The organism is Aminobacter sp. MET-1, assembly GCF_026521175.1.
Lineage (GTDB): Bacteria > Pseudomonadota > Alphaproteobacteria > Rhizobiales > Rhizobiaceae > Aminobacter.
The window spans coordinates 277,588-333,761 of record NZ_JAMSHL010000005.1; the positions used below are offsets into that span (position 1 = coordinate 277,588).

Sequence of the window (56,174 nt, forward strand, 5' to 3'; positions counted from 1 at the left end):
CGATGAAGCGCAGCCGGGCGAGGGCGGGCTCGACGCCATTCTCGGCAAAACCCTGCCAGTCCGCCTTCGAGGTCGAGAACGAACCGCGACGACCGATCAGCAGGCCTGCCTCCTCATAGGTCTCGCGAATCGCCGACAGCGCGATGGCTCGTGCCCGCGCGGCGCTGACGCGACCGATGCCGGCCCGGAGCTTGGCCGCCTCGTCGGGATGCAGTTCGTCGGCGACCCTGATGCGGCTGTCGGCGGGGTCGGTGCGTCCGCCGGGGAAGACAAATTTGCCGGGCATGAAGGCATGCTTCATGTGGCGCCTGCCCATGAGCACCAGCACATCGTTGCCACTGCGGTCGAGCAGGATCAGGGTTGCGGCGTCGCGCGGCCGCAATGGGGTCGCGCTGCGCGCCAATTCGCGCGCTTCGAGCTTGTCGAGTTCTGCTTTGCTTATGCCATCCATCGCGGCTGTCCTAACGGAATGTCGGCGTGGAAGGAAGCGCTTGCCTGGGGTGTCGTGTTGCGCCAGCGCCTGATCAGGCCTCGGGATGGGCGTCGATGACGTCCTCTTCGCCGCCGAAGCCGTGCATGTAGAGCGCCCATTGCATGCCAACCACGGCGCCCTTGATCGGACGCAGCAGGGCGAGCGCCGAGATGATCGTCAGCGGCACCCAGATGGCGAGATGCTGCCACATCGACAGCGTGCTGCTAGCCTCGACCGCCATGAAGGCGCCGACGACGATGTGGCCGACGATGACCACGACCAGATAGGCGGGCAGGTCATCGGCACGGTGGTGAAAGATTTCCTCGTGGCAAACCTCGCAGCGGTCCGCCGTCTTGACGAAGGAAGCAAACAGCCGGCCTTCGCCGCAATGCGGGCACTTGCCCATCAGGCCGCGCTTGATCGCCGGCCAAAGCGGACGGGCCTGCCGGGCAGCCTGATTGCGGCCGCCGCCGAAAACCTGTTCTTCCATCGTCATCTCCTGCCGTGCGGTCCACGTCTCGGCTGGGAGGCGCGGGCACGCGAGCGTTGCCCCTTCGCCTTGTGGAACGACCGCTTCGAGCCGGGCAGTGGCTTCGGTTCGGTCAGCATCTCGAAGCGCATGGCGCCGGCAAGCGGGGCGATCTCGACCAGCCTGACCTGAACGCGGTCGGCCAGCTGGTAGCCCTTGCCGGTACGCTCCCCGAACAGCGAACGGGCAGCTTCGTCGAAGTGGTAATAATCGTCACCCAAGGATGACACGGGGATGAAACCATCGGCGCCATATTGCGGCAATTGGACAAATAGTCCCGCCTTGACCACGCCGGAGATGCGGGCGTCGAAGGTCTCGTCGACGCGCTCGGCCAGGAAGCCGGCGATCAGCCGGTCGACGGTGTCGCGCTCGGCCGCCATGGCGCGGCGTTCGGTCTGCGAGATCAGCCCGGCGATCTCTTCCAGCCGTGCTTCCTCCGCCGGCGTCAGTCCGCCCGCTCCCAGGCCCAGCGAGCCGATCAGGGCGCGGTGGACGATCAGGTCGGCATAACGACGGATCGGCGAGGTGAAGTGGGCATAGCGGCGCAGATTAAGGCCGAAATGGCCAATGTTGTCGGGGTTGTACTCGGCCTGGCTCTGCGAGCGCAGCACCACCTCGTTGACCAACTGTTCGTTGTCTTCGCCGCGAACGCGCTCGAGGATGCCGTTGAACTGGCTGGGCCGCATCTGGGCGCCACGCGCCAGTGACAGGCCGATCGTCTGCAGGAATTCGCGCAGCGATTCCTGCTTGGCGAGCGAGGGGCCGTCGTGGATACGGTAAACCAGCTTCTGCTTCTTGTTTTCCAGCGTCTCGGCGGCCGCGACGTTGGCCTGGATCATGAACTCTTCGATCAGCTTGTGGGCGTCGAGCCGATCGGGAACGATGACGGTGTCGACCGTGCCATCGGGCTTGAGCAGGATCTTGCGCTCGGGCAAGTCGAGCTCCAGCGGCTGGCGGCTGTCGCGGCCGCGCTTGAGCACGTCATAGGCGGTCCACAGCGGCTTGAGGATCGTCTCCAGGATCGGCGTCGTTTTGTCGTCCGGCATGCCGTCTATGGCTGCCTGGGCCTGCGGGTAGGAGAGCCGCGCGGCCGAACGCATCATGACGCGATGGAACGAGTGCCTGACCTTGCGGCCTTCCGCCGAAAACGTCATGCGCACGGCGAGCGCCGGACGGTCGACGCCCTCGCGCAGCGAGCACAAATCGTTGGAGATGCGCTCGGGCAGCATCGGCACGACGCGGTCGGGGAAATAGACCGAGTTGCCGCGCTTCAGCGCTTCGTGGTCCAGTGCGCTGCCGGGGCGCACATAGGCTGCGACATCGGCAATGGCGACGGTGACGATGACGCCGCCGACATTCTTCTCGTCCGTATCGGGCTCGGCATAAACGGCGTCGTCGTGGTCCTTGGCGTCGGCCGGGTCGATGGTGACCAGCGGCAGCTCGCGCCAATCCTCGCGCTTGCCGTCGAGCGTCGCCGGCTTGACCGCCTCCGCCTCGGCAAGGACCTCCGACGGGAAGATGTGGGGAATGTCGTGGGCGTGAATGGCGATCATCGAGACCGCCTTCTCGTTGGTCAGCGAGCCCAGCACCGTGACGACCTTGGCACGCGGCAGGCCGTAGCGGCTGGCGCGTTCGGGCACCACCTCGACCAGGTCGCCTTCCTTGGCGCCGTTCTGGAAATCCTTGTCGACCACCAGTTCCGGCTGGCGGCGCTCGACCGGCTCGATGCGGAAGGTGCCGTCCTTGAGGATGCGGAAAATGCCAAGCGTGGTGTCGCTGCGTTTTTCGAACACCTTCATGATCCGCGCCGTGTAGGCGGGCTCGTTCTCGTCGCCGAGATGGTCCTCGATAGGGAAGGTCTTTGCCAGGACGCGGTCGCCGACGCCTGGTGTCGGGCCGCTTGCGTTGCGCGACATCTTGACGGCGACGATCGGGCCATCGGGTTGCTCGGAGGCGCGCGCCAGGAGGGTGCCTTCCTCGTCGCGTCCGAAAATGTCCAGCACGGCGACATGGGGCAGGGCGCCGACCCTGGTCAGCCGCTTGCGGCTCTTTTCCAGCAGGCCTTCGTCCTGCAGCTCGCGCAGCAGGTGCTTCAGCCAGATGCGATCGTCGTTCTTCAACGCGAAGGCCTTGGCGATGTCGCGCTTGCCGCTGCGATCGGGATTCTCCGCGATGTAGCGGAGGATCTCGTCACGCGAGGGGCGATAGACGTCCTTGCCCCTGACCTCGTCGCTTGCGGCGCGTCTGGTGCCGGCGTTTCGTCCGGATATCTTTCGCGCCAAGGTCGGTCAGTCCTTCTTCTTGGCTTTGCTTGCGGCCGGCTTCTTGGCGGCCGGTTTCTTGGCTGCACTGCGGGCCGGCTTCTTGGCGCCGCCGCCCTTGGCCTCTTTTTCGGCGATCAGAGCAAGCGCATCTTCCACGGTCACGGTGGCGGGATCCTTGCCCTTCGGCAAGGTAGCATTGACCTTGCCGAAATTGACATAGGGGCCGTATTTGCCGTCGCGCACGGTGATGTTGCCGCCGCCGCCTGGATGTTCGCCCAGGTCCTTGAGCGCGGCCGGAGTGCCGCCGCCGCGGCCGCCCTTGGCCTTCGACTGCTTCTCGGCAAGCACCGTCACGGCGCGGTTGAGGCCGATGGAGAAGACGTCCTCGATGCTCTCGAGATTGGCGTAGGTGCCATCGTGCAGCACGAACGGACCGTAGCGCCCTAGGCCGGCCGAGATCATCTTGCCCGACTCGGGATGCTGGCCGACGTCACGCGGCAGCGCCAGCAAGGCAAGCGCCTTTTCGTGGTCTATCGTCGCCGGCGTCCAACCCTTGGGCAGGCTGGATCGCTTGGCCTCCTTGCCGTCGCCGCGCTGGATGTAGGGGCCAAAGCGGCCGCTGCGCAGGGTGATCTCTTCATTGGTGTAGGGATCGGTGCCCAGCACCTTGGTGCCGTCTTCGAGCCCGCCATTCTCGCCATTGGCGCCGGGGCCGTCGAGCTGGCGGGTGAAGCCGCATTCCGGATAGTTGGAACAGCCGACGAAGGCGCCGAACTTGCCGAGCTTGAGCGACAGGTTGCCGGATCCGCATTTCGGGCATATGCGCGGATTGGAACCGTCCTCGCGCTCGGGGAAGACCAGCGGCGCCAGTTCCTCGTTGAGCGCATCGAGCACGTCGGTAACGCGCAGTTCCTTGATCTCGTCGACCGCGCCCGAGAAGTCTTTCCAGAAGTCGCGCAGCACGTCGCGCCAGGCGAGCTTGCCGTCCGAAATCTCGTCGAGCTTCTCTTCAAGCGAGGCGGTGAAGTCGTACTCGACATAGTGCTCGAAGAAGCTTTCCATGAAGGCCGTGACCAGCCGGCCCTTGGGCTGGGGCACGAGCTTGCGGTTCTCGATCTTCACATAGTCGCGGTCTTCAAGGGTCTTCAGCGTCGCCACATAGGTGGACGGACGGCCGATGCCGAGCTCTTCCATCTTCTTGATGAACGAGGCTTCCGAATAGCGGGGCGGCGGTTCGGTCGTGTGGTGGGTGGCGTTGACCTGTTCGCGCTTCAGCGTCTCGTCGGCGCGGATCTCAGGCAGGCGACGGCTTTCCTCGTCCTCCGAATCCTCGTCCTTCTGGTCGGTGTAGGCGGCGATGAAGCCATCGAAACGGGTGACCGAGCCGACGGCGCGCAATCCGGCGGTCCTTGCGCCGTTGGTTGCTTCGATCTCGACCGTGGTGCGCTCGATCTCGGCCGGTTGCATCTGGCTGGCGATCGCCCGCTTCCAGATCATCTCGTAGAGGCGAGCCTGGTCAGCATCGAGATACTTGCGCATCTCGGCCGGCGTGCGGGTGAAGTCGGTCGGACGGATCGCCTCGTGCGCTTCCTGGGCGTTCTTGGCCTTGGTCGTGTAGTGGCGCGGCTTCTCGGGCAGGTATCTTGCGCCGAACTCCTTGCCGATGGCATCACGCGCGGCCTCGATGGCCTCGGGCGCCATCTGCACGCCGTCGGTACGCATATAGGTGATCAGGCCGGCCGTTTCGCCGCCGATCTCCATGCCTTCATAGAGGCGTTGGGCGACCTGCATGGTGCGGCTTGCGGAGAAACCGAGGCGCGACGACGCAGCCTGCTGCAAGGTCGAGGTGGTGAAGGGCGGGCCGGGATTGCGCCGGGTCGGCTTGGCTTCGACCGACAGCGTCTTGAAGCTTGCGCCATCGAGCATCGCCTTGATGTCGTCCGCCATCGCCTGGCTGGAGATGTCGAGCTTCTGCAGCTTCTTGCCGTCATAGACGGTCAGTCTCGCCTCGAAGCTTTCGGCGCGCGGCGTGCCGAGAGTGGCTGCGATCTGCCAGTATTCCTCGCGGACGAAGCGTTCGATCTCGGCCTCGCGGTCGCAGACGAAGCGCAACGCCACCGACTGGACGCGGCCGGCCGAGCGCGCGCCCGGCAGCTTGCGCCACAGCACCGGCGACAGGGTGAAGCCGACCAGATAGTCGAGCGCGCGGCGTGCCAGATAGGCATCGACCAGCTGCGGGTCGACCTCGCGCGGGTTGGAGATCGCTTCCAGGACCGCCTGCTTGGTGATCGAGTTGAAGGCGACGCGCTTGATCGACTTGTCCTTGAGCACGCGCTTCTGCTTGAGCACTTCCAGCACATGCCAGGCAATGGCTTCGCCTTCGCGATCCGGATCGGTTGCGAGGATCAGGCCATCGGCTTCCTTGACCGCCTTGGCGATGTCGGTCAGCCGCTTGGAGGATGCTCCATCGACGGACCAGGACATGGCGAAGTCTTCGTCCGGCTTCACCGATCCGTCCTTGGCGGGCAGGTCGCGAACATGGCCAAACGAGGCCAGAACCTTGTAGTTCTTGCCCAGGTACTTGTTGATGCTCTTCACCTTGTTAGGCGACTCGACGACAACGACGTCCATATGTGGCTGATTATCCAGTAGGCGCCAGGCAAGACAGTGGCGTGGCGAACTTCATTCAATTCGCACGTCAAATGGCCGCCCTTTTTCGTTCGGTCAAGGGGAAGGGGGCAAAAACGGGTGCGCCGGGCAGTATTGCAACCGGTTGTTGTGTGTATGATTACGATGCAATCTTTGGTGGTCTTGTTGTATTTCCACTATCGCAGGTGGAGCCGAGCCTCTTGCGACATGCCGCTGCGGAGCAGACCATCGCACGCGGCCCTTTCGAGGGAAAGTCACAGCCACGCATCAGACTGCGCCCGCCCGCAGGCGGTCCGATACGCTGGACTATGTCCAGACGATGCTAGCTCAGTTGCGACTTATGGCCGAGGCCGAGCGCCGCGGCATGCTCGCCTATCTGATCGAGATGGCGAGAGCTTACCGCTCGTCGGGCGAAACAAGCGAAACACGTCCGCCTGAGTGGCGTTCGAGGCGCCCTGCGAGATCGAGTTCCAGCAGAATCATGAATATCTGCGCAGGATGCAGCCCGGTGTGGCGGATCAGTTCGTCTATCTCCACCGGTACAGGGGCTAGTGCTTCGACGACGCGGGCACGGTCGTTGTCGACAGGTGGGGGCGTGGCCGAAAAGTCCGGCGGCTCCTCGAATTTGTCTGGAGGCAGGGGCTGGCTGCCGGCAAGCGGCGATAGCGCCTCCAGCATGTCGGCTGCTTCGGTGACCAGTGTCGCACCGTCCTTGAGCAGGCCGTTGGTGCCGGCGGCACGCGGGTCGAGAGGCGAGCCCGGCACGGCAAAGACCAGCCGACCCATTTCCCCCGCCAGCCGGGCGCTGATCAGCGATCCCGAGCGATTTGCCGCCTCGACCACCACGAGCCCAAGCGCCATGCCGGCAACGATGCGGTTGCGGCGCGGAAAATCCTGGGCGCGGGGCTCCCAGCCGAAGGGCATTTCCGAGACGATGGCGCCGCGTTCGGCGATCTCCTCGCAGAGCGGGATGTTTTCGGAAGGATAGGGCTTGTCCAGGCCGCCGGCGAGCACGCCAACGGTTCCGGTGTCGAGGCTGCCATGATGGGCTGCCGTGTCGATGCCGCGGGCGAGGCCGGAGATCACCGCATAGCCGTTGCGGCCGAGTTCGGCGGCAAGCGTGCGTGCCATCTTGATGCCGGCCAGCGAGGCATTGCGGGCGCCGACGATTGCCACCGGCGGTAGCTTGAAGACGGCTGCGTTGCCCTTCACGGCAAGCAGCGGCGGCGGGTGGTCCATGCGTTTGAGGATGGCGGGGTAGTCGGGCTCGCCGATGGCTATGAAACGCGCGCCGTGCCTGCGGGCCGCTTCGAGTTCCGTTTCAGCTTCGGCAATCGAAGGGATGCGGACAAGCCGGTTGGCGCCGCCGGCAAGCATCACCTCGGGCAGCATCTCGATGGCCGTTTCGGCAGAGCCGAAGCGATTGACGAGGTCGCGAAAGCTGGCCGGCCCGACATTGGAGGTCCGGATGAGGCGCAGCCAATTGAGCCGCTGCCGGTCGCTGAGTTGCGGGCCGGCGGCGGGCTTGTTCATCCCTTGGCGCCTATGCGGGACTCGGTCCCTGAAAGCAGCCGGGAGATGTTGGCGCGGTGGCGGATGAAGACCAGGACGCTCATTGCAGCCAGAAGGCCTGCGGCTTTGGGCATGTCCATCATATAAAGAGTGAAGGGCACAACGATGGCTGCGGTAAGCGCGGCGAGCGACGAATAGCGGCTGACGAAGGCAATCAGCAGCCAGGTGACGGCGAATGCCAGGGCGCCGAGCCCGGACAGGCCGAGCAGGACGCCGATATAGGTCGCCACGCCCTTGCCGCCCTTGAAGCCGAGCCAGATCGGATAGAGGTGGCCGATGAAGGCGCCGAAACCTGCGGCAATGGAAGCATCGGTGCTCCAGCGCGCGGCGATCACCACGGCGACAGTGCCCTTCAGCGCGTCGAGCAGCAGCGTTGCCGCCGCCAGCTTCTTCTTGCCGGTGCGCAGCACGTTGGTTGCGCCGATGTTGCCAGAGCCAATCTTGCGCACATCGCCGAGGCCGGCGGCGCGGGTCAGCAGCAAGCCGAACGGGATCGAGCCCAGCAGGTAGCCGAAGACGGCAGCGGCAATCAGGACGTGCACAGCCGTCGGAAAAATGTCATCCGGCATCAAGATAAGTCTACTCCCCCGTGGCCCGAACGTATCAGGCCGAGAACACTGTGCGTCCGGCGACCAAGGTTTTCAAGACCTTGCCCTGCAGGCGCGCGCCCTCGAAGCAGGTATTCTTGGAGCGGGAGCGGATATCGGTTTCGCGCACGACCCACGGCTCGTCGAGATCGACAAGTGCGAGATCGGCCGCAGCCCCAGGCTTCAACGTACCGCCGGGCAGGCCGAACAGCTTTGCCGGTGCGGTCGAAAGCGCTTCGATTATACGGACCAGTGGCACGTCGTCATTGTGATGCAGGCGCAGCGCCACTGCGAGCAGCGTTTCCAGGCCGATCGCGCCCGCAGCGGCATCGGCGAAGGGCAGGCGCTTGGTGTCGACGTCCTGCGGATCGTGCGACGACACGACGATGTCGATGGTGCCGTCCTTCAGCGCCTCGATCATGGCGAGGCGGTCGTCCTCGGCGCGCAGCGGCGGGGTGAGGCGGAAGAAGGTGCGGTACTCGCCGACGTCGTTTTCGTTGAGTGACAGGCTGTTGATCGAAACGCCTGCCGTGACCTTGGCGCCATCGGCCTTGGCGCGGGTGACGGCGCCTGCGGCCATCGCGGTCGAGATTTTCGCTGCGTGATAGTTGCCGCGGGTGAGGCGGGCGAGCGCAAGGTCGCGCTCAAGCGGAATGGTCTCGGCTTCGCGCGGGATGCCGGACAGGCCGAGCCAGCTGGCATAGAGGCCTTCGTTCATCACGCCAGAGGAGGCGAGGTCGGCGTCCAGCGTCTCATGCGCGATGACCGCGCCGAAATCGCGAGCATAAGTCAGCGCCCGGCGCATCATCAGCGAATTGGCGATGGTGTGGCGGCCGTCGGTGAAGGCGACGGCGCCTGCTTCGCGCAACAGGCCGAATTCGGTCATCTCGTGGCCGTCGAGGCCCTTGGTGATGGCAGCGGCCGGAAAGACATTGATCGACGCCGTGTCCTTGGCAGTGCGCAGCACGAACTCGACGAGTGCGACGTTGTCGATCACCGGGTCGGTGTCGGGCATCATCACGATGGAGGTCACGCCGCCGGCGGCTGCGGCCACGCTTGCCGATGCGATGGTCTCGCGGTGCTCACCGCCGGGCTCGCCGATGAAGACGCGGCCGTCGATGAGACCGGGAATGATTGCCTTGCCGGTGCAATCGACGATTTCAGCCCCCTCGGGGATGCCCTGGTTGAGGGCGGCTGCACCTGCTGCCACGATCTTCTTGCCGTCAACGATGACGGTGCCAGTCTCGTCGATGCCGCGCGAGGGGTCGACGATACGCGCGCGCTGGAAAACGGTGATGCTCATGCGTTCTTTCCGTCGCGGTTGCGGCGCGGGTCGAGCAGCGCTTCCATCACCGCCATGCGCACGGCGACGCCCATCTCCACCTGTTCCTGGATGACGCTCTGCGGGCCGTCGGCGATTTCAGAGGCGATCTCGACGCCGCGGTTCATCGGGCCGGGATGCATCACCAGCGCGTCGTCTTTCGCGGCCTTCAGCTTTTCGGCATCGAGGCCCCAATAGTGGAAATATTCGCGCACAGACGGCACGAAGGCGCCGGCCATGCGTTCGCGCTGCAGGCGCAGCATCATCACGACGTCGGCGCCCTTGAGCCCTTCGGCCATGGATTGCGTCACCTCGACGCTCATCTGGGCTATGCCAGACGGCAGAAGCGTCGACGGCGCCACCACGCGGACACGGGCGCCGAGTGCATTGAGCAGCAGGATGTTGGAGCGGGCGACGCGCGAATGCAGGATGTCGCCGCAGATGGCGACCGTGAGGCCGCCGATGCGGCCCTTGGCGCGCCGGATGGTCAGCGCATCGAGCAGCGCCTGGGTTGGATGCTCATGCGCGCCATCGCCGGCATTGACCACCGAGCAGCCGACCTTCTGGGCGAGCAGGGCGGCCGCGCCCGCCGACTGGTGGCGGATGATCAGGATGTCGGGCCGCATCGCGTTCAGCGTCATCGCCGTGTCGATCAGCGTTTCGCCCTTCTTTACCGAAGAGCTTGCCACCGACATGTTCATGACATCGGCGCCGAGGCGCTTTCCGGCGAGTTCGAAGGACGACTGCGTGCGCGTCGAGGCTTCGTAGAACAGGTTGATCTGGGTACGGCCCCTCAGGGTCGTCGTCTTTTTCTCCGACTGGCGCGAAATGGACACGGCCGCGTCTGCGCGGTCGAGCAACAATTCGATATCCAATGGAGAAAGGTCGCGGATGCCAAGAAGATGGCGGTGCGGGTAGGGCGGCAGGGACGTGGCGTCTGTCATCTCAAGGCGCTGCTATAGGCTGAGCTTCAGTCACTCGCAAGTCGTGATTTCGGTGCCTGGAGATCTCCCACGCAATTTTCGCCCCACATGGTTCGCGCAATAAGCTATCCCTAAGCTTTTCGGCTATAAAGCCGCTCATGGCTGCGGATTCGTGCCCGTCGCCCACACCGATGAAGGACATGGCGTGACGCAGGACGTGCCGAACCAGCCACCACCGCTGACGGGTAGCAATGCCTGGCGCGGGGATCCGTTGCTGATCCAGATTGCCGAGAATTTCTCCGAGCCGGTGCGCCGCGACCTCGATGGCCTCGGCCGTTTCGTGCTGACGCATGAGGCGCAGGATCTGGCGCGCCTCGCCAACAGCGAAGTGCCGAAGCTCAGGACACATGACCGCCAAGGCCGGCGCATCGACCAGGTCGAGTTTCATCCGGCCTATCACGCGCTGATGCGCCGCTCGATTGCCGGCGGACTGCATTCGTCCGTGTGGGAGAATGGCGAGGCCGAGACCGGGCGCAGGCACCAGGTCCGTGCGGCGCGGTTTTATCTCACCGCCCAGCTCGAATGCGGACATCTGTGCCCGATCACCATGACCAGCGCTTCGCTTGCGGCGCTGATGGCAAGCCCAAAGCTTTTCCGTGAGTGGGCGCCGCGCGTCACCACCCGCAAATACGATCAGGCGCACAAGCCACCGGTCGAGAAGGCCGGGCTGACGCTCGGCATGGGCATGACGGAGAGGCAGGGCGGCACAGATGTGCGCGCCAACACCACCCGGGCGGAACGTGCCGGCGGCAGCTTCTACCGGCTCACCGGCCACAAATGGTTCATGTCGGCGCCGATGTCGGATGCCTTTCTAATGCTGGCGCAGGCGCCTGAGGGGCTGTCATGCTTCCTGGTGCCGAGGGTGCTGAGCGACGGCAATTCCAACGGCCTGCAGTTCCAGCGTCTCAAGGACAAGCTCGGCAACCGCTCCAACGCCTCATCAGAGGTCGAGGTCCAGGGTGCGATCGGCGATCTGGTCGGCGAGCCGGGCGCGGGCGTCAAGACCATCATGGACATGGTGACGCTGACGCGGCTCGATTGCGCCGTCGCCTCGTCGGCACTCATGCGCGCCGGCCTTGCCGAAGCCGTCCACCACACACGCCATCGCCAGGTGTTCGGCGCCAATCTGGTCGACCAGCCTTTGATGCAGCGCGTACTCGCCGACATGGCGCTCGATGTCGCAGGGGCGACCGCATTGGCGTTCCGGTTGGCGCGGTCATTCGACGAGGCCGCGTCCGACCGTGGCGAGGCAGCCTTTGCCCGGGCCATGACGCCTGTCGTCAAATACTGGGTCTGCAAGATCGCGCCGGCGCTGCTCTATGAAGCGATGGAGTGCCTGGGCGGCAACGGCTATGTCGAGGAAGCGCCGCTGGCGCGCTATTATCGCGAGGCTCCCGTCAACGCGATCTGGGAGGGCTCTGGCAACGTCATGGCGCTCGACGTGCTGCGCGTGCTGACACGAGCGCCGGGGCTGTTCGAGGACGTGCTGGCTTCCATAGAGCGCGATCTCGGTCCGGGTGGCCGCAGCATTCTCGGCGTGTTGCGCGCGGCGATGCAGGTGGCGAGCTCCGACGAGGGATCGGCGCGCATCCTGACCGAGCAGCTTGCCATATCCGCGGCTGCAGCGGAGTTGCGGCGCATGGGGGCAGGGCGCATCGCCGACGCCTTCATCGAGACGAGACTCGCCGGGCAGTGGCGCGGAACCTACGGCATGCTCGATGCCCGCCACGATGCGCGGCTTATCGTCGACACGCTCTATCCACAGGTCGGCTGACACAATCTGGGGCATCAGCCGTCCCATTATTGGACGAGCGCACGTAAATTAACCTTAACAATTGGTTTACGTTGCGCGCCGTCGCTACACGCGTCAGTGTCGTTCGCACAAGGAGAACGGCAACTTATGCGCGCTATCGCCCCCATAGAGCGGACCGAGACTGTGGTGAGCGCATCGCGTGCGTGGCGGCCGTTTTCGGTCTGGGAGCGTATGTGATGCGCTACATTCTTGGCATATGGGCGACACCGCTGGTGCTCTTCTGGGGGTGGTATTTCCTGTCGATCAACGACATCAACTTCGGCTCGTTGTACATGAGCCGGGCCTTCAATCTCGCCATCTTCGATCTCTACGGCGAAATCCTCGGCATGGACCCAGCCACCATCCCCTGGATGATGGGCAAGGCTTTCTTCTTCGACACGCTGATCCTGCTGGCGATCTGGGCGTTCCGCCGTCGCAAGCTGATCGCTGAAAAGGCAAGGGTACTGTGGGCCCGCTACTCGTCGGCCGCGTCGGCACCGAGCGTCTGAAGCCTGTCCAGAACACCCTGGAGGATGAAGGCTGCTGCTGCCGAATCTATGCGCTCGTCGCGCTTGCGGCGTGAGACGTCCATCTCCAGCAATGCTCGTTCGGCGGCGACCGTCGACAGCCTTTCGTCCCAATAGGCGAAGGGCAGTTCCGTCAGCGGCGCGATGTTGCGGACGAAGGCGCGCGACTTCTGCGCGCGCGGGCCTTCCGAGCCATCCATGTTGATCGGCAGGCCGATCACCACCGCGGCGACATTTTCCTTTGTCAGCAGGCCGATGAGTGCTGCCGCGTCGATCGTGAACTTCTTGCGCATGATGACCGGCCGCGGATGGGCAAAGGACAGGCCGCGGTCGGAGACCGCCACGCCGATTGTCTTGTCGCCGAGGTCGAGCCCCGCAAGCGTCCTGCCGCCGGCAAGCAGCGCGGGCAATTGTTCGATGGTGGCAACGGTCAAGCAACGTTCCTTTCGACAGCGCAACGAAGATGTGGGGCGCTGCAATCGCGAGGCACCATTTGACTGGCGCTCGCCGCGTTCTATCCTCTACTGGATGGCCGTCAAAGCCGGAAACGATTTCCGGATAGGCAGCCATTCGAGCCGACAACGAAATACGGGAGCGCCGGACATATGAAACTCACCTGGTTTGGACATTCGGCGTTCCGTGTCGAGGCGGCTGGAGCGAAAATCCTGATCGATCCGTTCCTGAGCGGTAATCCGTCCTGGGGCAAGTCGTGGGAGCAGGCGGCCGACGGCGCTACCCATGTGCTGTTGACCCATGGCCATGACGACCATATCGGCGATGCCGCCGAGATCCTGAAGAAGACCAGCGCCATGCTCGTCGCCAATTTCGAGATATGCATGTATCTCGTCGGCAAGGGCGTTTCCGACAAGCAGATCAATCCCGGCAACATCGGCGGCACCGTCGATTGCGGCGGCTTCACCACCACCTTCGTCGCGGCACAGCACTCGTCGTCGGCGAGCGGCGCGGGTGGGGCGAATACATATCTCGGAAATCCGGCCGGGCTGATCCTTCATTTCGAGGAGGAGCGGACGCTCTATCACATGGGCGATACCGACATCTTCTCCGACATGGGCCTCATCAACGAACTGCACGAGCCAAAGATCGGCATCGTGCCGATCGGCGACCGTTTCACCATGGGCGGGGCGGTGGCAGCACTTGCGTGTCAGCGCTTCTTCAAATTCGAGACCGTGGTGCCCTGCCACTACGCCAGCTTCCCTGTTATCGACCAGACGGCGGAAAAATTCGTCGACGGCATGGACGGTTCGGGCGTCGATGTGGTGCTGCCCAAGGTCGGTGTCACTGTCGAGATCTAGAGCATTTTGCAGCCCGGTTGGAATCAACCGGCGTCGCACAAATGCGGCAAAACGGAATAGTTGGAACGGGCGCACGAACGATAGCGAGTGCATCCGCTCCAACATCAAGTCACGCCCGGCGAGGTGAGCGGCAATGAGGAAAGTTGGTTTGTTCGCGGTCCTGTCGGCGCTGCTATGCGGCGCATCAGCGGCGAGCGCCGAGGACTTCATCAAGGGTGTCTACCTGCAATCCGAGGAACTCTGCGCGCAGGCCAAGAAAGAATCGGTCAAGAGCCTGATCGATTCCGGTACGCTGGTTTTGTCGGCGCGTGGCATCGACAGCGCCGAATACAGTTGCGAGTTCGTCAACATCATCAGGGCCAAGCGTTTCCCTGCCTGGGCGGTGACGGCTCTGTGCCACGAGCCGGGCCACATGTTCCCCGACACGCTGTCGATCCTTGAACTCAGCCCGACGCAGCTGGATGTCGCCTCCGTGCGCAGTGTCGACGACGAGGGGCCGCAGACCGACAATGCCGGCACCTATTATCTGTGCGACGGTGTCGCCCTGCCGTGATGCATCATCCATGTTGCGCGTCGCGTCCAGCGCCGTTATAGCCCGAGCTATTCCCTTTTCCCGGTTTGCCGGAGTTTTTCGATGTCCGTTGATCTCAAGACCGTCAAGCGCGTCGCGCACCTTGCCCGCATTGCGGTGAGCGAAGACGATGCCCAGCGCATGACGGGCGAACTGAACACCATCCTCGGCTTCGTCGAGCAGCTCAACGAAGTTGACGTGACAGGCGTCGAGCCGATGACCTCGGTGACGCCGATGGACATGAAGAAGCGCACTGACGTCGTCACCGACGGCAACAAGGCGGCCGACATCGTCGCCAACGCGCCGGCCACCGACGAGAATTTCTTCCTTGTGCCGAAAGTGGTGGAATAGGCCCGAGCCAGCCCGTTCCTTGTCCCATCAAAAGCAGCTTTCGGCTGCGTGACACGAAGTGAATTCGCAATGACCGATCTGACCCGACTGACGATTGCCGAAGCGCGCGAGAAGCTGCGCGGCAAGGAAATCACCGCTTCGGAGCTGACCGAGGCCTATGTGCAGGCCATCGAACAGGCCAATCCGACCTTCAACGCCTATATCGCAACGACGCCGGACAAGGCGCGCGAGATGGCCAAGGTTTCCGATGCCAAGCTTGCCAAGGGCGAGGGCGGCGCGCTCGAGGGCATTCCGCTCGGCATCAAGGACCTGTTTGCCACCGAAGGCGTGCACACCCAGGCCTGCAGCCACGTGCTCGACGGCTTCAAGCCGCGCTACGAATCGACCGTCACGGCCAATCTCTGGGCTGACGGCGCGGTCATGCTGGGCAAGCTCAACATGGACGAGTTCGCCATGGGCTCGTCCAACGAGACGTCCTATTACGGTCCGGTGATCAACCCCTGGCGGCGTTCGCGCGGCGAGGGGGCTGGCCGTTCGCTCGACAATACGCAGTTGGTGCCCGGCGGTTCGTCGGGCGGCTCGGCCGCGGCGGTTGCCGCCTGGCTCTGCGCCGGCGCAACCGCCACCGATACCGGCGGCTCGATCCGCCAGCCAGCCGCCTTCACCGGCACTGTCGGCATCAAGCCGACCTATGGCCGCGTGTCCCGCTGGGGTACGGTTGCCTTCGCTTCGTCGCTCGACCAGGCCGGCCCGATCGCGCGCGACGTGCGTGATGCCGCCATCCTGCTCAAGTCTATGGCCTCGGTCGACGCCAAGGACACGACCTCGGTCGACATGCCGGTACCGGACTACGAAGCTGCCATCGGCAAGTCGCTGAAGGGCATGAAGATCGGCATTCCCCGCGAATATCGCGTCGACGGCATGCCCGACGACATCGAGGCGCTGTGGCAGAAGGGCATTGCCTGGCTCAAGGATGCCGGGGCCGAAATCGTCGACATCTCTTTGCCGCATACCAAATATGCGCTGCCGGCCTACTACATCGTGGCCCCGGCAGAAGCCTCGTCGAACCTCGCCCGCTATGACGGCGTCCGCTACGGCCTGCGCGTGCCGGGCAAGGACATCGTCGAGATGTACGAGAACACCCGCGCCGCCGGCTTCGGCCGCGAGGTCAAGCGCCGCATCATGATCGGCACCTATGTGCTGTCGGCCGGCTATTACGACGCCTACTACCTGCAGGCGCAGAAGGTGCGGACGTTGATCAAGCGCGACTTCGAGCTGGCTTTCGCTGCCGGCGTCGACGTCATCCTGACACCGGCGACGCCGTCGGCCGCCTTCGGCGTCGCCGACCAGGACATGGCTTCCGATCCCGTCAAGATGTACCTCAACGACATCTTCACCGTGACGGTCAACATGGCTGGCCTGCCTGGCATCGCCGTACCTGCCGGCCTCGACGGCCACGGCCTGCCGCTCGGCCTCCAGCTCATCGGGCGCCCCTTCGACGAAGAGACGCTGTTCCAGACCGCCCATGTCATCGAGCAGGCCGCCGGCCGCTTCCAGCCACAGAAGTGGTGGTAGGCGCCGACTGCATCCTGTCTTGGGATCGGAATTGATCCTTGGAACGAGTGATACGCCGATTGTTCAATGAGTTGGAGCGCCTTGTGAATCCTGAGGGACACAAGGCGCTCTAACGCTTTTCAGAGGGCGAAATGTTCTTCTACCTCTCAAAGATCTTCTGGTTCTTCGCCCAGCCGCTCAATTTTGCGATATTCCTGCTTGCGGCCGGACTGGTTGCCAGCCTCTTCGGCTGGCGCCGCCTGTTCCGCGCTACGGCCTTGCTGTCCTTCCTGGTGCTTGCGCTGGCCACATGGACGTCGCTCGGCTCGCTCATGCTCAATCCGCTTGAAGAACGGTTCCCGCGGCCGCCGCAGCCTGCCAGGGTCGACGGCATCGTCGTGCTCGGCGGCGGCTTCGAAGGCGCGATCAATCTCGCCCGCGGTGGTTATGAGCTCAACAGCGGCGGCGACCGCATGGTCGAGACCGCTGTCCTAGCGCGTCGCTATCCGGATGCGAAAGTGGTCATCTCCGGCGGCACCGGGACGCTGGTCCTCGAAGGCGAGGGCGATGCCGATACCGCGCCCCGCCTGCTCGAGGCGCTCGGCGTGTCGCGCGATCGGATGATCCTCGAAGGCCGTTCGCGCAACACCTACGAAAACGCTGTCTTCTCCAAGGAGATGGTGACACCTAAGCCGGGCGAAACCTGGCTGCTGGTCACCTCGGCCTTCCATATGCCGCGCTCGATGGCCCTGTTTGCCAAGGCCGGCTTCCAGGTCGTCGCCTGGCCGGTCGACTACCGCACGTCGGGGCAGGAGGGCGTCGGCCTGTTCACCGATAATCCGGCCGATTCTCTGCAGAACACGACGATGGCGCTGCGCGAATGGATCGGACTGTTTGCCTATTGGCTGTCGGGACGGATCGATGAACCGTTTCCCGGCCCGGGGCTCTGAACCAGCACGGCCTGACGCGCTTCCGAGAAGAACTGCCGCCTGATCAGAACTGCGAGAAGTAGGGCTGTGGTGAGGAAGAAGACACGGGCGTCGACGAACCAGCCGAGATAGCCGATCGAGAAGAAGATGCCACGCAGGCCGGCGTTGAAATGCTTGCCGGCGAGCACGTTCATGCGGGTTGCCCGCATCACGGCTGTGAGGATCGCCTCGTCGGGTTCCTTGCTGGCGGTCAGATGCGGCACCGCGCCGATCAGGATCGAGCAATAGTTGAAGAGACGGTAGGCCCAGCCGAACTTGAAGAACGAATAGGCGAGGATGAAGATCAGGCCGAACACCTTGACCTCGAAGAGCGGGCGGGCGGTGTCGCCGGCCAGCGGCACGTCGCTCAATACGGCGAGCACGCGGTCGGACGCGCCCAGAAGCGCAAAGCAGCCGCCGATGGCGATGAGCGAACTGGAGGCGAAGAAAGCCGTGCCTTGCTGCAATCCGTTCATGATCGAGGTGTCGACGATCCGAACCTCGCGCCGCGCCATGGTTGCCATCCAGGCAGCACGCTGCGCGTTCATGGCGCGGGTCAGCGACAGCCGCTTGACGATATGGCCATTGGCTGCGGCGGTATGGAACAGCCAGCCGGCGACGAAGAAGGCAAGTGCTGCCACGTCGAGATGGCTCATCGATGCGAGCAATGGGAAGGAATCGTCGAACATCCGCTAGCAATAGCACGGCCGGAAGCGCGTTTTCGAGGTGCTGCAGCCGCCGTTTTCCGGCCGCAAATGTTGACGATGCGTGAATGCGCGATTTCGAATAAGTCTATGATTTGTCTAAATTTGTGATGACCGAGACGTGACTGTCCCGATGGCCTTGCCATGGTTTCGCCATTTTTCGCAGTTGCGAAGCGTCGCGCAAAGTCGTATCCAGCTGTCGTACTCGGGACGAGCCGGAATGGCGGACGCACCGCCTGCTCGCCGAACGAAAGGTCTTGCAACACATCATGGACGACAACGTTCAGAAATCCTGCTGGGGTCTGACGGCCAAGGCAGTGATCGGATTTGCTGTTTTTCTGCTTCTTGCGTGGCTCGTCAGCGGCGGTGCCGAAAAGGCGGCGGTGGTCGCCGGAGGCTGAACAAGCACCCTTCAAATTGGATACAGAATTGGATACAAAAAGCGCGGCCTAGTCCGCGCTTTTTTGTTTTGCGGTCTTGCGCAAGTCAGAGGTTTTTTCGAATGTCGCGCGCTGAGCAAACCGCGTCGGATCGCGTCTAGCGGCGAGCGTGAAAAGGGCGGAAAGATCGCATAGTAATGCGACAAGAGCCGCCGTCGCAGGGAGTGAGCTTTGTTTCTTTCGGTATTCGACCTGTTCAAGATCGGCATTGGTCCGTCGAGTTCGCACACGATGGGGCCGATGACGGCGGCTGCCCGTTTCCTCGACGAAGTGCTCGGCGGTGACTGGCCGCGACCGGCCGGCGCCAAGGTCGATCGCGTCGGCGCCAGCCTGCATGGCTCGCTCGCCTATACCGGCGTCGGCCACGGCAGCGACCGCGCCGTCATCCTCGGCCTGACCGGCCTGACGCCCGTCACCGTCGATCCCGACACGTCGGACGCCATCGTCGAGCAGGTTGGCCGTGACAAGCGCGTCTCGCCGCCCGGCCATCCGTCCTATCGTTTCGATCCGACCGTCGACATGGTGCTCGACAAGAAGACGCCGCTGCTCGGCCACGCCAATGGCATGGCCTTCTACGCCTATGATTCCTCCGACCGGCTGCTGCTCAAGCGCATCTATTATTCGATCGGCGGCGGCTTCGTCGTCTCCGAAGAAGAGCTGCAGCGCATGAAGGCGAAGACCGCAGCGCCGGCTGCCGGCAAACGCGTGCCCTATCCCTTCTCCACCGCTGTCGAAATGCTGGCCATGGCCGCACGCAGCGGGCTCTCCATCGCCGAGATGAAGCGGGCCAACGAGGAAGTGCACATGGCGCGCGCCGACCTCGACGAGGGGCTCGACGCCATCTGGGACGCGATGAGCCGCTGCATCGACCGGGGCCTGTCGCAGGACGGCATCATGCCTGGCGGGCTCAAGGTTCGTCGCCGTGCCCGCCAGCTGCATGACAAGCTGCAGGAACAGTGGAGCCAGAACCGTCCCAACCCGCTGCTCGCCAATGACTGGCTGTCGATCTACGCCATGGCGGTCAACGAGGAAAACGCCGCCGGCGGCCGCGTTGTCACGGCACCAACCAACGGTGCGGCAGGCACGCTGCCCGCGGTCCTGCGCTACTGGCTGCATTTCCATGTCGAGGCCGACAAGGACAGCATCCGCGACTTCCTGCTGACGGCAGCGGCTGTTGGCGGCATCATCAAGACCAACGCCTCCATCTCTGGCGCGGAGGTCGGCTGCCAGGGTGAGGTGGGCTCTGCCTCGGCCATGGCCGCGGCAGGCCTGTGCGCGGTGATGGGTGGCACTGCCGAGCAGGTCGAGAACGCGGCCGAGATCGCCCTTGAACATCATCTCGGCATGACCTGCGATCCGGTTGCCGGTCTCGTCCAGGTGCCCTGCATCGAGCGCAATGCGCTGGGCGCGGTGAAGGCGGTGACAGCTGCATCGCTCGCCATCAAGGGCGATGGCAAGCACTTCGTGCCGCTTGACGCCGCCATCGAGACCATGCGCCAGACCGGTATGGACATGAGCGAGAAGTACAAGGAAACCAGCCTCGGCGGCCTCGCGGTCAACGTCGTCGAATGCTGAGCCTGTGCAAAACTCCGGCCGGCGTTGAATGCGCCGGCCCGAGGCACTAGTTTCGGACCATGTCGCTCAATCTCATCAAGCTTTGCGTCGGCTGCGATAGCGTCGAGGACCTCGAGGAATGGATCGCCTTCCGCCTTGATGAGCGGCGTCGCGCCAGCGAGCCCGTGGAGCAATTCCACACGACCCGCATGGTGCCGACGCGCGGCGAAGAGCTGACTGCGGGCGGTTCGCTCTATTGGGTGATCAAGGGCTCCGTGCAATGTCGCCAACGGCTTCTTGAAATCAGGCCGTTCACCGATTCCGAAGGCATCGGCCGTTGCCATCTGGTCCTCGAGCCGACTGTGGTGCGTACCGAGTGGCAGCCGCGCCGCGCGTTCCAGGGCTGGCGCTACCTCAAGCCTGCCGATGCGCCGCTGGATCTGGGCCAGGGCAACGCGGCACTTGCCGAAATGCCGCCGAAGCTGCGTCTGGAGCTGGCGGAGCTCGGCCTGCTTTAGGCCAGCTCGTGGCGTGCAAGGACGGGCTTGCAAGCCGACGCGGCTCGCCACATCTTCTTGTGTGATGAGCGACGCAAACAAGCCCCCGGTTACGTCAGCCACCCGTCCGCCGGCCGAGCGCCGTTCGGACGCATCGGAAGTCGACGCGTTTGTCCGTCAGGCGCGTGCTATGGCCAAAGCCGGCCAGGCCGGAGGCCGACTGATCCTCGCGCTCGACGCGACCATGAGCCGCCAGCCGACATGGGACCTCGCCTGCGAACTGCAGGGTCAGATGTTCGATGCCGTCGGCAACACAGGCAGGCTCAATGTCCAGCTCGTCTATTTCCGTGGCCTCGGTGAATGCCGGGCGTCGAAATTCGTTGCCGAAACAGGTTCCCTCAAGAAGCTGATGACGTCCATCCAGTGCCGCAGCGGCCAGACGCAGGTCGGCAAGGTACTGAGCCATGCGCTGAAGGAAACCGGAGCCGCAAAGGTCGATGCCCTGGTCTATATCGGCGATGCGATGGAAGAGAACATCGACGAGCTGGCCGAGAAGGCCGGGCATCTGGGCTTGCGCGGCGTACCGGCCTTTGTCTTCCAGGAAGGGCATGACGCCGCTGCCGAACGCGCATTCAAGGAGATCGCAAGGCTGTCCAAGGGCGCCTGGTTCCGCTTCGATCGTTCGGCCGCCGCCACGCTGTCTCGCCTGCTATCGGCTGTCGCGGTCTTTGCCGCCGGGGGCATAAAGGCGCTGGAGGCCAGGGGCAGACCTGAGGACAGACTGATGATCGAGCATCTGAGGAGCCGCAAGTCGCCATGAGTCTATTCGCAGGCATAGCGGCGGTGCTGCTGTTTTCGGTGCTGGGGCTGGTTGCCTTCATGCGGGCGGATGCTGCCCAACTTGCCAGCGGGCTGAAGCTTGCCGGCCCCGTCGTGCTCGGCGTGGTTGGCCTAGTGCTGCTTCTGCTTGGGCGCGCGGCCGTCGGTGGCGGCCTGATATCGGCGGCATTCGCCTGGTATGCGGCGACAAGAAGGGTGCGCTCGACAGTCAGCACGCCGGGCAAGCGCTCGACGGTTCGAACCGCTGCCCTCGAAATGGAACTCGACCATGACAGCGGTGTATTGACGGGAATCGTTTTGGCGGGCCGTCAGGAGGGCAAGGCACTTGCCTCGCTCGGGCTGGCCGAACTCAAGGCCCTCTTTCGCGAGCTTTCCGGCGACCCGGAAAGCCTGCAGTTGCTAGAGACCTATCTTGACGGCCGGTTTCCCGTCTGGCGCGAAGACACGAAGCCGGACGGTGACCACCGGCAGCGTGTTGCGCCAGGTTCTGGCGCCATGACTAAGGAGGAGGCCTACAAGGTCCTTGGTCTTGAAGCGGGGGCCGCCGCGGCGGATGTCCGCAAGGCGCATCGTCGACTGATTCAGCGCTTGCATCCCGACCTCGGCGGCTCGTCTTTCCTCGCGGCGCGGATCAACGAAGCCAAGGACGTCCTTCTCTCCGATCATCACTAACTCCTTCGACACACTACAAAACCCAGGAGGTTGGCTCTTCGCCTACTGCGCAATCGCGTAGCAGGAGATCTTTTTCTTCTTGAGCGCGTTGCAGGCGTTCCAGGCAGCATCCTTGGAATCGAAGCCGGCAAAGCGGGCACGGTAGTAGGTCACGCCGCCCTTCTCGAAGGGCACGGTGAAGGGCGAGGCATCTGCCAGGGCAGCGCCGGCCTGCTTCGCGGTCTTTTCGAGGATCGCGCGGGCCTCGCCGTCGCTGGGCGAGGACGCCACCTGCACGGCCCAGCCGGCACGCACGGTCGCGGTCTTGATCGCGTCGACTGCCGGAGCTTCCGTGGGGGCCGCATAGGCCTGCTCGACGTTGTCATTCGAGGCAGGAACGGAATCCTTCGCCTTGCGGATCTGGAAGGGGATTGCGCCGCCGAAACGCTCGGCCGAGGCCATGGCGATCTTGGGCTGGGATGCCGCGCTGATGGTCGGCTTCTTGGCCGGGGCGGGCACGGCTTCTGCCACTTTCTCGGTCACGGCCTCTTCGTCGTTTGAGGCGTCGGCGACTTCTATTACTTCGGCCTGCGGGCGCGTATCCGGGGTGGGGGCGTCATGCTTGGGCAGCTGCATCTTGGCAACGGCAACTGCCGGCGTGGGCGTGTCGGTCTTGGCGATCAGGTCGCCGCCACCGCCGCGGCGCGAAGCCTGGGGCAGGTAGGTGTTGATGAGGCTCGCCATCTTGTTGTCGCGGCTGCCACCCGAAGCGCCGCCCATGACGACGGCAACGAGGCTGCGGTTGCCGTCCTGCACTGACGAAACCAGGTTGAAGCCCGATGCACGGGTGTAGCCGGTCTTGATGCCGTCGACGCCCTTGACCCGGCCCAGCAGGCGGTTGTGGTTGGCAATGCGCTGGCGGCCGAAGGCGAAGGAACGGGTCGAGAAATAGCTGTAATACTGCGGATAATGCTCACGCAGCGCGATGCCGAGCATGGCCATGTCGCGCGCGGTTGTGAACTGTCCGGTGTTGGGCAGGCCGTTGGCGTTGCGGAACACCGTGCCTTTCATGCCGAGGCTGCGGGCCTTGGCCGTCATCATGCGGGTGAAGTTTTCCTCGGAGCCGCCGATCAGCTCGCCGAGTGCAGTGGCTGCATCGTTGGCCGAACGCGTGACGAGCGAAAGGATCGCCGCCTCGACGGTGATTGAACCGCCTGCCTTGACGCCGATCTTGGTCGGCGGCTCGTTGGCGGCGTTCTGGGAGAAGACGACCCGTGTGTCCTTGTTGATCCTGCCTTTGGCCATGGCCTCGAAGGTCATGTACAGCGTCATCATCTTGGTCAGCGACGCCGGATAGCGACGCGAGTCGGCGTTCTGCTGGTGCAGCACCTTGCCGGTGTTGGCGTCGATGACAATCGCTGCGTAACGGGCGTCCGTCGCAGCAGCCGTCGGCGCAACCGTTGCCAAGCCAATCGCCGCGGCGAGAGTGAAGGCAACCATGGATTTGAATGAGATAGCCGCCCTGAGGACTTTGCCCGGCAGTATTTGACGCACTGTTACACCCTTGATTTATCGTTGGCTTGGGGCGGCAAAGGTTCCGGCCCCGTATCCAGCCACACTAGGGCGACAGCGTTACCAATCCGTTTATGGTAACCGGCTTGTTCACACTTTCGGTCGGGCTTTATTCGAGTTTTAGTTAATGCCGCAGGGCACCCTCGGTTGGGCGCCAAAAGGGCGAGCCAGCGACTGTGGAAATGTGTTCCGCTGGGTCAGTTGACAATTTGTGCGCTGCACAATATCTAGGCTGCATCGCACAATCGCATAGCGTACCCGCCCAACCCGAAAAGGATGCAGCGATGACCCAGACCTATGAAGATTTCAGCAAGCACGGCAAGGAATTCGTCGACAACGGCCTGAAGAGCTTTGCCTCGCTCTCGAAGGGCGCCCAGGCCATCGCCACTGAAGCGACCGACTACACCAAGAAGAGCTTCGAGGCCGGTGCGGCCACCTTCGAAAAGCTCCTCGGCGTCAAGTCGTTCGAGAAGGCCGTCGAGATCCAGGCCGACTATGCCAAGCAGGCATATGAAGGCTTCGTCGCCGAGGCGACCAAGCTCGGCGATCTCTATGCCGAACTCGCCAAGGAAGCTTACAAGCCGTTTGAGTCGCTCGTCGCCAAGGCGAAGTGATCGCCTGACAGCAGATTCGGAATAGGCGGATCCGCTGGATCCGTCAAAATGAAACCCGGTTGCGCCCGCGCAGCCGGGTTTTTTTGTTTCGAAATCGGCTGAGAGCTTCACGTTTCAGGCAAATCGATGCGGCTTGGCCGACGGCCATATTGTCAGCACGTTAGAAGGGCTTAAAATCTCGGCGATGACACCTACATGACGAGGTGTGTCGGAATTGACGAAGGGCAGGACCAGATTGACGATCGGCTTGGACAGCGCGCGCATGCAGAACGGTGACGAGGGAGGCAACGGCACTGGCCGGGGCACAGCGGTCATCACCCGCACGAAGACCAAGACCAAACGGCCAAGTCTCTATCGCGTGCTCATCCTCAACGACGACTACACCCCGATGGAATTCGTCGTGCATGTGCTCGAACGCTTCTTCCAGAAGGACAGGGAGGCCGCCACCCGCATCATGCTGCACGTCCACAATCACGGCGTCGGCGAGTGCGGGGTCTACACATTCGAAGTGGCCGAGACCAAAGTGTCCCAGGTCATGGATTTCGCAAGACAGAACCAGCATCCGCTGCAATGCGTGATGGAGAAGAAGTGAGGTATTGAATGCCGGCTTTCTCCCAAGGCCTCGAAAAGGCGCTGCACCAGGCGCTGACGCTCGCCAATGAGCGCCACCACGAATATGCAACGCTCGAACACCTGCTGCTCGCGCTGATCGACGACAACGAAGCGGCCGCCGTCATGCGCGCCTGCAATGTCGATCTCGACGAACTCAAGCAGACCGTACTCACCTATATCGACACCGAGCTCGACAATCTCGTCACCGGTTACGACGAGGATTCCAAGCCAACTGCCGGATTCCAGCGCGTCATCCAGCGCGCCGTCATCCACGTGCAGTCGTCTGGGCGCGAGGAAGTGTCGGGCGCCAACGTGCTCGTCGCCATCTTCGCCGAGCGCGAAAGCCATGCGGCCTACTTCCTGCAGGAACAGCAGATGACCCGTTACGACGCGGTCAACTACATCTCGCACGGCATCGCCAAGCGTCCTGGCGCCACAGAGGGGCGCACGCCGCGCGGCACCGACGAGGAACAGCACGGCACGAACAACGAAACGGGCGAAGAGACCGGCAAGGGCAAGAAGCAGCAGGACGCGCTGACGGCCTATTGCGTCAACCTCAACGCCAAGGCGCGCGCCGGCAAGATCGATCCGCTGATCGGCCGCGAGTCGGAAATCAACCGCACCATCCAGGTGCTGTGCCGCAGGTCCAAGAACAATCCGCTCTATGTCGGCGATCCGGGGGTGGGCAAGACGGCGATCGCCGAGGGTCTCGCCAAGCGCATCGTCGAAGGCGACGTTCCCGAGGTGCTCGAGGATGCCACCATCTTCGCGCTCGACATGGGCACGCTGCTGGCTGGCACGCGTTACCGTGGTGATTTCGAAGAGCGCCTGAAGCAGGTCGTCAAGGAACTCGAAGAGTATCCGGGCGCGGTGCTGTTCATCGACGAGATCCACACCGTCATCGGTGCGGGTGCGACGTCGGGCGGCGCGATGGATGCTTCCAACCTGCTCAAGCCGGCGCTGTCGTCGGGTGCCATCCGCTGCATCGGTTCGACCACCTACAAGGAGTTCCGCCAGTTCTTCGAGAAGGACCGGGCGCTCGTCCGGCGCTTCCAGAAGATCGACGTCAACGAGCCGACGGTCGACGACGCCATCGAGATCATGAAGGGCCTCAAGCCCTATTATGAGGACTTCCACAAGGTGAAGTTCACCAACGAGGCGATTAAGGCCGCGGTGGAGCTCTCGGCGCGTTACATCAACGACCGCAAGCTGCCCGACAAGGCGATCGATGTGATCGACGAGACCGGTGCGTCGCAGATGCTCCTGCCGGAAGGCAAGCGCAAGAAGACCATCGGCATCAAGGAGATCGAGGCGACGATCGCGACCATGGCGCGCATCCCGCCAAAGACGGTCTCGGCCGACGACGAGAAGGTGCTTGCAGGCCTCGAGGTCGAATTGCAGCGCGTCGTCTACGGCCAGGATACGGCGATCACCGCCCTTACTTCGGCGATCAAGCTGGCCCGTGCCGGCCTGCGCGAACCTGAGAAGCCGATCGGCTCCTACCTGTTCTCGGGCCCGACCGGCGTCGGCAAGACCGAGGTGGCAAAGCAGCTTGCTCTGTCGCTTGGCGTGGAGCTGATCCGCTTCGACATGTCGGAATACATGGAGCGCCATACGGTCAGCCGCCTGATCGGCGCGCCTCCCGGCTATGTCGGCTTCGACCAGGGCGGTCTCCTGACCGACGGTGTCGACCAGCATCCGCACTGCGTGCTGCTGCTCGACGAAGTCGAAAAGGCCCATCCCGACCTGTTCAACATCCTGTTGCAGGTCATGGATCACGGCAAGCTGACCGACCACAACGGCAAGCAGATCGACTTCCGCAATGTCATCCTGATCATGACCACCAATGCGGGTGCGTCGGATGCGCAGCGCGCGGCGATCGGGTTCGGGTCGACGAAGCGCGAAGGCGACGATGTCGAGGCGATCAACCGGCTGTTCACGCCGGAGTTCCGCAACCGCCTCGATGCCATCATCCCGTTCGGCTCGCTGCCGGTGCCGGTGGTGCATCAGGTCGTGCAGAAGTTCGTCATGCAACTGGAAGCGCAGCTTTCCGAGCGTGGCGTTACCTTCGACCTGTCGCCCGATGCCATCGCCTGGCTGGCCGAGAAGGGCTACGACGAGCGCATGGGCGCGCGTCCGCTCGGCCGCGTCATCCAGGAGCACATCAAGAAGCCGCTGGCTGACGAAGTGCTGTTCGGGAAGCTCAGGAAGGGTGGCACGGTGCGCGTCACCGTCGAGAAGAAGGAAACCGGCGAGTCCGGCCTGAAGCTCGAGACGCTTGCCGACGAAGTGCCGGTGAAGCCGAAGAAGGAAGATCCGGCCGATCGTCCGAAGCTCAAGAAGGCGCCAGCCAAGAAGCCGGTCGCCAAGAAGGTGGTGGCGGCAAAGCCGAAGTCGGAGCCGAAAGGCAAGGACGGTGGCAAGCGCAGCCTGGTGCCGCAACTGCCGCGCAAGAGCTGACTGACGTCGGTCCAGACAAACAAAGGCCCCGGTTCGCCGGGGCTTTTTTTGTTCACGATGGTGGCTGAATGGGTAGGCGATGGAAAGTCGGAGTGTCTATGCCACCACGGCGCTTTCTACTCTGTTCCGGCCCAGCCGCTTGGCCTGGTACAGCCAGCCGTCGGCATCGCCGATCATCTCTTCGGCGCTGATCGATCCGCCTCTTTCCGTGGTGATGCCGATGCTGACCGTTGCGCGTGTGCAGGGCGAGGTGAGGTCGGTGGTTTCGACGGCGGTGCGCAGGCGCTCCGCCAGCACGGCTGCGTCGCCGGCATTCAGGTCCTGGCAGATGGCCACGAATTCCTCGCCGCCATAGCGGAACAGCCGGTCGCCGCTCCTCAACGCCCCGGCCAGCGCACGTGCCACATCCTTCAGCACCTTGTCGCCGGTGACGTGGCCGTATTGGTCGTTGATGCTCTTGAAGTGGTCGATGTCGATCATCAGCAGGCTGACCGGTTTGCGGTCCGTCAGCGCCCGGTCGATGAGCGACTGTGCCACCGCCTCGAACTGGCCGCGATCGCTGATGCCGGTCAGCTTGTCGACGCCGGTACGCTGCAGCAGCTCCTCATAACGGTGGCGGAAAGTAAGGCGGTCGAAGACCTTGAGCAAGGGCTCGGTGCCGGCCGGAAGCGGCTTGGTCTCGACATAGCGCAGGTAGGCGACCAGTAAGGCGCTGTAGAGGGCGGCGGCGCCCATCTTGGCGATCCAGCCGCCATAGAGCGCGCTGATCGGCACGCCGGAAACCAGGTGCAGACCGATGAAGAACATCACCTGGTCGAAGCTGAGCACGATCGCTGCGCTGAGGAAAATGCGCTTGAACAACGTGTTGGCGATGCGCTGCCCGAGCTTTTCGTAGATCAGGATCAGGGCGATGCTGTCGAGGAACAGCAGCGCCGTTCCCCAGATCATCAGGATTCCCATATCGTCGAGGAAGGTGAGATCGGGCCGATAGCCCGGCAACTCGGCGACGCTGCCATAAAGGCGCAGGATCAGCGCCAGCACCACCATCAGGCAGTTGCCGACCAGCAGGCCGTAGATCGGCTGGCGCACGGTCTCCGCGTCCTCCTTGATATAGAGCAGGAGGAACATCATCAGCTTGCCGGAGAACATCACGGTCGAGCCGGGCGAGATGAGGCCGAAGGGCAGGGGCAGGAAGAAGACCGCGGCGAGATATGTCTCGAGGAAGTGCATCACGCCCAGCACGCAGACGAAGATGCCGATGCCGAATTTATGGCGCGAATGGAAGACGGCAGCCATGGTGACGAAGTAGATCAGTGCCTGCACTGCGAGCAGAAACGTGCCGGTCATGATGTCTTCGCTCCCCTATGGGACCTGTCTAGCGAATGAGACTAGGCAAGTGGTTAACGGGCTCTCAAAGGAATCCAATTCTTCCCCAAATTTGATGAGCAATTTGCGCGGCTTGGGCACGGCGCTGCGATCGTTGCGCCAAAGCGGCCGCGCCGCTGACTTGAACGGTCCGGCGTGATATGCGCGGACCTATGCCCGCCGAAGAGATCTTGCCCGCATCGACATCAGCTTCGCGCCGCCGCTGGTACCTGCGCGGCGCGCGCATGGCTTTCTCGGTGCCGGGACTTATCCTTGCCAGTGCCTTCATCGGATTTGCCGGGCTCGCCAAAGAAGCGGGGCTGACGCTGGCCCAGACCGTCTTCATGGTCGGCATGGTCTGGGCATTGCCGGCCAAGGTCGTGCTGATCGGCGCGATCCTGTCGGGCGCTTCGCTGCCGGCTGCGGCCTTTGCCGTTGCGCTGTCCTCGATCAGGCTGGCGCCGATGGTCGTGGCGCTGGTGCCGGAAATGCGCGGTCCGAAGACGCCGCGCTGGGTGCTCTATTTTCTGTCGCATTTCGTGGCCGTCACTTCATGGGTGCTGGCTATGGAAAGGCTGCGCGGCGTGCCGCGAGACATGCGCACCAGCTACTACGCCGGCCTTGGCTCGACGCTGGTGCTTGCAAACATGGTTGTCGTGGCGGTGGTCTATGTGCTCGCCGACAGCATGCCACCGGCCGTTTCAGCCGCGCTCTTCATGCTGACGCCGATGTATTTCCTGACGTCGCTGTGGGGCTCGGCGCGCGAGCGGGCAGGGCATGTGGCCATGGTGCTCGGTATCGTGCTCGGGCCCCTCCTGCATGTGGTGGTCCCCGGCTTCGACCTGCTTGGCGCCGGACTGGTCGGCGGGGGCATTGCCTTCGCTTTCCACAAGCTGTCGCGTCGGAGGGCTTCGGCATGACCTTCCATGCGATCGACGCCTGGTGGTGGCCGTTCCTGTTCATCCTCGTCGCCGGCTGGCTTGCGACCGATGCCTGGCGCTTCCTCGGCGTCTATCTCGGCGACCGCATCGGCGAAGATTCCGATCTGCTGGTGCTGGTCAGGGCACTCGCCACGGCCCTGGTTGCCGCCGTCATCGGCAATCTGATCGTCTTCCCGAGCGGCGAGCTGGCGGACACATCGTTCGCGCTGCGCCTCGCCTCAGCGGCCGTGGGCTTCCTTGCCTATCTGTGGCTCGGCCGGAAGGTGCTGGTGGGGATCGTTGTGGCTGAAATGGTGCTGTTGGCAGGAATGGCTTTCAATTTCTAATCGTTCGCAGTGCCGCCGCCTCTTTACGTGGACTTAACGCGGGGAGGGCAATGGTCATGTCGTCTGGAAGGGCGACCCATGGCATTTCATCCGATCGAACGGCTTATCTTGATGATCGTCGGCGCCTTCATCGTCGTCGACGGGTTCCTCGCATTGTGGAAAGGCATTGGCGTTTCGGCCAATTTCTTCCTTTTCTCGGCGGGTTCCGGACTCTTGTTTGTCGCTCTTGGCCAAATCTATCGCCGTTGGCGTGACAGCGAGCGCATTGCGCTGACCACCCATGTCATCGGCCTTTTCATCCTGTTCTCAATGGTCGGTTCTCTGTTCAATGTGCTGCTTTTGCCGCGGCCAACGGCACCGATTGATGCCATGCTCGTTCGAATTGACGCGTGGCTCGGCTATTCTTGGCCAGCCCTGTGCGCATGGATTGCTGGCTATCCCTTCCTGAATTCTGTGTTGCGCATTGTCTATCAGCTGACTTTGGTTCAGCTGTTCGTTGCCTTTGTGGTGCTTGGAATGTTGCTCGATCGCAGGCGCCTGCATGCCGGCGCGCTGGCCATGGTGCTTGCGGCAATCGCCGGGATATTGTGCTGGGCCATGTTTCCATCGGGCGGTGCTTCCGCCTATTGGACGTTGGCACCGGAGATCGACCGTGTCGTTCGGCCGATCGTCAGCTCCGAGTACGGGGCAATGCTCTACCGCCTCTATGAGGAGGGTGTTCCTCATATTGATTCCTTGCAGGTAACCGGGCTTATCGGCTTCCCATCGTTTCACACGGTCATGGGTCTGGTGTCCCTGGTCGCCGTATGGCCTTACCGCGTTTTTCGCCTAGCCCTGCTGGTCGTGAATGCCCTGCTGGCGCCAGCCATCCTTATCCATGGTGGGCACAATCTGGTCGACGTCATTGCCGGCGTGTTCATATCCATCGTTGCCTGGCGGGCCGGCCTGGCGGTGTTCGATGCGTATGAACGTGCGTCCTCGCAGCAAGCGGGAGTATTCACGCATCAGCAGGGGCAGGCGGCACGCGCCTGACGGACGGAACATCGGCGCGCCCGACCTTGCCCGACGCCGTGGATATTTGGATTTCGTCGGCCAGCGAAGTCCGGCCTAGCCGCGAGCCAAAACCGCCCTCAGCCTATCCGCATTGACCGCCAGCACCTCGGGCTTCTCCATCTGGCCGGTATGCGGCTTGAGCGCCACGCCTTCGAAACGTGGCAGCACATGGACGTGCAGGTGATAGACGGTCTGGCCGGCGGCCGGTTCGTTGAACTGCATGATGGTCACGCCGTCAGCCTCGAAGGCCGTCTTGGCGGCGTTTGCGACTTTCTGGACGACGGCCATCAGGTGACCGAGCGTCGCCGGGTCGGCATCGAGCAGGTTGCGCGAAGGCGCCTTGGGTACGACCAGCGTATGGCCGGTGCCTTGCGGCATCACATCCATGAAGGCCACGACCGCGTGGTCCTCATAAACCCGCTGTGAGGGGATCTCGTCGCGCAAGATCTTGGCGAAGATGTTGTTTGGATCGTAAGCGCCGCTCGACATGGCCTATCCCGTTTGATGCGATTTCGTGGTGGATGTTTCGGCGCTGGCGGGCGGAACGTCAAGCCAAGGCAGGCCGAGAGGAACGACGTTGAACTACATCTATCTGATCGTGGCAGTGGCTTTCGAGGTCGTCGCGACTTCCGCCCTCAAGGAAACCAATGGCTTCACCAGGCTTGTTCCCTCGGTGATCGCGCTTGCGGGCTACGCCTGCGCCTTCTATTTCCTGTCGTTGGTGCTGCGTACAGTGCCCGTCGGCATCGTCTATGCATTGTGGTGCGGCGCGGGCATCGTCTTCATCACTGGCATCGCATGGATCTGGTTCCGCCAGACACTCGATCTGCCGGCGCTGATCGGCATCGGCCTGATCATGGCCGGCGTCATGGTCATCAACCTGTTTTCGAAGTCGATTGCGCACTGACCGGCGTCAGCCGCGGCGGAACGGGCCATGGTCCTCGAGATACTCGCCGATCTCGGCAACTTCCCGCCGTTCCCGCTTGAGATAGTCGGCGATCGCCCGGCGCAGGCCGGGGTGGACGATGTAATGAGCCGATTGCGTCGTCACCGGGCGATAGCCGCGCGCCAGCTTGTGCTGCCCCTGCGCGCCGGCCTCGACGACCTTCAGCTTGCGCTCGATGGCGAAATCGATGGCCTGATGGTAGCAGACCTCGAAATGCAGGAAGGGATGGTCCTCGATGCATCCCCAGTTTCGGCCGTAAAGCCTGTCGGAGCCAATGAAGTTGATGGCACCAGCTATGTAGCGGCCGCTCCGTTTTGCCATCACCAGCAGGATGTCGTCGGCCATGCGCTCGCTGATCAGCGAGAAAAACGTGCGGTTGAGATAGGGGCGACCCCATTTGCGGCCGCCGGTGTCCATATAGAAGGTGAAGAAGTCGTCCCAGACGCTTTCAGTCAGGTCTCGGCCGGTCAGCCATTCGATCGAGATGCCGGCCTCCAGCGCCTGGCGCCGTTCCTTCTTCAGGTCCTTCCGCTTGCGCGATGCCAGCGTCGCCAGGAAATCTTCGTAGGATGAATAGTCCTCGTTGAAGAAGTGGAACTGCTGGTCGGTACGGCGCAGGAAGCCGGTTGCTTCCAGCGTGTCGATCTCGCCCGGCTCGGCAAATGTCACATGCGCCGAGGAGACGCCGACGCCTTCGGCCACGCTGCGCAGCGCGGTCGCAAGCGCTGCCTTGGTTCTGGGGGCGTCAGTTCCGGGGACAGCGAGCAGGCGAGGGCCGGTGGCCGGGGTGAACGGCACCGAGGCCTGGAGCTTGGGGTAGTAGCGGCCGCCGGCGCGTTCGAAGGCATCGGCCCAGCCATGGTCGAAGACATATTCGCCTTGGCTGTGGGATTTGGCGTAGCAGGGGAGCGCGCCGAGAAAATTGCCGTCAGCCGTTTCCAGCCGCAGATGATGTCCCTGCCAGCCGGTCTTTGTGACGGCGCATCCAGACGCTTCAGCGATTGTCAGAAAATCGTACGAAACGAATGGGTTGTAAGGCGTGTCTGAGCTGGTTTTCGAGGTGCCGGCGAGCCTGTTCCATTCGTCGCGGCTGAATTCGCTGATGCTGGAAACGACGCGGACGGCGTAACCGCCATCCGCCTGCTTCGCCCCGGCGTCGCTCGCATTGCTCATGCCCAGTTACTTACGTTCGAAAGCTGCCTTTACAAGACCTCAAGCCACCGGTGTCGCATCGGGGTCGAAGCCCTCGAAGGTCATCTGGTCGGCATGGGCGAAAGTTGCCTTGACCGCGTCCTGATCGCGCACCGTCCAGGTGATGACGGGCATAGACAGCCTGTCGCGAACGAAGCTGATGAAGCGGTTGGGCAGGTGCGTCACGCTGTAGGAGACAAACGAGATGCCGTGCGCCAGCATCGAGAAATGCGCTTCCAGCTCATGATCCTGGTCGCCCCAGGCGGTGAGGCCTGCCGGGATGCCGGGCGCAAGCCTGGCAAAGTCACGGATCAGCCAGTGGTCGAAGGACATGATCGCGACCTTGCCCTTGTAGTTGCGCAACGCTGCGCCCACGCGCTCGACGAGCTCGCCGTCATGCCCAGGGATGCCCTTGAGTTCGATGACCAAGGGCACGCGTCCGTCAACCAGCTTCAACAGTTCGGCAAGTGTCGGTGCGTGGTCGGCGGTGCCGCCGATCCGGAGCGCGCCCATCTCGGCCGCTGTCCGCTGCCAGATATAGCCTTCGGTGCCGGTCAGGCGCTTCAACGTGTCGTCGTGGAAGACAACGACATCGCCGTCCGCACTCAGGTGCACGTCACACTCGATGGCGAAGCCGCGGCTCGCCGCCCGTTCGAATGCGGAAAGCGTGTTCTCCCAGCACTCCTTGTTGAGGTCGTGCAGCCCGCGATGGGCGATGGGTCGGGCGGTCAGCCAGGAAAGGTCGGTCATGTCGCCGCTCACTCGGTCTCGATGATCGCTTCGATCTCGACCGCGGCATTCAGCGGCAGCGAGGCGACGCCGACGGCAGAACGGGCGTGCTTGCCGCGCTCGCCGAGTGCCGCGACCAGGAAGTCGGACGCTCCGTTGGCGACCAGGTGCTGCTCGGTGAAGTCGGGCGTAGAGGCAACGAAGACGGTGATCTTGACGATGCGACGGATTTTTTCGAGGTCGCCGAGCGCTGCCTTGGCCTGTGCCAGGATGTTGATTGCACACTGCTTGGCGCCATCCTTGGCGGCTGCCGTGTCGACGGCGCGGCCAACGAGACCGGAGGCGATGAGCTTGCCATCCTTGAGCGGCAGCTGGCCCGCGGTAAAGACGTAGTTGCCGGTATTCATGAACGGCACGTAGTTGGCCGCGGGTGCGGCGGCGGCCGGCAGCGTCACGCCGAGATCACTCAGCCGCTTTTCGATTGTTTCGCTCATCGTCTTTCCTTATCTCTGAGTCTCGGGTCGTAGGTGAGGTCGCGCCGAAAGTGCTATTTTTGCCTCGCTTCCGCCACGACTTTTTTTATGGTGGACCATCATTCCCAGCGGCCTGTCAGGGCCGCGCCGATCGGAGCATCGTGTATGCGCGCAACGCGCCTTGCTGTACTTGCCACCCTTTCCGCTTCGGCACTTGGCCTTGTGCCCGCTTATGCTGCGCCTGTGCTTGCTCCTCACCGCGCAGTCTACGATCTGGTGCTCGACCAGGCGTCGGATCGCTCGGGGATAACAGGCCTCACCGGCCGCATGGTGTACGAGTTCAACGGTTCGGCCTGCGAGGGCTATACGGTGAAGTTCCGTTTCGTCACGCAGATCGCGACGCAGGAAAACACGCGCCTGACCGACCAGCAGACGACGACGTTCGAGGACGCCGAGGGCAAGACCTTCTCCTTTGTCACCAAGTCCTTCGTCGACCAGAGCCTCGACCGCGAGGTCAAGGGCACTGCGACGCGCGATACGAACGGGGTGAAGGTCGACATCGAAAAGCCGACGCCCGGCACCGTCGATCTCGCCAGGACGCAGTTCCCGACCCAGCATCTGGTCGAGCTCATCGACAAGGCAGAGAGGGGCGAGACCTTCTATGAAACCAGCCTGTTCGACGGTTCCGAGGATGCCGACAAGGTAATGACCACGACCGTCATCGTCGGCAAGAAGGCCGAGGCGCCGAGCGGCGACCCCGAGCTTCCAGCACTGGCAGGATTGGCCAAGGACAAGTACTGGCCGGTCGACATTGCCTATTTCGACGAGAGCAAAGGCAGCGGCGAGGAAGTGCCGGAGTACCGGATCAGCTTCAAGCTGCACGAGAACGGCCTGACGCGTGATCTGGTCATGGACTACGGCGACTTCTCCATGACCGGCAAGCTGGTCAATCTCTCGCTGTTCCCGGTGCCGCAGGGCAGTTGCAAGAAGTAGGCGGCGCGTGGCTGTTTATGTCGACGCGGCGATCTGGAAGTGGGTGGGCCATCGCTGGTGCCACCTGCTGGCCGACGATATCCATGAGCTGCACCGTTTTGCTGCCCAGCTTGGGCTGAAGCGCTCCTCCTACCAGGGGCCACCCAAGACCTCCGCCCCCCACTATGACATTACCGGCTTCGAGCGGGATCGGGCCGTGAGGCTCGGCGCCGTCGAATGCAGCCGCGAGGAGATCGTGGCGGTGTTCCGCCGCGTGCGCGTGCGCAACTTCAAGCGTCGCGAGCCCAGGCCGATGGAAAGTGCCGTGCAGGAAGAGCCGGGCATTTCCCGCTGGGCAGCCGGCAGCTGAACTGCCCCGGTCGCGGGAATCGCCCCCCGGATTTGATCGCGGCGGTTGGCGGTGCCGATGCGACAGGATGCCCATGTCGCGGTGTGGCGGTGCAGAACGCCTTGTTTTCCGCCAATATCGACCTGGTCCCGGGGTTGCACTCACCAGGCAATACGTCTATATGCCGCCCCATTCCACACACGGACTTTGGTTTCTGCCCGGGAGAAATCCGGCTGAGACCGCCCGGTGGCGTTTCGAGCATTTCAGCGAAAAGCGTCATGGTCCGTGGAGGCTAACCGGAAAAGGACATAAAGATGGCATTGCCTGATTTCAGCATGCGCCAGCTTCTCGAAGCTGGCTCGCACTTCGGCCACCAGACCCACCGCTGGAACCCGAAGATGGCGCCCTACATCTACGGCGCCCGCAACAACGTTCACATCATCGACCTGTCGCAGACTGTTCCGCTTCTGCACCAGGCCCTGAAGCAGGTTTCCGACGTCGTGTCGCGCGGCGGCCGCGTGCTGTTCGTCGGCACCAAGCGCCAGGCTTCCGACATCGTTGCTGACGCTGCCCAGCGTTCGGCTCAGTACTACGTCAACTCGCGTTGGCTCGGCGGCATGCTGACCAACTGGAAGACGATCTCGAATTCGATCCAGCGCCTGCGCAAGCTCGACGAGCTGCTCGCTGGCGAAGCCCATGGCTTCACCAAGAAGGAGCGCCTGAACCTCGAGCGTGAGCGCGAGAAGCTGGATAAGGCCCTCGGCGGTATCAAGGACATGGGCTCGACCCCTGACCTGATGTTTGTCATCGACACCAATAAGGAAGCGATCGCCATCCAGGAAGCCAAGCGTCTTGGCATTCCGGTCGTTGCAATCATCGATTCGAACTGCGATCCGGACAAGATCGACTTCCCGATCCCCGGCAACGACGACGCTGCCCGCGCGATCCAGCTGTATTGCGATCTGATCGCCAAGGCCTGCATCGACGGCATCGCTCGCCAGCAGGGCGCCCTGGGTGTCGACATCGGCGCCTCGGCCGAGGCTCCGATCGAGCCGGCCCTGGACAACACCGCTTCGGGCGAAGCCCAGGCTTGATATCACGAAGGCCGGGAAACCGGCCTTCCTTTCTGGATCGGGCGCATACCTCGCGCCGGCGTCAGGCGCATCATCGAACCCTCGGTGGTGCGCCAGCGCATTTCAAAGCAAAGAGGCCACAATGAGCATTTCGGCAGCACAGGTTAAGGAACTCCGCGAACTCTCGGGCGCGGGCATGATGGATTGCAAGGCCGCTCTGGCCGAGACCGGCGGCGACATGGAAGCTGCCGTCGACTGGCTGCGCAAGAAGGGCATCTCCAAGGCCGACAAGAAGGCTGGCCGCACGGCCGCCGAAGGCCTGATCGGCGTTGATGCCGGCGTGCGCGAAGCCGTCGTTGTCGAGGTCAACTCCGAGACCGACTTCGTTGCCCGCAACGCGGCTTTCCAGGAGATCGTCAACAACGTCGCCAAGGTTGCGCTTGCCTACGGCTCCACCGAGGCTGTTGCTGCGGCCAAGTATCCGGGTTCGGACAAGTCGGTCACCGACACGATCAAGGACGCTGTCGGCACCATTGGCGAGAACATGAGCTTCCGCCGTTCGGCCAAGCTTTCGGTTTCGGAAGGCGTCGTTGCCACCTACGTCCATAACGCCGTTGCCGACAATGTCGGCAAGCTCGGCGTGCTGGTTGCTGTCGAGACCGCCGGCAACCACGATGCCGCTCGCGCCTTCGCGCGTCAGGTCGCCATGCACGTTGCCGCGACCAACCCGCTGGCCCTGACCCCTGACGAGGTCGACGCTACGCATGTTGAGCGCGAAAAGGCGATCTTCGCCGACCAGGCCCGCCAGTCGGGCAAGCCGGAAAACATCATCGAGAAGATGGTGGAAGGCCGCATGCGCAAGTTCTACGAGGAAGTCGTGCTGCTCAAGCAGGCCTTCGTGCTCAACCCCGACCTGACGGTCGAGGCAGCCCTCAAGGACGCTGAGAAGCAGATCGGTGCGCCTGCCAAGATCACCGGCTACATCCGTTTCGCGCTCGGCGAGGGCATCGAAAAGGAAGAGAGCGATTTCGCTGCTGAAGTTGCTGCTGCCGTAAAAGGCTAAAAAGTAGCGCTGCATCAAGCGCTTCCTGAGGATAGCCGAAGGGCGCCGCGTGACATCGCGGCGCCCTTCGTGTATCGGAACCCAAATTCAACAGCCGCGAGGAACCCATGACCGACAAGCCGCTCTACCGGCGCGTACTGCTTAAGGCGTCGGGTGAAGCCCTGATGGGCGAGCAGCATTTCGGCATCGACGTTTCTGTTGTCGACCGCATTGCCAGCGACATCGCCGAGGCGAGGGCGCTTGGGGTGGAGGTCGGCGTGGTCATCGGCGGCGGCAACATCTTTCGCGGCGTGGCCGTTGCCTCCAAGGGCGGCGATCGCGTCACCGGCGATCACATGGGCATGCTCGCCACCATCATCAATTCGCTGGCGTTGCGCACGTCGCTGCACAAGCTCGGCGTCGATTCCGTGGTGCTTTCGGCCATCGCCATGCCGGAGCTTTGCGAGAGCTTCTCACAGCGCCAGGCCACGGCCTACATGGACGCAGGTAAGGTCGTGATCTTTGCCGGCGGCACCGGCAATCCCTTCTTCACCACCGATTCGGCGGCAGCACTGCGCGCGGCCGAGATCGGCGCCGACGCCCTGTTCAAGGGGACGCAGGTGGACGGCGTCTACTCTGCCGATCCCAAGAAGGACCCAACCGCGACGCGCTTCGAGCGCATCACGCATCAGGAAGTCATCGCCAAGGGCCTGTCCATCATGGATACGGCAGCGATTGCACTTGCGCGCGAAAACAACATTCCGATAATCGTCTATTCGATCCACGAAAAAGGCGGCTTCGGCGAAATATTGAAAGGTGGCGGCCGCTGCACGATTGTTGCGGACGCCTGACCATTGGAACGATGGCCCCGGACCCGGGACCAAGGAGACTGCTATGAGCACGGATTACAACGATCTTCAGCGCCGCATGGAAGGTGCCATCAACGCTTTCAAGCATGACCTCGCATCGCTGCGCACGGGGCGTGCCTCGAGCAACCTTCTCGATCCGATCCATGTCATGGCCTATGGCTCGCCGATGCCGCTCAACCAGGTGGCGACCGTGTCGGTGCCTGAGCCGCGCATGATTTCAGTGTCGGTCTGGGACAAGTCGATGGTGGGTGCAGTCGATCGCGCCATCCGCGAGTCGAACCTCGGCTTCAATCCGATCGTCGACGGCACCAACCTGCGCATTCCGCTGCCGGAACTCAACGAGCAGCGCCGCAAGGAATTGGTCAAGATCGCCCATACCTATGCCGAGAATGCCAAGGTAGCGACCCGCCACGTGCGCCGCGACGGCATGGATGCGCTCAAGAAGGCAGAGAAGGATGGCGACATCAGCCAGGACGACCAGCGCGTCCAGTCCGACAAGGTCCAGAAGCTGACCGACGACACGATCAGCCAGATCGACAGCCTGCTGGCAGGCAAAGAAGCCGAGATCATGCAAGTCTAAGGCAGGCAACTCGCCTGTCCGAAAGCGAACGGATGACTACGCCCGCGCATGTCGCGATCATCATGGACGGCAATGGCCGCTGGGCAAAGGCCCGGGGGTTGCCACGCGTTGCGGGGCACAAGGCCGGCGTGGAAGCGCTGCGCCGCACCGTTCGCGCTGCGGCCGACCTTGGCATTTCCTGGCTGACGGTCTACGCGTTTTCTTCGGAAAACTGGTCGCGGCCGAAGTCTGAGGTCACAGACCTCATGGGCTTGCTCAAGATCTTCATCCGACGCGATCTGGCCGAACTCCATAATAGCGGCGTGCGCGTGCGCGTCATCGGCGACAGGGCGACCTTGCAGCCCGATATCAGATCCCTGCTGGAAGAGGCGGAGACGCTGACGGCAGGCAACGATTCGCTGACCCTGGTGATTGCGTTCAACTATGGCGGACGCGACGAGATCGCACGGGCGGCGCGAAAGCTTGCCGAAGCGGTCAAACGTGGCGACCTCGCAAGCGAGGACATCACGCCGGAACTTTTTGCCGAAGAGCTCGACACCTCGGGCATCCCCGATCCGGATCTGTTGATCCGCACCAGCGGCGAAGTCAGGCTTTCCAACTTCCTGCCCTGGCAGTCTGCCTACAGCGAACTGGTCTTCCAGCCCTGCTATTGGCCCGATTTCACCAGGGAGCACCTGGCTGACGCATTGCGCGAATATACCGGCCGCGAGCGCCGCTTTGGCGGGCTAGCGCCGCGCGACGTTGCGCTGTGACGGCGGAACGCATGAGCAATCTCCAGATCCGTACGATATCGGCGATTGTCCTTGCCGTTGCCGTCCTGCTGCTCACCTGGTTGGGCGGCGTGCCGTTCCGGTTGTTTTCGGCGGCGATCGTGCTCGGGATATTCTACGAATGGTCGCGCATGGCGCGTCCGAAGACGGAGGCCAGTTGGACGGCAGGGGCTCTCGGCTTCCTGCCTGAAGGATTGGTGCTGATCTTCGTCGGTGCGCTTGTCATCGGCATCCCTGCCTTTGCCTTGCTCGCCCTGGCAGCACTTTTCGCCGGAGTGCTCTGGAGTGCCGGACGGCTGCGCGGCATTGGCGGTTGGGATGCGGCGGGCTTCGGCTACGCGGCGCTGTCCGGCCTGTCGCTCGCCCTGCTGCGTGGCGACGGTGCTTCCGGGCTGGTTGCTATCCTTTTTCTCTTCGCCGTGGTCTGGTCGACCGACATCTTCGCCTATTTCGTCGGCCGCAAGGTCGGCGGGCCCAAGCTCGCGCCGGCGATTTCGCCCGGCAAGACGCGCAGCGGTGCCGTCGGTGGCGCCGTCGGCGGTGTTGTCGCAGGCCTGCTGCTCGCAGGGGCGATGGGCGTTGGCAATCTGCCTTTGCTCGGAATTGTGGCGCTGTTGCTGTCGGTCGTCTCGCAGGCTGGCGACCTTTTCGAATCATGGGTCAAGCGGCGGCACGGCTACAAGGATTCCGGTTTCATCATTCCCGGTCACGGGGGCGTGATGGACCGGGTCGACGGGCTTGTCGCGGCGGCATTTGCCCTATACGTCATCGGCTGGCTGTCAGGTTCCGCCGATCATCCGGCGCATGGCCTGTTTCCTGCCTGATCGGCAGTCGGCCATTGTTGACGTCGGGACGTGCGGAACGCACGGCGCCAAGTGGTTGAGGGCTAGACTTGAACGAGTATCTTCCTGCCTTCCTGAGCACCAACGGACTTCTTTTCGGCACCATCGTGCCGTTTCTGTTCGTGCTGACCATCGTCGTCTTCGTGCATGAGATGGGACACTACCTCGTCGGCCGCTGGTGCGGCATCGGGGTGAGGGCGTTCTCCATAGGCTTCGGCCCCGAGCTTTTCGGCTTCAACGACAGGCGTGGCACGCGGTGGAAGCTCTGCGCCATTCCGCTCGGCGGCTATGTCAAATTCGTCGGCGACATGAACGTCACCAGCTCGCCTGAAGGGGCGGAGGTCGACAATCTGAGCGAGGCGGAGCGCAAGATCGCGTTCCATACGCAGCCTGTATGGAAACGTGCCGCGACCGTCTTCGCCGGCCCGCTGTTCAACTTCCTGCTGACGATCGCAGTCTTTACCGTGCTGTTCACGGCCTATGGTCGCTACGTCATGGAGCCGACCGTTGCCGAAGTGCGCGTCGGCAGTCCGGCAGCCGTCGCCGGCATCATGCCGGGCGACCGATTCGTCAGCGTCGACGGTACGCCTGTCGAAACCTTCTCCGATGTGCAGCGTCTCGTTTCGGGACGGGGCGGCGATCCGATCAAGTTCGTCATGCGTCGCGACGGCAAGGAAGTCGACGTCACGGCTGCTCCCGAACTGATGGAGCAGAAGGACGCGCTTGGCAATTCGGTCAAGGTGGCGGTTATCGGCGTCGTCAACAACGAGGAGATGGGGCAGCCGCGGCTCATCTCTTACAGTGTGGGTGGCGCCTTTGTTCAGGCGACTTCGGAGACCTGGCACGTCATCGAGCGCACTGGGCAGTTTCTCAAGCGATTCGTGGTCGGCCGCGAAGACAAATGCCAGTTGGGTGGACCGGTGAAGATTGCCGACATGGCAGGCAAGGCAGCCAAGCTGGGCTTTGAATGGCTGATACAACTGGTGGCTTTGCTTTCGGTCGGCATCGGTTTTCTCAACCTTCTGCCGATTCCGCCCCTCGACGGCGGACACTTGGCGTTCTATGCAGTTGAGGCTGTCATCAGGCGCCCTGTTTCCGAAAGGGCGATGGAGGCTGTATATCGAGTGGGGATGATTCTCGTGCTGGCTTTTATGGGGTTCGTTTTCTGGAACGACCTGTTTGGCTGCTGAAATCATGAAGAAATTTTAGGCCGACAAGGGGCTTGTTGAGGGTGCGTTTACCATCCGGGGCAGTTTGCGTGACGCGAAAGTCACGCTCGCTGGGGAAGTAAGCGCAAATTAACCAGAAGCCTTGCGTGTAGGGAAAATCCGGTTATTACGGTACGGGAAAATTACCGCGACGTCCGGTTTTCTCGCCGTGGGGACTTCGAGAAAAGGTTGTAAAGGCCGACTATGAAGGCAGCATTCAAGTTTGCGAGCGCCGCGTCCGCGGTGGCTCTGTCCGCAGCACTGGCCGTTCCCGGAGCAGTCGCTGTCCAGTTTGTTGCCGTGTCTGCCGCCGAGGCGGCGGTGGTCAACCGAGTCGAAGTGCGCGGCAACCAGCGCGTCGATGCCGACACGGTCCGCAACTACATCAACATCAAGCCCGGCAAGTCGTTCACGAACAACGACATTGACGATGCGGTGAAGGCGCTGTTCGGCAGCGGCTTGTTCTCCGATGTGCGTATCAATCAGGTCGGTTCGACCTTGGTGGTTCAGGTCTCCGAATACCAGGTCGTCAACAATGTGCTGTTCCAGGGCAACAAGAAGCTGAAGGACGCCCAGCTCGGCAGCGCCGTTCAGCTGAAGCCGCGCGGTGCCTTCTCGCAAGCGACGCTCGAGTCCGATGCACAGGCGATCAAGGAAGCCTACAAGCGCGTCGGCCGTGATGACGTGACCGTCGGCACGAAGGTCATGGATCTCGGCGAGAACCGCGTGAACGTGGTGTTCGAGATCAATGAAGGTGGCCGCACCAAGATCGCGGCTATCAACTTCGTCGGCAATACTGCCTATAGCGATCGTCGTCTGTCCGACATCATCTCGACCAAGCGCTCGTCGATCCTGTCGTTCATGCTGCGCGACGATATCTACGACGAGGGTCGCCTGCGCGCCGACGAGGAAGCGCTGCGCCGCTTCTATTTCAATCACGGTTACGCCGACTTCCAGGTCGTTTCCGCTTTCGGCGAACTCGACGAAGCGACGAACCAGTACACCATCACCATCACGGTCGATGAAGGTCAGCGCTACACCTTTGGTGACGTGTCGGTCGAAAGCACGATTCCGGAAGTCGATGGCGCGACGCTGCAGTCGTTGGTCGAGACACGCAAGGGCGACGTCTACAACGCCAAGAACGTTGAAGATTCGATCATTGCGATCACCGAGAATGTCGCCGGCAAGGGTTATGCCTTCGCCAAGGTGACGCCGCGTGGCGATCGCAATTTCGAGAGCCGCACCATCAACGTGGTCTACACGGTCGACCAGGGTGCCAAGGCCTATGTCGAGCGCATTGAGATCCGCGGCAACGAGCGTACGCGTGACTTCGTTATCCGTCGCGAATTCGACGTGTCCGAAGGCGATGCGTTCAACCAGGTTCTCATCCAGCGTGCCAAGAAGCGTCTTGAGGCGCTGAACTTCTTCGAGCGCGTCGAAATCTCGACGGCGCCCGGTTCGCAGCCTGATCAGGTGGTGCTGGTCGTCGATCTCATCGAGAAGTCGACCGGTGAGTTCTCGATCGGTGCCGGCTATTCGACCGGTGGCGACAATGCCGGACCGTCTGTGGAAGGCTCGATCACCGAGCGCAACTTCCTTGGTCGCGGTCAGTTCATCAAGTTCTCCGCCGGTGGCGGCAAGAACTCGCGCGACTACGGCTTCTCGTTCACCGAGCCTTATTTCTTGGGACGCCGTATCGCCGCGGGCTTCGATATCTATCGTCAGACCCGCAAATACGATCACTACGATAGCGATATCACCGGCGGTACGATCCGTTTCGGTCTGCCGATCACGGACAATATCTCGACGCAGCTCGCGTATAATATTTCCCAGGAGAAGTACGACCTCAGCTGCGTTCCAACTCCCCCGGGCGGAGATTGCAACGTATCGCAGGCCATCATCAATGGTGTGGCGCAGAGCCCCTGGATCAAGTCGTCGGTCAGCGGTACGCTGGTTTACAACACCATCGACGACATGAAGAATCCGCGCAACGGCATCTACGCCAACTTCACGACGGAAGTTGCTGGCTTGGGTGGCGACGCAAAGTTTGCAAAGTTCACTGGTCGCGCCAGCTACTATCAGACTCTCTCGGAAGAGCTTGATATTGTTGGTCTCGTCTCCGCAGGTGGTGGTCACATCATCGGCTTCGGCGACGATGGGCTTCGCGTGTTCGATCAGTTCAAGAGCAGCGATCGCATGATCCGCGGCTTCGAATATAACGGCATCGGACCACGCGATACGGTTACCGGCGAGCACCTCGGCGGCACGACGTATTTCAATGCGTCGGCTGAAGCCCAGTTCCCGATCCCGGTCGTTCCCGAAAGCTTCGGCCTGCGCGGTGCGGTGTTCGCGGACGCTGCAACACTTTACGGCAGCAAGGTGAAGGACGTGAGCTTCGGTACGTCCACCGATCTGCAGCTGCGCGCTTCCGTCGGCGTTGGCCTGCTCTGGGCGTCGCCCTTCGGTCCGCTGCGTGTCGACTATGCGATGCCGATCAAGAAGCAGGACGGCGACAATACGCAGGAATTCAATTTCGGCATTTCGACCCGCTTCTAATCGCGCGGAACAATGTGTCCGGGCCCTTCGGGGCCCGGATGCTTTTTACCGGCCCAGCTGGAACAGCATCACATGACGGATCCGGTGTTCTTTGTGCCGTCGCGCCTCTATCAGGTGGGCGAGGTGGCCGAACTGACTGGCGCCACTCTCGTCAATCCCGACCATTCCAAGATGGAAATTGCGACAATCGCCTCCGCGCATGACGGCGGCGAAGGAGCACTTGTCTTTGTCGACGGCAAACGCAACGCCGCTTCGCTTGCGACCTTGCAGGCGGTGGCTGTGCTCTGCACGCCCGATGTCGTGGGCCTGGTTCCCGAGGGCATTGCCGTTCTTGTCACGCCGCGACCGCAGCAGGCATTCGCCCGCATCGGACGGCTGCTCTATCCGGAGGCCGAGCGCCCCGTGGGCGTTACCGGCGAGACCGGTGTTTCGGCCCATGGCCATGTCGATGCCAGCGCCCATGTCGAAACAGGTGCGATCGTCGAGGCTGGCGCGGTGATCGGCCCGCTCGCCTCCATCGGCAGCGGTACGGTTATCGCAGCGAATGCGGTGGTCGGGCGTTCGGTGCAGATCGGCCGCGACTGCTACATCGGCCCACACAGTTCTGTGCAATACGCATTGCTTGGCAATGGCGTGATCATCCATGCCGGTGCGCGGATTGGTCAGGATGGCTTCGGTTTTGCCGGCGGGCCGAAGGGCCCGGAGCGCGTGCCGCAGATCGGCCGCGTCGTCATCCAGGACAATGTCGAGATTGGCGCGAATTCCACGGTGGATCGCGGCGCGATGGCCGACACGATCATCGGCGAGAACACCAAGATCGACAATCTGGTCCAGATCGCGCACAACGTGCGGATCGGTCGCAATTGTGTCATAGCCGGACTTACGGGTATCTCGGGGTCGGTGACGGTCGGCGACGGGGTCATGATGGGCGGCGGCGTCGGCCTCGCCGATCATCTCACCATCGGTGCCGGAGCAAAGCTTGCAGCGCGCAGCGGTTTCATGCACGACGTGCCGGCGGGCGAGGTCTGGGGCGGCTATCCCGGAAAACCGATGAAGGACATGATGCGCGAGTTTGTGGCGCTCAAAAAGCTGGCCAAAGGCAAGGCGAAAGAGGGTGGACGAGATGAGTGAGCAGGCAACGACAACGCTTGAAGCGGTCGACATTCTTGGCCTGTTCAGGCTGCTGCCGCACCGCTATCCGTTCCTGCTGATCGATCGCATCGTCGATATCGATGGCGATGATTCCGCCGTCGGCATCAAGAACGTCACCTTCAACGAGCCGCATTTCCAGGGTCATTTTCCCGGCCAGCCGGTGATGCCTGGCGTTCTCATCATCGAGGCCATGGCACAGACCGCCGGTGCGATCTGCCTGCGCCTGGTGATCGACGAAAGCCCTTCGCTGGTCTATCTGATGACCGTCGACGGTGCCAAGTTCCGCAAGCCGGTGGTACCCGGCGACCAGATGCGCATCCATGTCAAGAAGATCAAGAAGCGCGGCAACATCCTGAAATTCGCCTGCGAGGCGCGTGTTGACGGCGCGACCGTCGCCGAGGCCGAAGTGGCGGCCATGATGGTGCCCAAGGAATAACAAGAACGCTTATGCAGACCGAAACTTTCATCCATCCTCTGGCCGTAGTCGAAGCCGGGGCCCAGTTGGGCGTGGGCGTCCGCGTCGGCCCGTTTTGCCACGTCAGCGCCGACGCCGTGGTTGGCGACCGGGTCGAACTGGTCAGCCATGTCTCGATCATGAACGCGACGACCCTGGGCGAAGGCACCAAGGTGTTTCCGCAAGCGACGCTGGGTGCGCCGCCGCAGAACAACAAGCACAAGGGCGGCCGCACGACACTGATCATCGGAAAGAACTGCACGATCCGCGAAGGCGTGACCATGCACACCGGCACCGATACCAGCCGTGGCGAGACCATCGTCGGCGACAACGGCAATTACCTTGCCTATGCCCACGTCGCGCATGACTGCATCGTCGGCAACAACATCACCTTCGCCAATGGTGCGACGCTGGGCGGCCATGTCGAGGTCGGCAACAACGTCACCATCGGCGGCCTGACTGCAGTGCATCAGTTCGTCCGCATCGGCGATAACGCCTTCATCGGCGGTTGCTCGGCGGTTGTCGGTGACGTCATTCCATTCGCCATTGCAGTCGGCAATCGCGCCAGCCTGCGCGGCCTCAACATCGTCGGCCTGCGCCGTTCGGGCCTGCCGCGCGAGGAGATCCACCTGCTGAGGCGAGCCTACAAGACGATCTTCGACCGCTCGCACACGATTGCCGAGAATGTCGAGACTGCGCGCTCCGAATTTGGCTCCTCGCCCATCGCGATGAAGATCGTCGATTTCATCTCCAGCCGCGGCAAGCGACATTATGCCATGCCGCCCCTAAAGGGTGTTGTCGATGACGACGCCGATGACGAAGGTTAAAGGGCGTACGCAATTCGATCTCGGCGCTGCCGATCGGGTCGGCATCATCGCCGGTAGCGGCCGGCTTCCGGTCAATGTTGCCGACAGCCTCGCCGCTGCCGGCCACAGGCCCTACATCATCCGCATTGACGGCGAGACCGATCCAGGCACGAGCTTGGCGGAGCACGATGGCGAAACGCTCGCTGTGGAGCAGTTCGCCGACCTCTTTGCGCTGTTGAAGCGCCAGAAAATCACCCATCTCATCCTCGCTGGTGGCGTTAGCCGCCGTCCGGCATGGAAAGCGATACGTCCCAGCATCTCGCTTCTTCGGATCTTGCCGCAGGCGCTTGCAGCGCTGACGCGCGGAGATGATGGCCTCCTGCGTATCCTGGTCAGCCTGATCGAACGCAGCGGCGTCAAGGTTGTCGGCGCGCACCAGATCGTGCCAAACCTTCTGGCGGTTGAAGGTCCGATGGGCACGCATGTACCGCAGCAAGGTGACTGGGCCGATCTTGAGGCCGGCCTGGAGGCCGCGCGTGCCATCGGTTCTCTCGATATCGGCCAGGCTGCCATTGCCATCGGCGGTCGTGCCATCGCCCTTGAAGGCATCGAAGGCACCGACCTGCTGCTCAAGCGCGTGCGTGAACTACGCGACAACGGCCGTATAGCCGGGCGCAAGCGCGGCGTTCTGGTCAAATGCGCCAAGCCGAACCAAGAGCTGCGCACCGACCTGCCGACCATCGGCCCTGCAACCGTCGATGCGGCACATGCGGCTGGCCTGGCCGGAATCGGCGTGGAGGCCAACCGCTCGCTGGTGCTGGATTACGGTGAACTGGTCGCAAGGGCCGACAGGCTCGGCCTGTTCGTCGTCGGGCTTGCGGACCAGGGGGCGCACAAATGACCTTGCCGGCGCTCAAGATAGCCATCGTTGCCGGCGAGGAGTCGGGTGACCTTCTTGGCGCCGATCTTGTAGCTGCTCTGCGCCGCCTGAGCGGGCGTGAGGTGCGTCTTGTCGGCATTGGCGGGCGTCATCTGCAGGAGCAGGGACTTACGCCACTCTTCGATGGCGGCGAGATCGCGCTCATGGGGCTCAGCGCCATCATCCGCGACCTGCCGCGACTGATGCGGCGCATCGGCGAGACGGCGCGGTTCATCGCTGCCGAAAAGCCTGACTGTGTGGTGACCATCGACAGTCCGGATTTTTCGCTGCGCGTGGCGAAAAAGGTCCGCGCGCTCGATCCCACGATTCCGATCGTCCATTACATCTGCCCCAGCGTCTGGGCCTGGCGTCCCGGCCGCGCCAAGGCGATGAAACCTGATATCGACGAGGTTCTGTGCATCCTGCCCTTCGAACCGGCCGAGCTTGCCCGGCTGGGCGGGCCGAAGGGCACCTATGTCGGTCATCGCCTTGCCAGCGACCCCGGCGTGGCGCTGGCCGCTGCGATGCAGCTGACCGAACGGGATCTTTCGCCTGAACGTGAAAAGACCTTGCTGCTGTTGCCGGGCTCGCGCCGCGGCGAGGTTCGCGGGCTGCTCGGCGCCTTCGGCGAAACCGTCACCGCCCTTCGTGCGCGCGGGCACCGCCTGCGTCTGGTACTGCCGACAGTGCCGCATGTTGCCGGTCTCGTCGAGGAAGGTGTTTCCAGCTGGGCGCACAAGCCGGAGATCGTGCTCGATCCCCGGCGCAAGTGGCAGGCCTTCGGCGAAGCGGATGCCGCACTTATCGCTTCCGGTACGGTTGCGCTCGAACTCGCGCTCGCCGGCGTGCCGATGATGTCCAGCTACAAGCTTGACCCTTTCATGCGTCTTGCCCAGCGGCTGATCACTGTGTGGAGCGCGTCGCTTCCCAATCTGATCGCCGACCGCCCCGTGATCATCGAGGTCTACAATCAGTATGTGCGGCCCGAGTGGATGGCGCGCCATGTCGAGGGACTTTTCTCCGACAGCGGCCTGCGTCGCTGGCAGAAGGACGGCTTTGCTGAAATAGCGCGCCGTATGGCAACCGAACGCCCTTCGGGCGAACTGGCAGCAGAAGCGGTTCTCGGCCACATCCGCACCTGAGTGCTGCGCGCGTCGGCACGGGCATAGAACGCTCCGACACTTTCAACCTTCGCATCGTGCGTTCGCAGCTGTCGCGATTTCGCGGCCTCTGCGCAAAAAAAACGCCCGCCAAAGGGCGGGCGTTTCACGTTCAGGTCGTCCGGATCAGCGCTTGGCGATCGGCACGTAATCGCGCTCGGGAGCGCCGGTGTAGAGCTGGCGCGGCCGGCCGATCTTCTGGCGCGGATCCTCGATCATTTCCTTCCACTGCGCGATCCAGCCGACGGTGCGGGCGAGCGCGAACAGCACGGTAAACATGGTGGTGGGGAAGCCCAGCGCCTTCAGCGTGATGCCCGAATAGAAATCGATGTTCGGGTAGAGCTTCTTCTCGATAAAGTATTCGTCGGTCAGCGCGATGCGCTCGAGCTCCATCGCCACATCAAGCGTCGGATCGTCCTTGATGCCGAGTTCGCCGAGCACTTCATGCGTGGTCTTCTGCATGATCTTGGCGCGCGGATCGTAGTGCTTGTAGACGCGGTGGCCGAAGCCCATCAGGCGGAACGGATCGTTCTTGTCCTTGGCGCGGGCGATGAATTCGGGGATGCGATCGACGGTGCCGATCTCGGCCAGCATGTTGAGGGCGGCTTCGTTGGCGCCGCCATGTGCCGGGCCCCACAGGCAGGCGATGCCGGCGGCGATGCAGGCGAACGGATTGGCGCCCGACGAACCGGCGAGACGCACGGTCGAGGTCGAGGCGTTCTGCTCATGGTCGGCGTGCAGGATGAAGATGCGGTCCATGGCGCGGGCCAGAACCGGGTTCACCTTGTACTCCTCGCACGGCACGGCAAAGCACATGTGCAGGAAGTTGGCAGCGAAGTTCAGCTCGTTCTTCGGGTAAACGAAGGGCTGGCCGATATGGTATTTGTAGGCCATGGCGGCGATCGTCGGCATCTTGGCGATCAGGCGGATCGAGGCGACCATGCGCTGATGCGGGTCGGAGATGTCGGTCGAGTCGTGGTAGAAGGCAGAGAGCGCGCCGACGACGCCGCACATGACGGCCATAGGGTGCGCGTCGCGGCGGAAGCCGGTGAAGAAGCGCGACATCTGCTCGTGCACCATGGTGTGGCGCGTGACGCGATAGTCGAAGTCGTCCTTCTGGGCCTTGGTCGGCAGCTCGCCGTAAAGCAGCAGGTAGCAGACCTCGAGGAAGTCGCCGTGCTCGGCGAGCTGGTCGATGGGGTAGCCGCGGTGCAGAAGCACGCCGGCGTCGCCGTCGATGAAGGTGATCTGCGACTCGCAGCTCGCCGTCGACGTGAAGCCCGGGTCATAGGTGAAGGCGCCTGTCGTGCCGTAGAGGGATGCGATGTCGATCACATCCGGCCCGACCGTTCCGCCTCGGACCTTGAACTCGTGAGTCTGGCCGCGGAATTCAAGTTTGGCGGTCGAATCTGTCATCGCATTCTCCTTAGTGCTCAGCCGCCGCAAGACGGCGAAATTTCAACAAGCAAACCCTTTGCCCGGAACGCTTGAACTTGCCTTCCAGCTTCCCCGCTGCTGTCAAATTGGCTTGTTGCCGCAATGTTGCACCGCAATAGCCTCATTTCAATGCAAAACTAGGAAAGCACTGCTGACCTAATCGATTTGATCGGAAATGCGGCTCAGACTTTCGTCGCGCCCCAGAACCTCCAGAACATCGAACACCCCAGGAGAGGTGCTCTTACCCGTCAGGGCGGCACGCAACGGCTGTGCCACGGCGCCCAGCTTCACATTTTCGCGTGTTGCGAACTCGCGGACGGCAGCTTCGGCGGAAGCTGCACTCCAGCCTGAGTCGACGGAGCTGAGTGCCCCATGCACACCTTTGAGGATGGCCTTTGCCGCGTCGTTGAGCAGGGTCGCTGCCTTCTCGTCGAGCGGCAGCGGACGCTGAGCAAACAGGAAGGCTGCGCCATCGGCGAGCTCGATGAGTGTCTTTGCGCGCTCCTTCAGGCCGGGCATCGCCGCGAGCAGCTGCGCTTTCGTCTTGTCGTTGAGTCCGTCGGCCACGGTCGCGCCGTTGGGCAGATAGGGCAGAGTGGCCACGAAGATGTCGAGCAGCTTGGCGTCGTCCATCTGGCGCATATGGACGCCGTTCAGCGCTTCCAGCTTGGCGAAGTCGAAGCGGGCAGCACCCTTGTTGACGTCCTCGATCTCGAACCAGGCGATCATGTTTTCAATGCTCATCACCTCGTCGTCGCCGTGGCTCCAGCCGAGACGGGCGAGATAGTTGAGCAGCGCCTCGGGCAGGTAGCCCATGCCGCGATAGGCATCGACACCGAGCGCGCCGTGACGCTTGGACAGCTTGGCGCCGTCGGCGCCATGGATCAGCGGAATGTGCGACATCACAGGCACGTCCCAGCCCATGGCGTCATAGATGACGGTCTGGCGCGCGGCATTGGTAAGGTGATCGTCCCCGCGGATGATGTGGGTCACGCCCATGTCATGGTCGTCGACGACGACCGCATGCATGTAGGTCGGCACGCCGTCCGAACGCAGAATGATGAAATCGTCGAGATCCTTGTTGGGGAAGCGAACGTCACCCTGCACGCGGTCGCGCACCAGCGTCTCGCCTTCCTGCGGCGCCTTGATGCGGATGACCGGTTTCACGCCTTCAGGCGCCTCGGAAGCATCGCGGTCGCGCCAGCGTCCGTCATAGCGCGGCGGGCGGCCTTCGGCGCGGGCCTTTTCACGCATCTCGTCGAGCTCGGTCGGCGTGGTGTAGCAATAATAGGCCTTGCCCATGCGAACGAGTTCCTCGGCCACTTCGCGGTGGCGCGGGGCGCGCTCGAACTGCGAGATGGGCGCACCTTCCCAGGTGAGTCCCAGCCAGGTCAGGCCCTCGAGGATCGCGGCGGTTGCAGCATCGGTCGAGCGTTCGCGGTCGGTATCCTCGATGCGCAGCAGCATCTTGCCGCCGGTGTGGTGGGCATAGAGCCAGTTGAACAGGGCGGTACGCGCACCACCGATATGCAGATAGCCGGTGGGCGAGGGGGCGAAGCGGGTGACGACGGACATAGCAGATTCCAAGGAAGCATGGCGTCGCCCGGCCGGAGGACCGGCGGCGCATGGTGTTTCGGTGGCGTTGATGTAGCATAGAAGGTCAGGGGCGCAAGAGGCAGGCCCGATGGGCGACCGGGTGCGGGAGGGGCAGGCCGGAGAAAGTCCGGCGGTGGAGGTCAGCGAGCGCGACTTGCTGAACCGTCCGGCTGCGCTTCCGACTTTGATCCCAGCGCCCGAACGACTGCCCGACGCGCCCGGCAATGCCGCGGAAGCCACGGCCCCAACCCTCTTCGGGGACGTCTCGGATCGTCTGTGGCTGGCTGGATCGGATCTGGCCAGGAGGCTGCGAACCGCTCGGGTTCAGCTTGCCGTCGAGGCCGAGCTCGAACGCGGTGCGGCATTCATGCTGGTCCCGGTCTTCCTCGCCCTGGGCGCGTTGATCTATTTCAACCTGCGCAATGAGCCCGAGCTGCTGCCTCTCGTGGCGGCGTTCGGGCTCATGCTTGCGCTTTGCGTGCTGGCCCGGTCGCGCAGGATCGTCCATCTCGGACTAGCGGCCTGGGCCTGCATGGCGCTCGGCCTGGTCGCCGCCAAGGTTGAAACCATGAGGATGGCTACAAAGATGCTCGGCGCCGAGGTTTCGACCACCCTGAGCGGGAGGGTGGTGGACATCGACCATCTCGACAAGGGGCGTCTGCGCCTTACCATCGATGTGGCTACGACCGCGAGACCCAGGCTGCGTTTTGCCCCCGATAGGGTAAGGCTCGTCGCCCGCCAAGCGCCTGAAGGTCTGGTCGCCGGCTCGACGGTGCAGGGCTACGCCAGGCTCATGCCGCCATCGGGGCCGGTGCGCCCCGGCAGCTACGACTTTTCCTTCGAGAGCTATTTCGACGGCATCGGCGCAAGCGGGTTCTTCATGAAGGGGCCAGATCTGGCGGCCTCGACGACAGAGCAGACGCCAACTCAAAGTATGTTGGCCTGGGTGGCGAATGCCCGTGACCGAGTTGCTGAGCGCATCCGCCAGCGTATTGGCGGTGCCGAAGGCGAGATCGCGGCAGCACTTGTGGTCGGCGTGCGTGGCGGCATCCCCGAAGATGTCAATGAGGCTCTCCGCCGAACAGGGCTCTATCACATCATCTCGATCTCCGGCCTGCATATGGCGATGGTTGCCGGCACGGTGATGTTCCTTATGCGTCTTGGCTTTGCCGCCTTCCCGGATTTCGCATCGCGGCATCCCGTCAAGAAATACGCCGCCGTCGTCGCCCTGGTCGGCATTGCCGCCTATCTGTTCATCTCGGGCGGAGAGGTGGCGGCCCAGCGCAGCTTCGTCATGCTGGCCGTGATGTTGACTGCGGTGCTGTTTGATCGTGCTGCGCTGACGATGCGCAATCTCGCCATTTCCGCCATCATCGTCATTCTGGTGTCGCCGCATGAGGTGGTCGGTCCGAGCTTCCAGATGTCGTTTGCCGCCACCGCAGCACTCGTCGGGGCCTATGGCTGGTGGTCCGAGCGCCGTGAGGAGCAGGCACAGCCTGTTGGCGAGATGACATTGTGGTCGCGTGCCTGGCACTGGGGGCGCAACGCCACAGTCGGCCTTGTCGCTACCTCCATCATCGCCGGTGTCGCCACGGCAGTGTTCGGCGCCTGGCATTTCCAGCGTGTGTCGCCGCTCAGCCTCGTCGCCAATCTGGCGGTCATGCCTGTCGTATCGGTGCTGGTGATGCCGTTCGCGGTGTTCGCCAGCCTAGCCATGCCCTTCGGACTGGATGGGCCGTTCCTCGATGTCATGGGCGCCGGTTTGCGCGTCATGATCGCCATGGCCGAATGGATTTCCGACCGCTCGCCGCTGGACGCCGTCGGGCTGGTATCGACCTGGTCGGTCGTGCTGGTGACAATAGCCCTTGTCGTCGCTGCGACGGCGACGACCTGGCTGCGCCTTGCCGCAGTGCCATTCGTCGTGGCCGGCGTGCTCGTCATCGGCGTCGCGCCGTCGCCGGATGTGCTCGTGGCCGAAGATGGACGCCTCGTCGGCGTCGCCACCGACGATGGCAAGCTCGCGGTCAACAGGCCAAGGCCAAACCAGTTCACGTCAGACAACTGGATGCGGGCGTTGGCGGTGGAAGAGCTTAGCAAGCCGTCGCAGGATGCAGAGAAGACCAGAGGGACCGCAGCTCCGGCTGCCGATGGCCCACGCTTTGGGGCCGCGCCGCAGAGCCTTCCTGCGAATGGTCGGGCCAAAGGCCTTGCGCCAGCTGAGGACGCCGTCAAAACCGTCGCCGGCGCAAGTGCCTTCCACTGCTCCGCGGGTTTGTGCACGCTTCGACATCAATCCGGCGCGACGGTTGTCCACGCGTCCAATGCTGCTGCGGCGTGGCAAGTCTGCCGAACGGCTGCACTCGTCGTCATCGACGATGCGACTGCTGGAGATGTCTGTGGCGGGCAGGTCGCAACCGTAGTGACCAAGCGCGATCTGGCGCGTCTGGGCAGCGCCGCGGTCTATCTGACGCCAGTCGTGGCGGGCGGCGCGTCGGTGCTATCGGTCGAATATGCCATCACCGAGCCCTACCGGCCATGGCATGCGCACCGCCAATTTTCCCGCGAGGCGAGGGGACTTGCACCCAATCGCCAAGAGGCGGTGAGAAAACAGCCAGACAACGCGACGACCGAATAGCCCACCGCAGGCAAGCGTGCCATATGCGGCAAGCTCGAAACTGCGGTCTATACGGCCTCGAAGCATCTCAAGACTACCATCGCCATTTCCGCTCTCCTCGGATTGCGGCCACGCTCAATGTCTTTGCTCTTACACAACTTGAGACGGAAAACGCTTCGTCTTCTGGGAGTTGCCCTAGTAGCGGCGGATCAGCCCGACGAGCTTGCCCTGCACCTTGACCCTGTCTGGCCCGAAGATGCGGGTCTCATAGGCGGGATTGGCTGCCTCCAGAGCGATCGAGGCGCCCTTGCGGCGGAAACGTTTCAGCGTCGCCTCCTCGTCGTCGACGAGGGCCACGACGATCTCGCCGGGGCTCGCGGTACTGGCATTCCGGATGATGACAGTGTCGCCGTCGAAAATGCCGGCCTCGATCATCGAGTCGCCTTTGACCTCAAGCGCATAGTGCTCGCCGCCCATGATCATGTCTGGCGGCACCGAAATGGTGTGTGTCCGGTGCTGGATCGCGTCGATCGGCACACCCGCAGCGATCCGTCCCATGACTGGAATGGCAATGGCGGACACGGCATCGTCGTCGTTGCTTGCAGCGGCCGGGCGCGACGGCTCGGGCTTGCGGCCAAGCGACCCTTCGATGACGCTTGGCGAGAACTTCCTGGCAGCGTTGAGACCGGGCGCAATCGAGTCGGGCAGGCGCAGCACTTCGAGCGCTCGTGCCCTGTTGGGCAGGCGGCGGATGAAGCCGCGTTCCTCGAGTGCGGTGATCAGGCGATGGATGCCGGACTTGGAGGCGAGGTCGAGCGCTTCCTTCATTTCATCGAAGGATGGAGGGATGCCCGCCTCCTTCAACCGCTCATGGATGAACAGCAGAAGCTCATGTTGTTTGCGCGTCAGCATCGCCGCCCCCAAGGAATCGCGAGAAAAACAAACCCGGAACAAACACTATCTGTTCCAGTTGTGTTCCGCAACTGTTTAAATTTCGTGAAGGTTATCGGCGGGATTGTTCAGCGCAGCATCAGCACGCGGCAGGCACTGCCGGATTCGGCCGGTTCCGCAAAGGGGCCGCGGATAACAGCGCAATTGGCGTCGGCCAGCGTCCGGAGCATGGACGAATCCTGCACCGTAAACGGCGTGACGACGAGCCCATCAAGGGTCTGGCGTGCGACAGCGCGGACAAAATCCTGACGCAGATCGTTGGCCGGCATCGGCGTATCGAGCACACCGTCCCTGATGTCGGCGACGTGAGAGCGTCCGCCCAATTTTGCCAGCAGCGGCTTCAGGAAGATGTGCGAGCAGATGAGGCTCGCGACCGGATTGCCGGGCAGGCCGACGCAGCGCG

Annotated in this window: 54 protein-coding genes and 1 pseudogene (2 of these 55 only partly in view); 35 read left to right on the plus strand and 20 right to left on the minus strand. The window is 63.1% G+C overall.

Annotation, left to right across the window (positions count from 1 at the left end; all coding sequences use genetic code 11):
• The 8 genes from NDO48_RS10030 to NDO48_RS10065 all read right to left on the minus strand — a co-directional run.
• Positions 1-451, minus strand: the 5' portion of a protein-coding gene (locus NDO48_RS10030; RefSeq protein ID WP_018428145.1) for an NUDIX hydrolase. It extends 290 nt beyond the left edge of the window; 451 of the gene's 741 nt are visible here — the first part of the coding sequence; its start codon is at positions 449-451; its stop codon lies off the left edge, out of view.
• A 73-nt stretch (positions 452-524) separates the two neighbouring features.
• The gene (locus tag NDO48_RS10035) at positions 525-962 is read right to left on the minus strand and encodes a DUF983 domain-containing protein (RefSeq protein WP_267321416.1); all 438 of its coding nucleotides are present in this window, start codon (positions 960-962) and stop codon (positions 525-527) included.
• A 2-nt stretch (positions 963-964) separates the two neighbouring features.
• Positions 965-3,283: a ribonuclease R gene (rnr, locus tag NDO48_RS10040; protein WP_267321417.1), complete on the minus strand. Its 2,319-nt coding sequence runs from the start codon at positions 3,281-3,283 to the stop codon at positions 965-967.
• A 6-nt stretch (positions 3,284-3,289) separates the two neighbouring features.
• Positions 3,290-5,896 carry a type I DNA topoisomerase gene (gene topA, locus NDO48_RS10045; RefSeq protein WP_018428142.1) on the minus strand — a complete coding sequence of 869 codons (2,607 nt, stop codon included), beginning with the start codon at positions 5,894-5,896 and terminating at the stop codon, positions 3,290-3,292.
• Between the two features lie 414 nt (positions 5,897-6,310).
• Positions 6,311-7,447, minus strand: coding sequence for a DNA-processing protein DprA (dprA, locus tag NDO48_RS10050; protein WP_267321418.1), 1,137 nt, complete (start codon positions 7,445-7,447; stop codon positions 6,311-6,313).
• Positions 7,444-8,055 carry a glycerol-3-phosphate 1-O-acyltransferase PlsY gene (gene plsY / locus NDO48_RS10055; RefSeq protein WP_267321419.1) on the minus strand — a complete coding sequence of 204 codons (612 nt, stop codon included), beginning with the start codon at positions 8,053-8,055 and terminating at the stop codon, positions 7,444-7,446. Before plsY ends, dprA begins: the two co-directional genes overlap by 4 nt.
• Positions 8,056-8,089: 34 nt before the next feature.
• Positions 8,090-9,376, minus strand: coding sequence for a dihydroorotase (locus NDO48_RS10060; protein ID WP_267321420.1), 1,287 nt, complete (start codon positions 9,374-9,376; stop codon positions 8,090-8,092).
• Entirely contained in the window at positions 9,373-10,338 is a 966-nt protein-coding gene (locus NDO48_RS10065) for an aspartate carbamoyltransferase catalytic subunit (RefSeq protein ID WP_018428138.1), read from the minus strand. Before NDO48_RS10065 ends, NDO48_RS10060 begins: the two co-directional genes overlap by 4 nt.
• Positions 10,339-10,522: 184 nt before the next feature.
• On the opposite strand from NDO48_RS10065, the gene NDO48_RS10070 reads away from it, so the two are divergent.
• Together NDO48_RS10070 and NDO48_RS10075 are read left to right on the plus strand one after the other, a co-directional pair.
• On the plus strand, positions 10,523-12,151 hold the full coding sequence (locus tag NDO48_RS10070) for an acyl-CoA dehydrogenase family protein (protein ID WP_026227224.1): 1,629 nt from the start codon (positions 10,523-10,525) through the stop codon (positions 12,149-12,151).
• 215 nt (positions 12,152-12,366) lie between these two features.
• Positions 12,367-12,678 carry a DUF6105 family protein gene (locus NDO48_RS10075; protein ID WP_018428136.1) on the plus strand — a complete coding sequence of 104 codons (312 nt, stop codon included), beginning with the start codon at positions 12,367-12,369 and terminating at the stop codon, positions 12,676-12,678.
• Here NDO48_RS10075 and ruvX read toward each other — a convergent pair.
• Positions 12,645-13,130 carry a Holliday junction resolvase RuvX gene (gene ruvX / locus NDO48_RS10080; protein ID WP_018428135.1) on the minus strand — a complete coding sequence of 162 codons (486 nt, stop codon included), beginning with the start codon at positions 13,128-13,130 and terminating at the stop codon, positions 12,645-12,647. The genes NDO48_RS10075 and ruvX overlap by 34 nt on opposite strands.
• A gap of 171 nt (positions 13,131-13,301) precedes the next feature.
• Here ruvX and NDO48_RS10085 point away from each other — a divergent pair, with 171 nt between their 5' ends.
• From NDO48_RS10085 to NDO48_RS10105, 5 genes are all read left to right on the plus strand, one after another.
• The gene (locus NDO48_RS10085; RefSeq protein WP_018428134.1) at positions 13,302-14,009 is read left to right on the plus strand and encodes a metal-dependent hydrolase; all 708 of its coding nucleotides are present in this window, start codon (positions 13,302-13,304) and stop codon (positions 14,007-14,009) included.
• Between the two features lie 133 nt (positions 14,010-14,142).
• The gene (locus NDO48_RS10090) at positions 14,143-14,562 is read left to right on the plus strand and encodes a hypothetical protein (protein WP_267321421.1); all 420 of its coding nucleotides are present in this window, start codon (positions 14,143-14,145) and stop codon (positions 14,560-14,562) included.
• A gap of 81 nt (positions 14,563-14,643) precedes the next feature.
• Entirely contained in the window at positions 14,644-14,931 is a 288-nt protein-coding gene (gene gatC / locus NDO48_RS10095; protein WP_018428132.1) for an Asp-tRNA(Asn)/Glu-tRNA(Gln) amidotransferase subunit GatC, read from the plus strand.
• A 69-nt stretch (positions 14,932-15,000) separates the two neighbouring features.
• Positions 15,001-16,506 (plus strand): Asp-tRNA(Asn)/Glu-tRNA(Gln) amidotransferase subunit GatA, encoded by a 1,506-nt coding sequence (gene gatA / locus NDO48_RS10100; protein ID WP_018428131.1) that lies wholly within the window; start codon positions 15,001-15,003, stop codon positions 16,504-16,506.
• A gap of 131 nt (positions 16,507-16,637) precedes the next feature.
• Positions 16,638-17,435 carry a YdcF family protein gene (locus tag NDO48_RS10105; RefSeq protein WP_018428130.1) on the plus strand — a complete coding sequence of 266 codons (798 nt, stop codon included), beginning with the start codon at positions 16,638-16,640 and terminating at the stop codon, positions 17,433-17,435.
• On the opposite strand, the gene NDO48_RS10110 is transcribed toward NDO48_RS10105, so the two are convergent.
• Positions 17,384-18,142: a DUF599 domain-containing protein gene (locus tag NDO48_RS10110; RefSeq protein ID WP_018428129.1), complete on the minus strand. Its 759-nt coding sequence runs from the start codon at positions 18,140-18,142 to the stop codon at positions 17,384-17,386. The genes NDO48_RS10105 and NDO48_RS10110 overlap by 52 nt on opposite strands.
• 284 nt (positions 18,143-18,426) lie before the next feature.
• Between NDO48_RS10110 and NDO48_RS10115 the strand changes: the two genes are divergently transcribed.
• The 5 genes from NDO48_RS10115 to NDO48_RS10135 all read left to right on the plus strand — a co-directional run bounded on the left by NDO48_RS10115 (position 18,427) and on the right by NDO48_RS10135 (position 22,160).
• Positions 18,427-18,558 carry a hypothetical protein gene (locus tag NDO48_RS10115; protein ID WP_018428128.1) on the plus strand — a complete coding sequence of 44 codons (132 nt, stop codon included), beginning with the start codon at positions 18,427-18,429 and terminating at the stop codon, positions 18,556-18,558.
• A gap of 210 nt (positions 18,559-18,768) precedes the next feature.
• Positions 18,769-20,172, plus strand: a complete 1,404-nt coding sequence (locus tag NDO48_RS10120) for an L-serine ammonia-lyase (RefSeq protein ID WP_018428127.1) — start codon at positions 18,769-18,771, stop codon at positions 20,170-20,172.
• Positions 20,173-20,231: 59 nt separating this feature from the next.
• Entirely contained in the window at positions 20,232-20,669 is a 438-nt protein-coding gene (locus NDO48_RS10125; protein WP_018428126.1) for a DUF1489 family protein, read from the plus strand.
• Positions 20,670-20,733: 64 nt separating this feature from the next.
• Positions 20,734-21,468, plus strand: a complete 735-nt coding sequence (locus tag NDO48_RS10130) for a VWA domain-containing protein (RefSeq protein ID WP_267321422.1) — start codon at positions 20,734-20,736, stop codon at positions 21,466-21,468.
• Positions 21,465-22,160 (plus strand): DnaJ domain-containing protein, encoded by a 696-nt coding sequence (locus NDO48_RS10135; RefSeq protein WP_018428124.1) that lies wholly within the window; start codon positions 21,465-21,467, stop codon positions 22,158-22,160. Before NDO48_RS10130 ends, NDO48_RS10135 begins: the two co-directional genes overlap by 4 nt.
• 42 nt (positions 22,161-22,202) lie before the next feature.
• On the opposite strand, the gene NDO48_RS10140 is transcribed toward NDO48_RS10135, so the two are convergent.
• Positions 22,203-23,639: a serine hydrolase gene (locus tag NDO48_RS10140; RefSeq protein WP_018428123.1), complete on the minus strand. Its 1,437-nt coding sequence runs from the start codon at positions 23,637-23,639 to the stop codon at positions 22,203-22,205.
• A 356-nt stretch (positions 23,640-23,995) separates the two neighbouring features.
• On the opposite strand from NDO48_RS10140, the gene NDO48_RS10145 reads away from it, so the two are divergent.
• The 3 genes from NDO48_RS10145 to clpA all read left to right on the plus strand — a co-directional run bounded on the left by NDO48_RS10145 (position 23,996) and on the right by clpA (position 27,397).
• Positions 23,996-24,325 carry a phasin family protein gene (locus NDO48_RS10145; RefSeq protein WP_018428122.1) on the plus strand — a complete coding sequence of 110 codons (330 nt, stop codon included), beginning with the start codon at positions 23,996-23,998 and terminating at the stop codon, positions 24,323-24,325.
• 262 nt (positions 24,326-24,587) lie between these two features.
• Entirely contained in the window at positions 24,588-24,917 is a 330-nt protein-coding gene (clpS, locus tag NDO48_RS10150) for an ATP-dependent Clp protease adapter ClpS (protein WP_040456709.1), read from the plus strand.
• An 8-nt stretch (positions 24,918-24,925) separates the two neighbouring features.
• Positions 24,926-27,397, plus strand: a complete 2,472-nt coding sequence (gene clpA / locus NDO48_RS10155; RefSeq protein ID WP_018428120.1) for an ATP-dependent Clp protease ATP-binding subunit ClpA — start codon at positions 24,926-24,928, stop codon at positions 27,395-27,397.
• A 96-nt stretch (positions 27,398-27,493) separates the two neighbouring features.
• Here the strand turns inward: clpA and NDO48_RS10160 are convergent, their stop codons facing one another.
• A complete protein-coding gene (locus NDO48_RS10160; RefSeq protein WP_018428119.1) occupies positions 27,494-28,744 on the minus strand; it encodes a sensor domain-containing diguanylate cyclase in 1,251 nt (416 codons plus the stop codon).
• Between the two features lie 191 nt (positions 28,745-28,935).
• Here NDO48_RS10160 and NDO48_RS10165 point away from each other — a divergent pair, with 191 nt between their 5' ends.
• From NDO48_RS10165 to NDO48_RS10175, 3 genes are all read left to right on the plus strand, one after another.
• Positions 28,936-29,682: an AzlC family ABC transporter permease gene (locus NDO48_RS10165; RefSeq protein ID WP_018428118.1), complete on the plus strand. Its 747-nt coding sequence runs from the start codon at positions 28,936-28,938 to the stop codon at positions 29,680-29,682.
• Positions 29,679-30,029 (plus strand): AzlD domain-containing protein, encoded by a 351-nt coding sequence (locus tag NDO48_RS10170; RefSeq protein ID WP_018428117.1) that lies wholly within the window; start codon positions 29,679-29,681, stop codon positions 30,027-30,029. The genes NDO48_RS10165 and NDO48_RS10170 overlap by 4 nt, the downstream gene beginning before the upstream one ends.
• 78 nt (positions 30,030-30,107) lie before the next feature.
• A complete protein-coding gene (locus NDO48_RS10175) occupies positions 30,108-31,061 on the plus strand; it encodes a phosphatase PAP2 family protein (RefSeq protein ID WP_018428116.1) in 954 nt (317 codons plus the stop codon).
• Between the two features lie 75 nt (positions 31,062-31,136).
• Here the strand turns inward: NDO48_RS10175 and NDO48_RS10180 are convergent, their stop codons facing one another.
• On the minus strand, positions 31,137-31,571 hold the full coding sequence (locus NDO48_RS10180; protein WP_018428115.1) for an HIT family protein: 435 nt from the start codon (positions 31,569-31,571) through the stop codon (positions 31,137-31,139).
• An 88-nt stretch (positions 31,572-31,659) separates the two neighbouring features.
• On the opposite strand from NDO48_RS10180, the gene NDO48_RS10185 reads away from it, so the two are divergent.
• Positions 31,660-31,989, plus strand: coding sequence for a DMT family transporter (locus NDO48_RS10185; protein WP_018428114.1), 330 nt, complete (start codon positions 31,660-31,662; stop codon positions 31,987-31,989).
• Between the two features lie 6 nt (positions 31,990-31,995).
• Here NDO48_RS10185 and NDO48_RS10190 read toward each other — a convergent pair whose 3' ends face one another.
• The 3 genes from NDO48_RS10190 to NDO48_RS10200 are packed head-to-tail and all read right to left on the minus strand — an operon-like array spanning position 31,996 to position 34,442.
• On the minus strand, positions 31,996-33,201 hold the full coding sequence (locus NDO48_RS10190; protein ID WP_018428113.1) for a GNAT family N-acetyltransferase: 1,206 nt from the start codon (positions 33,199-33,201) through the stop codon (positions 31,996-31,998).
• Positions 33,202-33,240: 39 nt separating this feature from the next.
• Positions 33,241-33,969 carry a glycerophosphodiester phosphodiesterase gene (locus NDO48_RS10195; RefSeq protein ID WP_026227220.1) on the minus strand — a complete coding sequence of 243 codons (729 nt, stop codon included), beginning with the start codon at positions 33,967-33,969 and terminating at the stop codon, positions 33,241-33,243.
• Positions 33,970-33,977: 8 nt separating this feature from the next.
• A complete protein-coding gene (locus NDO48_RS10200; protein ID WP_018428111.1) occupies positions 33,978-34,442 on the minus strand; it encodes a RidA family protein in 465 nt (154 codons plus the stop codon).
• Positions 34,443-34,586: 144 nt separating this feature from the next.
• Here NDO48_RS10200 and NDO48_RS10205 point away from each other — a divergent pair, with 144 nt between their 5' ends.
• The 15 genes and pseudogenes from NDO48_RS10205 to lpxB all read left to right on the plus strand — a co-directional run bounded on the left by NDO48_RS10205 (position 34,587) and on the right by lpxB (position 49,155).
• Positions 34,587-35,414, plus strand: a complete 828-nt coding sequence (locus NDO48_RS10205) for a cell envelope integrity EipB family protein (RefSeq protein ID WP_018428110.1) — start codon at positions 34,587-34,589, stop codon at positions 35,412-35,414.
• Between the two features lie 7 nt (positions 35,415-35,421).
• Positions 35,422-35,694, plus strand: a pseudogene (locus NDO48_RS10210) (DUF4031 domain-containing protein); the annotation flags it as partial.
• 362 nt (positions 35,695-36,056) lie between these two features.
• Entirely contained in the window at positions 36,057-36,836 is a 780-nt protein-coding gene (gene rpsB, locus NDO48_RS10215) for a 30S ribosomal protein S2 (RefSeq protein ID WP_026227219.1), read from the plus strand.
• Positions 36,837-36,957: 121 nt separating this feature from the next.
• On the plus strand, positions 36,958-37,878 hold the full coding sequence (tsf, locus tag NDO48_RS10220; RefSeq protein WP_018428107.1) for a translation elongation factor Ts: 921 nt from the start codon (positions 36,958-36,960) through the stop codon (positions 37,876-37,878).
• Positions 37,879-37,985: 107 nt separating this feature from the next.
• The gene (gene pyrH / locus NDO48_RS10225) at positions 37,986-38,708 is read left to right on the plus strand and encodes a UMP kinase (RefSeq protein ID WP_018428106.1); all 723 of its coding nucleotides are present in this window, start codon (positions 37,986-37,988) and stop codon (positions 38,706-38,708) included.
• Positions 38,709-38,751: 43 nt separating this feature from the next.
• Positions 38,752-39,306 (plus strand): ribosome recycling factor, encoded by a 555-nt coding sequence (frr, locus tag NDO48_RS10230; protein WP_018428105.1) that lies wholly within the window; start codon positions 38,752-38,754, stop codon positions 39,304-39,306.
• A gap of 14 nt (positions 39,307-39,320) precedes the next feature.
• Positions 39,321-40,058 (plus strand): isoprenyl transferase, encoded by a 738-nt coding sequence (locus NDO48_RS10235; RefSeq protein ID WP_198292898.1) that lies wholly within the window; start codon positions 39,321-39,323, stop codon positions 40,056-40,058.
• An 11-nt stretch (positions 40,059-40,069) separates the two neighbouring features.
• Entirely contained in the window at positions 40,070-40,900 is an 831-nt protein-coding gene (locus NDO48_RS10240; RefSeq protein ID WP_267321423.1) for a phosphatidate cytidylyltransferase, read from the plus strand.
• Positions 40,901-40,968: 68 nt separating this feature from the next.
• Entirely contained in the window at positions 40,969-42,108 is a 1,140-nt protein-coding gene (gene rseP, locus NDO48_RS10245) for an RIP metalloprotease RseP (protein ID WP_267321424.1), read from the plus strand.
• A gap of 222 nt (positions 42,109-42,330) precedes the next feature.
• Positions 42,331-44,682, plus strand: coding sequence for an outer membrane protein assembly factor BamA (bamA, locus tag NDO48_RS10250; protein ID WP_018428101.1), 2,352 nt, complete (start codon positions 42,331-42,333; stop codon positions 44,680-44,682).
• Between the two features lie 72 nt (positions 44,683-44,754).
• Positions 44,755-45,813 (plus strand): UDP-3-O-(3-hydroxymyristoyl)glucosamine N-acyltransferase, encoded by a 1,059-nt coding sequence (gene lpxD, locus NDO48_RS10255; protein WP_267321425.1) that lies wholly within the window; start codon positions 44,755-44,757, stop codon positions 45,811-45,813.
• Entirely contained in the window at positions 45,806-46,270 is a 465-nt protein-coding gene (gene fabZ, locus NDO48_RS10260; RefSeq protein WP_018428099.1) for a 3-hydroxyacyl-ACP dehydratase FabZ, read from the plus strand. The genes lpxD and fabZ overlap by 8 nt, the downstream gene beginning before the upstream one ends.
• Positions 46,271-46,281: 11 nt before the next feature.
• Complete coding sequence (gene lpxA / locus NDO48_RS10265) at positions 46,282-47,115, plus strand: acyl-ACP--UDP-N-acetylglucosamine O-acyltransferase (RefSeq protein WP_018428098.1); 834 nt, start codon at positions 46,282-46,284, stop codon at positions 47,113-47,115.
• Positions 47,102-47,995 (plus strand): LpxI family protein, encoded by an 894-nt coding sequence (locus NDO48_RS10270; RefSeq protein ID WP_157632721.1) that lies wholly within the window; start codon positions 47,102-47,104, stop codon positions 47,993-47,995. Before lpxA ends, NDO48_RS10270 begins: the two co-directional genes overlap by 14 nt.
• A complete protein-coding gene (lpxB, locus tag NDO48_RS10275; RefSeq protein WP_018428096.1) occupies positions 47,992-49,155 on the plus strand; it encodes a lipid-A-disaccharide synthase in 1,164 nt (387 codons plus the stop codon). Before NDO48_RS10270 ends, lpxB begins: the two co-directional genes overlap by 4 nt.
• Positions 49,156-49,299: 144 nt before the next feature.
• Here the strand turns inward: lpxB and gltA are convergent, their stop codons facing one another.
• Both gltA and gltX read right to left on the minus strand, forming a co-directional pair.
• Positions 49,300-50,589: a citrate synthase gene (gene gltA / locus NDO48_RS10280; RefSeq protein WP_018428095.1), complete on the minus strand. Its 1,290-nt coding sequence runs from the start codon at positions 50,587-50,589 to the stop codon at positions 49,300-49,302.
• Positions 50,590-50,766: 177 nt separating this feature from the next.
• Entirely contained in the window at positions 50,767-52,185 is a 1,419-nt protein-coding gene (gene gltX / locus NDO48_RS10285; RefSeq protein WP_018428094.1) for a glutamate--tRNA ligase, read from the minus strand.
• Positions 52,186-52,294: 109 nt separating this feature from the next.
• Between gltX and NDO48_RS10290 the strand changes: the two genes are divergently transcribed.
• A complete protein-coding gene (locus tag NDO48_RS10290) occupies positions 52,295-54,841 on the plus strand; it encodes a ComEC/Rec2 family competence protein (protein WP_040456200.1) in 2,547 nt (848 codons plus the stop codon).
• A 174-nt stretch (positions 54,842-55,015) separates the two neighbouring features.
• On the opposite strand, the gene lexA is transcribed toward NDO48_RS10290, so the two are convergent.
• Positions 55,016-55,732 carry a transcriptional repressor LexA gene (gene lexA / locus NDO48_RS10295; RefSeq protein ID WP_018428092.1) on the minus strand — a complete coding sequence of 239 codons (717 nt, stop codon included), beginning with the start codon at positions 55,730-55,732 and terminating at the stop codon, positions 55,016-55,018.
• A 107-nt stretch (positions 55,733-55,839) separates the two neighbouring features.
• Positions 55,840-56,174: the 3' end of a gephyrin-like molybdotransferase Glp gene (glp, locus tag NDO48_RS10300; RefSeq protein WP_018428091.1), read on the minus strand. 871 nt of this gene lie beyond the right edge of the window; 335 of the gene's 1,206 nt are visible here — the last part of the coding sequence; its start codon lies beyond the right edge, outside the window; its stop codon occupies positions 55,840-55,842.

Excerpts from the sequence above, each read along its gene's own strand:
- fabZ (WP_018428099.1), top strand. The coding sequence starts at position 45,806 with ATGAGTGAGCAGGCAACGACAACGCTTGAAGCGGTCGACATTCTTGGC.
- pyrH (WP_018428106.1), top strand. The coding sequence starts at position 37,986 with ATGACCGACAAGCCGCTCTACCGGCGCGTACTGCTTAAGGCGTCGGGT.
- topA (WP_018428142.1), bottom strand. The coding sequence starts at position 5,896 with ATGGACGTCGTTGTCGTCGAGTCGCCTAACAAGGTGAAGAGCATCAAC.
- NDO48_RS10135 (WP_018428124.1), top strand. The coding sequence starts at position 21,465 with ATGAGTCTATTCGCAGGCATAGCGGCGGTGCTGCTGTTTTCGGTGCTG.
- NDO48_RS10125 (WP_018428126.1), top strand. The coding sequence starts at position 20,232 with ATGTCGCTCAATCTCATCAAGCTTTGCGTCGGCTGCGATAGCGTCGAG.
- NDO48_RS10270 (WP_157632721.1), top strand. The coding sequence starts at position 47,102 with ATGACGAAGGTTAAAGGGCGTACGCAATTCGATCTCGGCGCTGCCGAT.
- lpxA (WP_018428098.1), top strand. The coding sequence starts at position 46,282 with ATGCAGACCGAAACTTTCATCCATCCTCTGGCCGTAGTCGAAGCCGGG.
- NDO48_RS10170 (WP_018428117.1), top strand. The coding sequence starts at position 29,679 with ATGACCTTCCATGCGATCGACGCCTGGTGGTGGCCGTTCCTGTTCATC.
- NDO48_RS10145 (WP_018428122.1), top strand. The coding sequence starts at position 23,996 with ATGACCCAGACCTATGAAGATTTCAGCAAGCACGGCAAGGAATTCGTC.
- NDO48_RS10075 (WP_018428136.1), top strand. The coding sequence starts at position 12,367 with ATGCGCTACATTCTTGGCATATGGGCGACACCGCTGGTGCTCTTCTGG.
- NDO48_RS10180 (WP_018428115.1), bottom strand. The coding sequence starts at position 31,571 with ATGTCGAGCGGCGCTTACGATCCAAACAACATCTTCGCCAAGATCTTG.
- NDO48_RS10115 (WP_018428128.1), top strand. The coding sequence starts at position 18,427 with ATGGACGACAACGTTCAGAAATCCTGCTGGGGTCTGACGGCCAAGGCA.
- NDO48_RS10205 (WP_018428110.1), top strand. The coding sequence starts at position 34,587 with ATGCGCGCAACGCGCCTTGCTGTACTTGCCACCCTTTCCGCTTCGGCA.
- lexA (WP_018428092.1), bottom strand. The coding sequence starts at position 55,732 with ATGCTGACGCGCAAACAACATGAGCTTCTGCTGTTCATCCATGAGCGG.
- gatC (WP_018428132.1), top strand. The coding sequence starts at position 14,644 with ATGTCCGTTGATCTCAAGACCGTCAAGCGCGTCGCGCACCTTGCCCGC.
- gltA (WP_018428095.1), bottom strand. The coding sequence starts at position 50,589 with ATGACAGATTCGACCGCCAAACTTGAATTCCGCGGCCAGACTCACGAG.
- clpS (WP_040456709.1), top strand. The coding sequence starts at position 24,588 with ATGCAGAACGGTGACGAGGGAGGCAACGGCACTGGCCGGGGCACAGCG.
- NDO48_RS10240 (WP_267321423.1), top strand. The coding sequence starts at position 40,070 with ATGAGCAATCTCCAGATCCGTACGATATCGGCGATTGTCCTTGCCGTT.
- NDO48_RS10060 (WP_267321420.1), bottom strand. The coding sequence starts at position 9,376 with ATGAGCATCACCGTTTTCCAGCGCGCGCGTATCGTCGACCCCTCGCGC.
- NDO48_RS10035 (WP_267321416.1), bottom strand. The coding sequence starts at position 962 with ATGGAAGAACAGGTTTTCGGCGGCGGCCGCAATCAGGCTGCCCGGCAG.
- plsY (WP_267321419.1), bottom strand. The coding sequence starts at position 8,055 with ATGCCGGATGACATTTTTCCGACGGCTGTGCACGTCCTGATTGCCGCT.
- NDO48_RS10290 (WP_040456200.1), top strand. The coding sequence starts at position 52,295 with ATGGGCGACCGGGTGCGGGAGGGGCAGGCCGGAGAAAGTCCGGCGGTG.
- frr (WP_018428105.1), top strand. The coding sequence starts at position 38,752 with ATGAGCACGGATTACAACGATCTTCAGCGCCGCATGGAAGGTGCCATC.
- NDO48_RS10065 (WP_018428138.1), bottom strand. The coding sequence starts at position 10,338 with ATGACAGACGCCACGTCCCTGCCGCCCTACCCGCACCGCCATCTTCTT.
- NDO48_RS10195 (WP_026227220.1), bottom strand. The coding sequence starts at position 33,969 with ATGACCGACCTTTCCTGGCTGACCGCCCGACCCATCGCCCATCGCGGG.
- rpsB (WP_026227219.1), top strand. The coding sequence starts at position 36,057 with ATGGCATTGCCTGATTTCAGCATGCGCCAGCTTCTCGAAGCTGGCTCG.
- NDO48_RS10140 (WP_018428123.1), bottom strand. The coding sequence starts at position 23,639 with ATGGTTGCCTTCACTCTCGCCGCGGCGATTGGCTTGGCAACGGTTGCG.
- NDO48_RS10190 (WP_018428113.1), bottom strand. The coding sequence starts at position 33,201 with ATGAGCAATGCGAGCGACGCCGGGGCGAAGCAGGCGGATGGCGGTTAC.
- bamA (WP_018428101.1), top strand. The coding sequence starts at position 42,331 with ATGAAGGCAGCATTCAAGTTTGCGAGCGCCGCGTCCGCGGTGGCTCTG.
- NDO48_RS10175 (WP_018428116.1), top strand. The coding sequence starts at position 30,108 with ATGGCATTTCATCCGATCGAACGGCTTATCTTGATGATCGTCGGCGCC.
- clpA (WP_018428120.1), top strand. The coding sequence starts at position 24,926 with ATGCCGGCTTTCTCCCAAGGCCTCGAAAAGGCGCTGCACCAGGCGCTG.
- NDO48_RS10110 (WP_018428129.1), bottom strand. The coding sequence starts at position 18,142 with ATGTTCGACGATTCCTTCCCATTGCTCGCATCGATGAGCCATCTCGAC.
- NDO48_RS10200 (WP_018428111.1), bottom strand. The coding sequence starts at position 34,442 with ATGAGCGAAACAATCGAAAAGCGGCTGAGTGATCTCGGCGTGACGCTG.
- NDO48_RS10165 (WP_018428118.1), top strand. The coding sequence starts at position 28,936 with ATGCCCGCCGAAGAGATCTTGCCCGCATCGACATCAGCTTCGCGCCGC.
- lpxB (WP_018428096.1), top strand. The coding sequence starts at position 47,992 with ATGACCTTGCCGGCGCTCAAGATAGCCATCGTTGCCGGCGAGGAGTCG.
- tsf (WP_018428107.1), top strand. The coding sequence starts at position 36,958 with ATGAGCATTTCGGCAGCACAGGTTAAGGAACTCCGCGAACTCTCGGGC.
- NDO48_RS10090 (WP_267321421.1), top strand. The coding sequence starts at position 14,143 with ATGAGGAAAGTTGGTTTGTTCGCGGTCCTGTCGGCGCTGCTATGCGGC.
- lpxD (WP_267321425.1), top strand. The coding sequence starts at position 44,755 with ATGACGGATCCGGTGTTCTTTGTGCCGTCGCGCCTCTATCAGGTGGGC.
- dprA (WP_267321418.1), bottom strand. The coding sequence starts at position 7,447 with ATGAACAAGCCCGCCGCCGGCCCGCAACTCAGCGACCGGCAGCGGCTC.
- gltX (WP_018428094.1), bottom strand. The coding sequence starts at position 52,185 with ATGTCCGTCGTCACCCGCTTCGCCCCCTCGCCCACCGGCTATCTGCAT.
- NDO48_RS10105 (WP_018428130.1), top strand. The coding sequence starts at position 16,638 with ATGTTCTTCTACCTCTCAAAGATCTTCTGGTTCTTCGCCCAGCCGCTC.
- NDO48_RS10085 (WP_018428134.1), top strand. The coding sequence starts at position 13,302 with ATGAAACTCACCTGGTTTGGACATTCGGCGTTCCGTGTCGAGGCGGCT.
- NDO48_RS10160 (WP_018428119.1), bottom strand. The coding sequence starts at position 28,744 with ATGACCGGCACGTTTCTGCTCGCAGTGCAGGCACTGATCTACTTCGTC.
- gatA (WP_018428131.1), top strand. The coding sequence starts at position 15,001 with ATGACCGATCTGACCCGACTGACGATTGCCGAAGCGCGCGAGAAGCTG.
- NDO48_RS10130 (WP_267321422.1), top strand. The coding sequence starts at position 20,734 with ATGAGCGACGCAAACAAGCCCCCGGTTACGTCAGCCACCCGTCCGCCG.